General features: G+C 57.9%; 53 protein-coding genes (2 of these 53 only partly in view). 32 read left to right on the top strand and 21 right to left on the bottom strand.

Going from position 1 to position 57,400, the window contains the following annotated elements:
* The 3 genes from bamB to moeB form a co-directional block, all read left to right on the top strand.
* On the top strand, positions 1 to 161 hold the final stretch of the coding sequence (bamB, locus tag EKH79_RS02880) for an outer membrane protein assembly factor BamB (protein ID WP_126672269.1). It extends 1,039 nt beyond the left edge of the window; 161 of the gene's 1,200 nt are visible here — the last part of the coding sequence; its start codon lies off the left edge, out of view; its stop codon occupies positions 159 to 161.
* An 18-nt stretch (positions 162 to 179) separates the two neighbouring features.
* The gene (gene der / locus EKH79_RS02885; RefSeq protein ID WP_126672270.1) at positions 180 to 1,574 is read left to right on the top strand and encodes a ribosome biogenesis GTPase Der; all 1,395 of its coding nucleotides are present in this window, start codon (positions 180 to 182) and stop codon (positions 1,572 to 1,574) included.
* A gap of 77 nt (positions 1,575 to 1,651) precedes the next feature.
* On the top strand, positions 1,652 to 2,821 hold the full coding sequence (moeB, locus tag EKH79_RS02890) for a molybdopterin-synthase adenylyltransferase MoeB (protein ID WP_126672271.1): 1,170 nt from the start codon (positions 1,652 to 1,654) through the stop codon (positions 2,819 to 2,821).
* On the opposite strand, the gene EKH79_RS02895 is transcribed toward moeB, so the two are convergent.
* A complete protein-coding gene (locus tag EKH79_RS02895) occupies positions 2,818 to 3,381 on the bottom strand; it encodes a GNAT family N-acetyltransferase (protein ID WP_126672272.1) in 564 nt (187 codons plus the stop codon). The two genes, moeB and EKH79_RS02895, sit on opposite strands and share 4 nt — an antisense overlap.
* 82 nt (positions 3,382 to 3,463) lie before the next feature.
* Here EKH79_RS02895 and folD point away from each other — a divergent pair, with 82 nt between their 5' ends.
* From folD to tadA, 4 genes are all read left to right on the top strand, one after another.
* Positions 3,464 to 4,318: a bifunctional methylenetetrahydrofolate dehydrogenase/methenyltetrahydrofolate cyclohydrolase FolD gene (gene folD, locus EKH79_RS02900; protein WP_126672273.1), complete on the top strand. Its 855-nt coding sequence runs from the start codon at positions 3,464 to 3,466 to the stop codon at positions 4,316 to 4,318.
* Between the two features lie 225 nt (positions 4,319 to 4,543).
* Complete coding sequence (gene guaB / locus EKH79_RS02905; RefSeq protein WP_126672274.1) at positions 4,544 to 6,001, top strand: IMP dehydrogenase; 1,458 nt, start codon at positions 4,544 to 4,546, stop codon at positions 5,999 to 6,001.
* Positions 6,002 to 6,232: 231 nt separating this feature from the next.
* On the top strand, positions 6,233 to 7,813 hold the full coding sequence (gene guaA, locus EKH79_RS02910; RefSeq protein WP_126672275.1) for a glutamine-hydrolyzing GMP synthase: 1,581 nt from the start codon (positions 6,233 to 6,235) through the stop codon (positions 7,811 to 7,813).
* Positions 7,814 to 7,890: 77 nt separating this feature from the next.
* Positions 7,891 to 8,385 carry a tRNA adenosine(34) deaminase TadA gene (gene tadA, locus EKH79_RS02915; RefSeq protein ID WP_126672276.1) on the top strand — a complete coding sequence of 165 codons (495 nt, stop codon included), beginning with the start codon at positions 7,891 to 7,893 and terminating at the stop codon, positions 8,383 to 8,385.
* Here tadA and EKH79_RS02920 read toward each other — a convergent pair.
* Positions 8,356 to 9,204 carry an NAD-dependent protein deacetylase gene (locus EKH79_RS02920; RefSeq protein WP_425478459.1) on the bottom strand — a complete coding sequence of 283 codons (849 nt, stop codon included), beginning with the start codon at positions 9,202 to 9,204 and terminating at the stop codon, positions 8,356 to 8,358. The genes tadA and EKH79_RS02920 overlap by 30 nt on opposite strands.
* A gap of 153 nt (positions 9,205 to 9,357) precedes the next feature.
* Between EKH79_RS02920 and EKH79_RS02925 the strand changes: the two genes are divergently transcribed.
* Both EKH79_RS02925 and EKH79_RS02930 read left to right on the top strand, forming a co-directional pair.
* A complete protein-coding gene (locus EKH79_RS02925) occupies positions 9,358 to 10,029 on the top strand; it encodes a Rossmann-fold NAD(P)-binding domain-containing protein (protein WP_126672278.1) in 672 nt (223 codons plus the stop codon).
* A 140-nt stretch (positions 10,030 to 10,169) separates the two neighbouring features.
* Entirely contained in the window at positions 10,170 to 10,607 is a 438-nt protein-coding gene (locus EKH79_RS02930; RefSeq protein ID WP_126672279.1) for a universal stress protein, read from the top strand.
* Positions 10,608 to 10,616: 9 nt separating this feature from the next.
* On the opposite strand, the gene EKH79_RS02935 is transcribed toward EKH79_RS02930, so the two are convergent.
* On the bottom strand, positions 10,617 to 11,507 hold the full coding sequence (locus tag EKH79_RS02935; protein WP_126672280.1) for a CHAD domain-containing protein: 891 nt from the start codon (positions 11,505 to 11,507) through the stop codon (positions 10,617 to 10,619).
* 57 nt (positions 11,508 to 11,564) lie between these two features.
* Positions 11,565 to 13,496, bottom strand: coding sequence for a glycosyltransferase family 39 protein (locus EKH79_RS02940; RefSeq protein ID WP_158621176.1), 1,932 nt, complete (start codon positions 13,494 to 13,496; stop codon positions 11,565 to 11,567).
* A 142-nt stretch (positions 13,497 to 13,638) separates the two neighbouring features.
* Here EKH79_RS02940 and EKH79_RS02945 point away from each other — a divergent pair, with 142 nt between their 5' ends.
* Positions 13,639 to 14,220 carry a GIY-YIG nuclease family protein gene (locus tag EKH79_RS02945; RefSeq protein WP_158621177.1) on the top strand — a complete coding sequence of 194 codons (582 nt, stop codon included), beginning with the start codon at positions 13,639 to 13,641 and terminating at the stop codon, positions 14,218 to 14,220.
* Between the two features lie 22 nt (positions 14,221 to 14,242).
* Here the strand turns inward: EKH79_RS02945 and EKH79_RS02950 are convergent, their stop codons facing one another.
* The gene (locus EKH79_RS02950; RefSeq protein ID WP_126672283.1) at positions 14,243 to 15,133 is read right to left on the bottom strand and encodes an SDR family oxidoreductase; all 891 of its coding nucleotides are present in this window, start codon (positions 15,131 to 15,133) and stop codon (positions 14,243 to 14,245) included.
* Positions 15,134 to 15,258: 125 nt separating this feature from the next.
* Here EKH79_RS02950 and EKH79_RS02955 point away from each other — a divergent pair, with 125 nt between their 5' ends.
* From EKH79_RS02955 to EKH79_RS02975, 5 genes are all read left to right on the top strand, one after another.
* Positions 15,259 to 16,218, top strand: a complete 960-nt coding sequence (locus tag EKH79_RS02955; protein ID WP_126672284.1) for a helix-turn-helix transcriptional regulator — start codon at positions 15,259 to 15,261, stop codon at positions 16,216 to 16,218.
* Between the two features lie 49 nt (positions 16,219 to 16,267).
* A complete protein-coding gene (locus tag EKH79_RS02960; protein WP_126672285.1) occupies positions 16,268 to 16,882 on the top strand; it encodes a peroxiredoxin in 615 nt (204 codons plus the stop codon).
* Between the two features lie 167 nt (positions 16,883 to 17,049).
* Positions 17,050 to 17,568: a DUF3011 domain-containing protein gene (locus EKH79_RS02965; RefSeq protein ID WP_126672286.1), complete on the top strand. Its 519-nt coding sequence runs from the start codon at positions 17,050 to 17,052 to the stop codon at positions 17,566 to 17,568.
* Between the two features lie 321 nt (positions 17,569 to 17,889).
* Positions 17,890 to 18,972, top strand: coding sequence for a GGDEF domain-containing protein (locus EKH79_RS02970; RefSeq protein WP_126672287.1), 1,083 nt, complete (start codon positions 17,890 to 17,892; stop codon positions 18,970 to 18,972).
* A 485-nt stretch (positions 18,973 to 19,457) separates the two neighbouring features.
* Positions 19,458 to 27,725, top strand: a complete 8,268-nt coding sequence (locus EKH79_RS02975; RefSeq protein WP_199754099.1) for a beta-1,3-glucanase family protein — start codon at positions 19,458 to 19,460, stop codon at positions 27,723 to 27,725.
* 53 nt (positions 27,726 to 27,778) lie between these two features.
* On the opposite strand, the gene EKH79_RS02980 is transcribed toward EKH79_RS02975, so the two are convergent.
* Positions 27,779 to 29,578, bottom strand: coding sequence for an alpha-L-fucosidase (locus EKH79_RS02980; RefSeq protein ID WP_233590154.1), 1,800 nt, complete (start codon positions 29,576 to 29,578; stop codon positions 27,779 to 27,781).
* A gap of 153 nt (positions 29,579 to 29,731) precedes the next feature.
* Positions 29,732 to 30,331, bottom strand: a complete 600-nt coding sequence (locus EKH79_RS02985) for a TetR/AcrR family transcriptional regulator (RefSeq protein ID WP_126672289.1) — start codon at positions 30,329 to 30,331, stop codon at positions 29,732 to 29,734.
* 143 nt (positions 30,332 to 30,474) lie between these two features.
* Between EKH79_RS02985 and EKH79_RS02990 the strand changes: the two genes are divergently transcribed.
* Entirely contained in the window at positions 30,475 to 31,452 is a 978-nt protein-coding gene (locus tag EKH79_RS02990) for an SDR family NAD(P)-dependent oxidoreductase (RefSeq protein ID WP_126672290.1), read from the top strand.
* A gap of 60 nt (positions 31,453 to 31,512) precedes the next feature.
* Here EKH79_RS02990 and EKH79_RS02995 read toward each other — a convergent pair whose 3' ends face one another.
* Entirely contained in the window at positions 31,513 to 31,896 is a 384-nt protein-coding gene (locus EKH79_RS02995; RefSeq protein ID WP_126672291.1) for a YidH family protein, read from the bottom strand.
* 325 nt (positions 31,897 to 32,221) lie between these two features.
* Between EKH79_RS02995 and EKH79_RS03000 the strand changes: the two genes are divergently transcribed.
* Entirely contained in the window at positions 32,222 to 33,352 is a 1,131-nt protein-coding gene (locus EKH79_RS03000) for a PilT/PilU family type 4a pilus ATPase (protein ID WP_126672292.1), read from the top strand.
* A 16-nt stretch (positions 33,353 to 33,368) separates the two neighbouring features.
* On the opposite strand, the gene msrB is transcribed toward EKH79_RS03000, so the two are convergent.
* Positions 33,369 to 33,794: a peptide-methionine (R)-S-oxide reductase MsrB gene (gene msrB / locus EKH79_RS03005; RefSeq protein ID WP_126672293.1), complete on the bottom strand. Its 426-nt coding sequence runs from the start codon at positions 33,792 to 33,794 to the stop codon at positions 33,369 to 33,371.
* A gap of 280 nt (positions 33,795 to 34,074) precedes the next feature.
* Between msrB and EKH79_RS03010 the strand changes: the two genes are divergently transcribed.
* The 4 genes from EKH79_RS03010 (at position 34,075) to glpK (ending at position 38,510) form a co-directional block, all read left to right on the top strand.
* Positions 34,075 to 34,464 (top strand): TraR/DksA family transcriptional regulator, encoded by a 390-nt coding sequence (locus tag EKH79_RS03010; RefSeq protein WP_126672294.1) that lies wholly within the window; start codon positions 34,075 to 34,077, stop codon positions 34,462 to 34,464.
* Positions 34,465 to 34,479: 15 nt separating this feature from the next.
* A complete protein-coding gene (glpD, locus tag EKH79_RS03015) occupies positions 34,480 to 35,988 on the top strand; it encodes a glycerol-3-phosphate dehydrogenase (RefSeq protein ID WP_126672295.1) in 1,509 nt (502 codons plus the stop codon).
* 146 nt (positions 35,989 to 36,134) lie between these two features.
* The gene (locus EKH79_RS03020) at positions 36,135 to 36,944 is read left to right on the top strand and encodes an MIP/aquaporin family protein (protein ID WP_126672296.1); all 810 of its coding nucleotides are present in this window, start codon (positions 36,135 to 36,137) and stop codon (positions 36,942 to 36,944) included.
* A gap of 69 nt (positions 36,945 to 37,013) precedes the next feature.
* Positions 37,014 to 38,510, top strand: coding sequence for a glycerol kinase GlpK (glpK, locus tag EKH79_RS03025; RefSeq protein ID WP_126672297.1), 1,497 nt, complete (start codon positions 37,014 to 37,016; stop codon positions 38,508 to 38,510).
* A gap of 14 nt (positions 38,511 to 38,524) precedes the next feature.
* Here glpK and EKH79_RS03030 read toward each other — a convergent pair whose 3' ends face one another.
* The 8 genes from EKH79_RS03030 to EKH79_RS03065 all read right to left on the bottom strand — a co-directional run bounded on the left by EKH79_RS03030 (position 38,525) and on the right by EKH79_RS03065 (position 43,187).
* Positions 38,525 to 38,920 carry a DOPA 4,5-dioxygenase family protein gene (locus EKH79_RS03030; protein WP_126672298.1) on the bottom strand — a complete coding sequence of 132 codons (396 nt, stop codon included), beginning with the start codon at positions 38,918 to 38,920 and terminating at the stop codon, positions 38,525 to 38,527.
* Positions 38,921 to 39,144: 224 nt separating this feature from the next.
* Positions 39,145 to 39,894 carry an HvfC/BufC N-terminal domain-containing protein gene (locus tag EKH79_RS03035; protein WP_126672299.1) on the bottom strand — a complete coding sequence of 250 codons (750 nt, stop codon included), beginning with the start codon at positions 39,892 to 39,894 and terminating at the stop codon, positions 39,145 to 39,147.
* Entirely contained in the window at positions 39,891 to 40,742 is an 852-nt protein-coding gene (gene bufB, locus EKH79_RS03040; protein ID WP_126672300.1) for an MNIO family bufferin maturase, read from the bottom strand. Before bufB ends, EKH79_RS03035 begins: the two co-directional genes overlap by 4 nt.
* Before the next feature lie 64 nt (positions 40,743 to 40,806).
* Positions 40,807 to 41,094, bottom strand: a complete 288-nt coding sequence (gene bufA2 / locus EKH79_RS03045; protein WP_126672301.1) for a BufA2 family periplasmic bufferin-type metallophore — start codon at positions 41,092 to 41,094, stop codon at positions 40,807 to 40,809.
* 49 nt (positions 41,095 to 41,143) lie between these two features.
* Complete coding sequence (locus EKH79_RS03050) at positions 41,144 to 41,908, bottom strand: alpha/beta fold hydrolase (protein ID WP_126672302.1); 765 nt, start codon at positions 41,906 to 41,908, stop codon at positions 41,144 to 41,146.
* A 54-nt stretch (positions 41,909 to 41,962) separates the two neighbouring features.
* Positions 41,963 to 42,439, bottom strand: a complete 477-nt coding sequence (locus EKH79_RS03055) for a DoxX family protein (RefSeq protein WP_126672303.1) — start codon at positions 42,437 to 42,439, stop codon at positions 41,963 to 41,965.
* Entirely contained in the window at positions 42,436 to 42,720 is a 285-nt protein-coding gene (locus tag EKH79_RS03060) for a BufA1 family periplasmic bufferin-type metallophore (protein WP_126672304.1), read from the bottom strand. The genes EKH79_RS03055 and EKH79_RS03060 overlap by 4 nt, the downstream gene beginning before the upstream one ends.
* 47 nt (positions 42,721 to 42,767) lie before the next feature.
* Entirely contained in the window at positions 42,768 to 43,187 is a 420-nt protein-coding gene (locus tag EKH79_RS03065) for an organic hydroperoxide resistance protein (RefSeq protein ID WP_126672305.1), read from the bottom strand.
* A gap of 292 nt (positions 43,188 to 43,479) precedes the next feature.
* Between EKH79_RS03065 and EKH79_RS03070 the strand changes: the two genes are divergently transcribed.
* Genes EKH79_RS03070 through EKH79_RS03080 form a run of 3 tightly spaced genes read left to right on the top strand, consistent with a single transcriptional unit; the run spans position 43,480 to position 46,113 of the window.
* Positions 43,480 to 44,022: a redoxin domain-containing protein gene (locus EKH79_RS03070; protein WP_126672306.1), complete on the top strand. Its 543-nt coding sequence runs from the start codon at positions 43,480 to 43,482 to the stop codon at positions 44,020 to 44,022.
* A gap of 34 nt (positions 44,023 to 44,056) precedes the next feature.
* Positions 44,057 to 44,797, top strand: coding sequence for a response regulator (locus tag EKH79_RS03075; protein WP_126672307.1), 741 nt, complete (start codon positions 44,057 to 44,059; stop codon positions 44,795 to 44,797).
* Positions 44,794 to 46,113, top strand: a complete 1,320-nt coding sequence (locus EKH79_RS03080) for a sensor histidine kinase (protein ID WP_199754101.1) — start codon at positions 44,794 to 44,796, stop codon at positions 46,111 to 46,113. The genes EKH79_RS03075 and EKH79_RS03080 overlap by 4 nt, the downstream gene beginning before the upstream one ends.
* A 7-nt stretch (positions 46,114 to 46,120) precedes the next feature.
* Here the strand turns inward: EKH79_RS03080 and EKH79_RS03085 are convergent, their stop codons facing one another.
* Both EKH79_RS03085 and EKH79_RS03090 read right to left on the bottom strand, forming a co-directional pair.
* Positions 46,121 to 47,050: an MBL fold metallo-hydrolase gene (locus tag EKH79_RS03085; RefSeq protein WP_199754103.1), complete on the bottom strand. Its 930-nt coding sequence runs from the start codon at positions 47,048 to 47,050 to the stop codon at positions 46,121 to 46,123.
* Between the two features lie 170 nt (positions 47,051 to 47,220).
* Positions 47,221 to 47,574, bottom strand: coding sequence for a helix-turn-helix domain-containing protein (locus tag EKH79_RS03090; protein ID WP_126672308.1), 354 nt, complete (start codon positions 47,572 to 47,574; stop codon positions 47,221 to 47,223).
* Positions 47,575 to 47,855: 281 nt separating this feature from the next.
* On the opposite strand from EKH79_RS03090, the gene EKH79_RS03095 reads away from it, so the two are divergent.
* The 7 genes from EKH79_RS03095 to EKH79_RS03125 all read left to right on the top strand — a co-directional run bounded on the left by EKH79_RS03095 (position 47,856) and on the right by EKH79_RS03125 (position 52,837).
* On the top strand, positions 47,856 to 48,917 hold the full coding sequence (locus EKH79_RS03095; protein ID WP_126672309.1) for a replication initiation factor domain-containing protein: 1,062 nt from the start codon (positions 47,856 to 47,858) through the stop codon (positions 48,915 to 48,917).
* Positions 48,914 to 49,204: a single-stranded DNA-binding protein gene (locus tag EKH79_RS03100; RefSeq protein WP_126672310.1), complete on the top strand. Its 291-nt coding sequence runs from the start codon at positions 48,914 to 48,916 to the stop codon at positions 49,202 to 49,204. Before EKH79_RS03095 ends, EKH79_RS03100 begins: the two co-directional genes overlap by 4 nt.
* Before the next feature lie 181 nt (positions 49,205 to 49,385).
* The gene (locus tag EKH79_RS03105; RefSeq protein WP_126672311.1) at positions 49,386 to 49,592 is read left to right on the top strand and encodes a hypothetical protein; all 207 of its coding nucleotides are present in this window, start codon (positions 49,386 to 49,388) and stop codon (positions 49,590 to 49,592) included.
* An 11-nt stretch (positions 49,593 to 49,603) separates the two neighbouring features.
* On the top strand, positions 49,604 to 49,822 hold the full coding sequence (locus EKH79_RS03110; RefSeq protein WP_126672312.1) for a major capsid protein: 219 nt from the start codon (positions 49,604 to 49,606) through the stop codon (positions 49,820 to 49,822).
* A 90-nt stretch (positions 49,823 to 49,912) separates the two neighbouring features.
* Positions 49,913 to 51,409: a virulence factor TspB C-terminal domain-related protein gene (locus EKH79_RS03115; RefSeq protein ID WP_126672313.1), complete on the top strand. Its 1,497-nt coding sequence runs from the start codon at positions 49,913 to 49,915 to the stop codon at positions 51,407 to 51,409.
* A 1-nt stretch (position 51,410) separates the two neighbouring features.
* Positions 51,411 to 51,698, top strand: coding sequence for a DUF2523 family protein (locus EKH79_RS03120; RefSeq protein ID WP_126672314.1), 288 nt, complete (start codon positions 51,411 to 51,413; stop codon positions 51,696 to 51,698).
* The gene (locus EKH79_RS03125; protein WP_126672315.1) at positions 51,698 to 52,837 is read left to right on the top strand and encodes a zonular occludens toxin domain-containing protein; all 1,140 of its coding nucleotides are present in this window, start codon (positions 51,698 to 51,700) and stop codon (positions 52,835 to 52,837) included. The genes EKH79_RS03120 and EKH79_RS03125 overlap by 1 nt, the downstream gene beginning before the upstream one ends.
* 134 nt (positions 52,838 to 52,971) lie before the next feature.
* On the opposite strand, the gene EKH79_RS03130 is transcribed toward EKH79_RS03125, so the two are convergent.
* Positions 52,972 to 53,262, bottom strand: a complete 291-nt coding sequence (locus EKH79_RS03130; RefSeq protein WP_126672316.1) for a type V toxin-antitoxin system endoribonuclease antitoxin GhoS — start codon at positions 53,260 to 53,262, stop codon at positions 52,972 to 52,974.
* Between the two features lie 1,107 nt (positions 53,263 to 54,369).
* Entirely contained in the window at positions 54,370 to 55,272 is a 903-nt protein-coding gene (locus EKH79_RS03135; RefSeq protein WP_126672317.1) for a hypothetical protein, read from the bottom strand.
* 753 nt (positions 55,273 to 56,025) lie between these two features.
* Here EKH79_RS03135 and EKH79_RS03145 point away from each other — a divergent pair.
* A protein-coding gene (locus EKH79_RS03145; RefSeq protein WP_126672318.1) for a Mu transposase C-terminal domain-containing protein crosses the window boundary here: on the top strand, positions 56,026 to 57,400 show its 5' portion. It continues 464 nt past the right edge of the window; 1,375 of the gene's 1,839 nt are visible here — the first part of the coding sequence; its start codon is at positions 56,026 to 56,028; its stop codon lies off the right edge, out of view.

Consider the following 57,400-nt stretch of genomic DNA (forward strand, 5'->3'; position numbering starts at 1 on the left):
AAGGTTACGTGCACTGGCTGCAGACGAGCGACGGCGCACTGGCTGGTCGCGAGCGTCTGTCCAAGAAGGCTATTCGCGCACAACCGGTGGTCGTGGGCGATCTGGCCTACGTCATCGATGTGCAGGGTCATCTCGTCGCCTATCGCCTCGGCGCGAAATAATCCCTGGAATTATGATTCGTGCTACCCGTCATCGCCCTGGTCGGTCGTCCCAACGTCGGTAAATCGACCCTTTTCAATGCTATGACGCGTAGCCGTGACGCCCTGGTCGCTGACATGCCGGGCGTCACGCGCGATCGACATTACGGTGTCTGCCGAACGGGCGCGCGCCCGTTCGTCGTCGTCGATACCGGCGGCTTGTCCGGTGTCGAGGAAGGTCTCGACGCACTGACTGCGCAGCAAGTGCGCTTCGCCATTGAAGAAGCGCAAGTGCTCGTCTTTGTCGTCGACGCACGCGACGGTTTGATGCCGCAGGACCGCCACATTCTTGATGAGCTGCGCCGCAGCGGCAAACCGATCATTGCCGCCGTCAACAAGACCGATGGTCTTGATGAACAAAACGCGCTGGCCGAATTTGCGGGCTTTGGCATCGCCATAACTTTGCCGCTTTCCGCGGCACACAATCGCGGCACGGAAGATTTGATTGCCGCGGCGCTTCCGCTTCTGCCGGAAGATGTACACGAAGAGCTGGCGCCCGATGATGCGGGGATTCGCGTCGCCATCGTCGGTCGTCCGAACGCTGGCAAATCGACATTGATCAACCGCTTGCTCGGTGAAGATCGACTGATCGTTTCCGACGTCGCCGGCACCACGCGCGATCCCATCCGTGTGCCGCTCGAGCGCGATGGCAAACGTTACACCTTGATCGACACCGCTGGTGTTCGCCGCAAGGCGCGCGTCGAAGAGGGCGTCGAGAAGTTCAGCGTCATCAAGACGCTTCAGTCGATGGCGGCGGCGCAGGTTGTCGTCGTCATGATCGACGCCCGCGAAAACCTTGCCGATCAGGATCTCACCCTGATCGGTCACGCCATCGACGAGGGCAGGGCGCTGGTTATCGCCGTCAACAAGTGGGACGGCATGGATACATATCAGCGCGAACAATGTCAGCGCGCGCTGGAGCGACGCCTGGTATTCGTCAACTGGGCCAAGCAGGTTTTCATCTCGGCGCTGCATGGTTCGGGTTTGCGCGAGCTGATGCGTGCGATTGTGCGTGCGCACACCTCGGCCACGCGCGAACTTGGATCGTCCGATCTCACGCGCACGCTGGAGCGTGCCTACGAAGGCTATCAGCCGCCGTTGGTACGCGGTCACGCGCCGAAGCTGCGTTTCGCCCATCCTGGCGGCAGCAACCCGCCAACCATCGTCATTCACGGCAGTCGCACGAAACACATCGCACCGGCCTATCGGCGCTATCTGGAAAACTTCTTCCGCCAGCGCTACAAGCTCGAAGGCACGCCGATTCGCATCGACTTCCGTGACGGCGAGAACCCCTACGCTGGCAAAAAGAACGTTCTCACCGAAGGGCAGCAACGCAAGCGCCAGCGCATGATTCGCGAGATGAAGCGCAGGCGTTAAAGGCATCAGCCCTTCGTCGGGGATGCCTGATATTGCCCTTGAGCCAGGTACCGCAGTCCCCACGGTACAATACATCCATGAGCGAACCTCTCGACCGAGACTCCTGGCTGGCAGCACTGCGTCAGAGCGTGCCGGAGATTTCTCCCGCCGACGCATTCAGCCGGCAAGCCCAAGGCGCGTTGTTGATCGACGTGCGTGAAGACAACGAACGCGCCGCCGGATTGCCTGCCGGTGCATTGGGCATATCGCGCGGCTTTCTCGAACTTCGTATTGAAGATCACGAACCCGATCGTGCGCGCCCCGTTCTCTTGCTTTGCGCCAGCGGCCGGCGCTCTTTGCTCGCCGCCGAAACCTTGCAGCGCATGGGGTATCGCGACGTTGCTTCCGTTGCCGGTGGTTTTCAGCGCTGGAGCGGCGAAGGATTTCCCGTCGCCACGGGCAACCTCGACGCCGACGCGGCAGATCGTTACGCACGCCAGTTGCGTTTGCCGCAAGTAGGCGAAGCGGGACAGCTGAAGCTCGGTAAGGCGAGCGTCGCGCTGTTGGGTGCCGGAGGATTGGGCGCACCTGCAGCGCTCTATCTCGCTGCGGCAGGCGTCGGACGGCTCACGCTTGTCGATGATGATCGCGTCGAACGCTCTAATCTGCATCGCCAGGTCATTCACGCCGATGCACGCGTCGGCATGGCCAAGACGGAGTCGGCACGCATGACGCTGACTGCGCTCAACCCGCGCATCCAGATCGATCTGCGTAACGAACGTCTTCAGGCCGATAACGTCGAACGCTTGCTTACGGGTCACGATCTGGTGATCGACGGCGCCGATAATTTCCCTGCACGCTATTTGCTGTCGGCCGCGACGCGCCGCTTGAACATGCCGATGGTTTATGGCGCCGTGGAGCGCTTCTCCGGTCAGGTCAGCGTATTCGATCCGCGCGAGCCGGACTCACCGTGCTACCGCTGTTTGTTCCCCGAACCACCAGCAGCCGAAGACGCACCCAATTGCAGCGAAGCGGGCGTCCTGGGTGTGTTACCGGGCATCGTAGGTCTGTTGCAGGCGACGGAAGCGCTAAAGCTCATCCTCGGCCTTGGTGATCCGCTGACCGGGCGTCTTTTGACCTTCGATGCACTCGGCATGCGTTTTCGCGAGACGCGGTTGCCACGCGATCCCGCATGTCCGGGCTGCGGCCCGAACGCGGTATTCAAGGGCTATGAAGACATCGCGCAATGGTGTGCGGCAGCAGGTTAGGCAAGGTCGCCAGGAAGCAGCCCATACACCACGGCGTCGTCCGATTGCCCATGCATGACGATGCGCTGCCGTGCGACGCCCTCGCGCTGCGCACCGATGCGTTCGGCGGTGCGCTGACTTGCATGATTGCCGACGGCCGCGACGATCTCGATGCGTCGCAGCCCCAGCGTTTCAAAACCAAACGCAGTCAGCACGCGCCCGGCAAGTGCCGCATACTCTTTGCCCGTGGCGGAGGGGCGCAGCCAATAGCCCAGGTTTGCGCGCAGGTTGTGTCCGTCTAGTTGGTTTAGCCCAACGTCGCCAATAAGCCGGTCCCGCGCATCGAACACGGCAAACGTGTAGTGCTCGCCCTTCTGCCAACCGTGCCTGGAAAACGCAATCCACTTGAGCGCGTCCGCCATGCCGTATCCGGCATGGCACCATGGCAGCCAGCGGCCCACGCTTTGCAGCGACTCCTGTGCGGCCTCGCACAACGCCGTTGCATAGTCCTCTTGCCATGGACGCAGAGTGAGCGGCGGGGCATCGAGCGTTATCGGATCGGGGCGGCACAGATCGGACATAGGCAGCACGTTTGTGCGAGCAAATTTGTGTGAGCGCAGGGGAGTCGGGATAATGTTGCACTTTGAGGGGCAGGAAAACACTATGAATGCACGCATCCTCGACGGAAAACGCATCGCGCAGGAAGTGCTCGAGCGAATCGCCAAACGTGTCAGCGAGCGCAAGGCTCAGGGTCTGGACGAACCCGGCCTCGCCGTCGTGCTGGTCGGCAACGATGCCGCGTCTTCGGTTTACGTGCGCAACAAACGCAAGGCCTGCCATCAGGTCGGCTTCCGTTCCTTCGATTACGACTTGCCTTCCACCACGACAGAAGCGCAGTTGTTCGCGCTGATCGATCGCCTCAATGTCGATCCCGCCGTGCACGGCATCCTGGTGCAATCGCCGCTGCCCGATCACATCGACGAAGACGCCTTGGTGGATCGCATCGATCCGAACAAAGACGTGGATGGCTTCCAGGCCGTCAACGTCGGCCGGCTTGCCCTGCGCCGTTTCGGTTTGCGGCCGTGCACGCCCAAGGGTGTGATGACGTTGCTCGGTCATACCGATCGCCCTGTGCGCGGACAGCACGCTGTGGTGGTCGGTGTCTCCAATCACGTCGGACGTCCACTGGTGCTCGAACTTCTGATCGCTGGCTGCACTACCACATGCTGCCATCGTTTCACGCACGATCTGGAAACCTACGTGCGACAGGCGGACATCCTTGTCGTCGCCGTCGGCAAACCTGGGTTGGTCAAGGGCGAGTGGATCAAGCCCGGCGCAGTGGTTGTGGATGTGGGAATCAATCGTCTGGAAGATGGACGTCTCGTCGGCGACGTGGACTTCGATATCGCTTCGCAACGAGCCAGCTGGATTACGCCGGTGCCGGGCGGGGTGGGGCCGATGACGGTCGCGACCCTGATGGAAAACACGCTGGAAGCAGCCGAAGCGCGCACGCCATGATTTTCCCCTCTCCCCTTCGGGGAGAGGGTAGGGTGAGGGGGCGCGCTTGCGACAAGCCTGAATAATTGCGCATTGAAAATCAGCGCAAGCCCCAACCCCTCACCTCAATCCTCTCCCCGAAGGGGGAGAGGAGGCAAACGCGACAAACGCGACAAGCGCGACAAGCGCATTCGCATATAGGGCCGCTCCCGCGTATAATCCTCTCTTTGGAGCGAGACTTTTCGCATGCGTATCCTCGCCGAGGCCCTCACCTACGACGATGTTTACCTCGTCCCGGCCCACTCCCAAGTTTTGCCGCGCGACGTGGACACTTCCACGCGACTCACGCGGAACCTTCGACTGAATATCCCCATCGTGTCCGCTGCCATGGACACGGTGACAGAAGCGCGTCTTGCCATCACCATGGCGCAGAACGGCGGCATCGGCATCATCCACAAGAACATGACGGCCGAGCAGCAAGCGGCAGAAGTTCGGCTGGTGAAAAAGTTCGAAGCGGGCGTCATTCGCAGCCCGATTACCGTGGGTCCGCATACATCGATTCGCGATGTGCTCAAGCTGACGCGCGCACACAACATTTCCGGCGTGCCGGTGGTCGATGGCGAACAGCTTGTCGGTATCGTCACCAGCCGCGACCTGCGTTTTGAACGCAAGCATGACGATCCCGTGCGCAACATCATGACGCGCCAGGAAAAGCTGGTCACCGTCAAGGAAGGCGCCAGCCAGGACGAAGTGCTGCTGCTTCTGCACAAGAACCGCATTGAAAAAGTGCTGGTTGTGAATGATGCGTTCCAGCTGCGCGGTTTGATTACCGTCAAGGACATCCAGAAAGCGCGCGACAACCCGAATGCCGCCAAAGATACGCATGAGCGTTTGCTCGTTGGCGCAGCGGTCGGCGTGGGTGGTGACACCGAGCAGCGCGTTGAGGCACTGATCGATGCAGGCGTCGACGTGATCGTCGTCGATACCGCACACGGTCATTCGCAAGGCGTGATCGAGCGCGCCGCATGGGTGAAGAAGCACTATTCGCATGTGCAGGTGATCGCCGGCAACATCGTCACGGGTGAAGCTGCTATCGCATTGCTTCACGCTGGCGTGGATGCGGTGAAGGTGGGCGTCGGTCCCGGTTCCATCTGCACCACGCGTGTTGTCGCTGGCGTTGGCGTACCGCAGATCACGGCTATCGATATGGTGGCCACGGCGCTGAAAGATGAGATTCCGTTGATCGCCGACGGCGGCATTCGCTATTCCGGCGATATCCCCAAGGCGCTGGCTGCCGGTGCGTCCACGGTGATGCTTGGCTCCATGTTTGCCGGTACTGAAGAATCGCCGGGCGAAGTCGAGCTGTTCCAGGGGCGTTCGTACAAGAGCTATCGCGGTATGGGTTCGATCGGTGCGATGGCGCTCGGTTCGAAAGACCGCTACTTCCAGGACGAAGCCGATGCTGACAAGCTCGTGCCCGAAGGCATCGAGGGCCGCGTTCCGTATCGCGGCCCGCTGCGCAACATCATTCATCAGTTGATTGGCGGTTTGCGCGCTTCAATGGGGTACCTCGGCGCGGCCACGATCGACGATGTGCGCAACAAAGCGCAGTTCGTGAAAGTGACTTCGGCCGGCGTGACCGAAGCGCATCCGCACGACATTCAGATCACCAAGGAAGCGCCGAACTATCGGCTCAATTCCTGAGATGGATAACGGGGATGAGTGCCTCAACGCCTCATCCCCGTCGTCATTCCGGCGCAGGCCGGAATCCAGTAGACGTGCCGCTAGATTGTCGCGAGCAACCTGCAAATCGTGCTGTTGCGATAAGGCGACAATCGAAGCGCGTCGACACTGGATTCCGGCCTGCGCCGGAATGACGAGAAGGCACACAAAACGCATTCCCAAGAACGCAACGCTTCTTTGGCTTTCGGCACTATGACAAACATCCATAGCGACAAAATCCTCATCCTCGATTTCGGCGCGCAATACACGCAGCTGATTGCACGACGCATCCGCGAGATCGGCGTCTATTGCGAAATCTGGGCCTGGGACCACAACCCCTCGGAAATCGCTGCATTTGGCGCCAAGGGCATCATCCTGTCCGGCGGCCCCGAATCGACCACGCTGCATGGCGCACCGAAAGCACCGCAGGAAGTATTCGATTCCGGCCTGCCGATTCTGGGCATCTGCTACGGCATGCAGACGCTCGCCGCGCAGCTGGGCGGTGCAACCGAAGCGGCCGATGCACGCGAATTCGGACATGCGCGCGTGGACGTCGTCGCGGCTGATCGCTTGCTTACGGGGCTGAGCGATCACGATTCCTTGCAGATGCTCGAAGTCTGGATGAGCCACGGCGATCACGTCGCCAAGGCTCCTCCAGGCTTCACGATCACCGCCACGACCGATCGCATTCCGGTCGCCGCCATGTCGAATGAAGCCAAGCGCTGGTACGGCGTGCAGTTCCATCCGGAAGTCACGCACACGAAGCAGGGCAACGCGTTGCTCAAGCGCTTCGTCGCCGACATCTGCGGTTGCCAAACGCTTTGGACCGCTGCGCATATCATCGACGACCAGATTGCGCGCGTACGCGAGCAGGTCGGCCAGGATCACGTGCTGCTCGGGCTTTCCGGCGGTGTGGATTCCTCCGTCGTCGCTGCGCTTCTGCATCGCGCGATTGGCGATCAGCTGACGTGCGTCTTCGTGGACACCGGCTTGTTGCGCTGGAAAGAAGGCGATCAGGTCATGGACACCATGGCCGAGCACATGGGCGTGAAAGTCATTCGCGTCAATGCGGCTGATCGCTACTTCAAGGCATTGGAAGGCGTTGCCGATCCGGAAGCCAAGCGCAAAATCATTGGCCGCCTGTTCGTGGAAATCTTCGACGAGGAGTCGGCCAAGCTCACCGCCGCCGGTGGCGGCCATGTGAAATGGCTGGCGCAGGGCACCATCTATCCCGACGTCATCGAATCGGCGGGCAGCAAGACGGGCAAGGCGCACGTCATCAAAAGCCATCACAACGTCGGCGGTTTGCCCGAGCACATGAAGCTCAAGCTGGTCGAGCCGCTACGTGAGCTGTTCAAGGACGAGGTACGCCGCATCGGTGTCGAACTCGGCTTGCCGCGCGAGATGGTTTATCGCCATCCGTTCCCGGGTCCGGGATTGGGTGTGCGCATACTGGGCGAGGTGAAGCGGGAGTACGCCGAGCTGTTGGCTCGCGCCGATGCCATCTTTATCGAAGAACTTCGTAAGGCCGATCTGTACGACCAGGTCAGCCAGGCTTTCGCAGTGTTTCTGCCGGTCAAGTCGGTGGGCGTCGTTGGCGATGCGCGCGCTTACGAATGGGTTATCGCGCTACGGGCGGTGGAGACCATCGATTTCATGACCGCGCACTGGGCACCGTTGCCATACGATTTCCTCGGTACAGTTTCAAATAGAATTATCAATGAGTTACGTGGTATTTCTCGTGTCGTCTATGACATTAGCGGCAAGCCGCCCGCAACCATCGAGTGGGAATAATGAAATCATGGGCTTAGCGGATACTCTTCGCGCCCATGGCATCCGCTTACTCGAAGAACATTATCTAAAGCACTGAAATGGCTGATGAATTAGTAAGCAACTCCGAATCGCCCATCTTCAGTGCCGAGGACGAGGCGTACATGCGCCGCGCCTTGCAACTGGCGGAGCACGCGCGCGACGCCGAGAACGAAGTACCGGTCGGTGCGGTGTTGGTGCAAGACGGCCAGATTGTCGGATTGGGCTGGAACCGCAACATCACCCTGCATGACCCGACGGCACATGCCGAGATCATGGCGTTGCGCGCGGCAGGAGAAAAAGTGGCGAACTACCGTATTGTCGGCGCCACGCTTTACGTCACGCTGGAACCGTGCGCTATGTGTGCGATGGCTTTGGTGCATGCGCGCATCGGACGCGTCGTGTACGGAACGATCGATCCCAAGACAGGCGCGGCAGGCAGCGTGTTCGATACGCTCGTGTCGGAGCGACACAACCATCGCATCGGCGTGCAAGGTGGTTTGTTGGCGGACGAATCCGCCACGCTCTTACGCGATTTCTTCCGCGCCCGCCGCTGATCTGTCGCGCAGCAGAAAGGCCAGTGCTTCTGCGCAGGGTTGTTCAATCTTCAGGTTCAACAATGGATCGGCGCGAGTGCGTCCCAGATTGACGGCAGCGACGGGCTTACCGGCTTTTGCGGCCGCGTGCGCAAAGCGATAGCCCGAGAAAACCATCAGTGACGAGCCGACCACCAGCATGGCGTCGGCATCGTCCAGAGCTTGCATCGCTGTTGCCACGCGGTCGCGCGGCACATTTTCGCCGAAGAACACCACATCCGGTTTCAGGATGCCGCCGCATTCAGGGCAGGGCGGAATGACGAACGTCGCAAAGTCCTGACCATCCAGGTCGGCATCGCCATCCGGAGCGTCGGCCGCATCCAACGTGGCCCATACCGGGTTATGTTCCAGCAGCATCGATTGAAAAGCATGACGCGGGAAACGATGGTCGCAGCCCATGCATCGCACGGTGTCCAGTCGCCCATGCATGTCGACCACGTTGCGGCTGCCTGCGCGTTGATGCAAGCCATCGACGTTCTGTGTCAGCAGCAACTGCACATTTCCGCGCTGCTCGAGTTTGGCTAGCGCATGATGTGTTGCGTTGGGCAACGCATGACCGAATCGTCGCCACCCAACAAGGCTGCGGGCCCAATAGCGTTGGCGGGTCAGGTCGTCGCCCATGAATGCTTGAAAGGTGACGGGCTGCGATCGCTTCCAGCCGCCATCGGCATCGCGATAGTCCGGAATGCCCGAATCGGTGCTGCACCCGGCGCCCGTCAATACAAACAGTCGCTGGTGCAGCTCAATGAAATCGACGAGTGCCGCATCTCCCGCAGCCATGGGTTCGGCTTCAACAAATGCCATATTTCAGGCCTTGCGAACATAAAAATTCATAGTCCGATTATCGCGCGATTTGATGAGCGGCGTTGAAATATGCCGCCCCGGCCATTAGAACGGCTTCAGGCCCATGCGCTTTCCTTAAGGAAAACCTTTATGAACGTTCTGTTGTTTGGCGCAACCGGCATGGTCGGTCAGGGTGTTCTGCGTGAATGCCTGCAAGCCCGCGATGTTGCGCTCGTGCAGACCGTGGGCCGCAAAGCGACCGGCCAGCAGAACGCCAAGCTCAAGGAGGTCGTCTATGACAATCTCTTCGACGTCAACGCCATGGGTTCTGAACTCCAGGGCTTCGATGCCTGCTTTTTCTGCCTGGGTGTGTCGTCGGCAGGCATGACGGAGGCGACCTATAGCCATCTTACTTACGACCTCACACTCGCTATTGCCGAAAAGCTCGCGGCCCTGAATCCCGGCATGACGTTTACTTATGTATCGGGCGCGGGTACGGATAGCACCGAGCAGGGCCGCAGCATGTGGGCGCGCGTGAAAGGGCGCACGGAAAATGCCTTGCAACGGTTGCCGTTCAAAGCCGTGTATCTGTTCCGCCCGGGCGTTATTCAGCCCCTGCACGGCATTCGATCCAAAACAGCCTCTTATCAAATGCTCTATAGCCTCACCAAACCGCTGCTTACGCCATTACGCACACTTTTCCCCAACCATATCCTCACCACCGAGATGGTGGGACAAGCGATGCTCGCGGCGGCGCGACATGGCTACGCCAAAGCCGTGCTTGAAGCCGCTGACATTCGAGCCTTGGCAGCCACTGCGTAAGGCATGATGCATTCCGCCAGATTCGTACGGCGGGTGTAAAATGGGAGCACGTCTTTTGATGAGGGCGGCAAATCTGTCGCATTCAACATGGACATCACGACGATGCGTTCGATGCGGGTCAGCAGACTCGGGGAGGCATCATGTTCTCGCACTTTCTGATACCGACAGACGGTTCCGATCACGCCATGCATGCGGCGCAGATTGGTATCGACTTGGCGAGCAAAATCGGTGCTCGCATCTATGCATTTCACGTGCTGGCGCCACTTCCCGCCGTGGCCTATTTCACGGATGTGATTCAGCACACTGAAGACTCCCACGTGGAGCGTGCCATTGGACGCGCCCAATATCATCTGGCTGAAATTCAGGCCATGGCAGAACGGGCAGGTGTCATTTGTCAAAGCGGCTACGCGTTTGATCGGCGCCCTTATGTGGCCATAGTCGGCGCGGCCAAAGTGCAACTGTGCGATTTGATTGTGATGGGTACGCACGGGTACACGAGCCTTGATCGGCTTTTACTTGGCAGCGAAACCAATAAGGTGCTGACGTGTTGCAGTATTCCGGTTCTGGTGTGCCACTGACGGCATCGATTAACGGCCGAGGTGGCTGGAATCCTGGGCAACGTACGCCCGGAGGGCTTTTCCCTTCAGCGTGGACAAAGCGGTCTGCGATGAAAGATCTGACGACTTCCGTTTAAGCGCATGGCTCAACGCCGCTGCATCGGCACATGTGTCTGCCAGCGCATCGAGCGTTTGCAGGAAAACCTGAAAGTCCTGGCGCCAACCCAGGCGGTCTGTCACCAGCAGCAATTTCTTTGCGCGCTCTGCATAACGCTTTGAGCGCGCATTCTTCATGCTTGCCGCACGACGAGCTTTACTAGCAAGTTCGAGTTCGTATCGGAGTTTTCGTGCGCGCCGACGCCATCGATGAAACGCATCGGGTGTACGTTCGTCCATGGCTTTCTTGCGCGCTTTCCTGACGCGTTTGGCGCTATGGCCAATCACTTCCTTGATCTGTGATGGAGTGACGTCCTGCCAGGGCAAGCTCTGCAGCTTGGTTGTAAGTCGCTCCACCTTGCTGCGCTTTCGTCGCCAATCGGGGTCGGCTTTAAGCGCGTCACGCAACAGTTTGGTGCTGTGGTTTCGAAGTGCGTCCAAAAGCGCAGGCGTCAATCTGGCCTCGTGTGCCGAAGCCAGCGATTTTGCCGTTCGTTTGGCTATGTGCGCATCGCGCAGGCCAGAGAATCCACGCAAAAGCTGCCGCAGTGCATTATCCAGCGCGGCCACTTGCCTAGTTGGTGGCGGAGCCACGAATGCAAGTAGGCTCCGCAGGCGCCGGCATGACTTACGGGCACGGTGAATATTTTCATGGCGCTGCTTTTTCAGCGCCAGCGAACGCTGGAGTGATCGGCACTCCTTTACGGCTGCAGCGCGCAACGCCAGCCCAATCGTCAGGTCGCTTTCATTTCTCGCAACAGTCATTGGTTCAGATTACTCGTAGAAATGTCTACGAACGTGCCTTATTTAGTTTGAAATTCATCACAGGCCGCCGTCTATTTGATTAGCCGAGGTTGGCGAAGGTAATGGACTGCAGCCCGGATATGTGGGATTGGGCCAGACGTCCCAATTTATTTTGCTGGCGACGACGTCGCAGGTTATGCGTTGTACGGACAGAAAGTCCTGGTGAACGGTCTTTCCGTTCCAACGCTGAATGGAATAAATATCCACCGTGTAGGGGGCTCCGGCGTTACCCACGTGGCTCGTCAGGTAGTCGACGATGACTTGATCACCGAACACCTTGGCGTCTTGTTTTGTCAGCTGTACGTGTGGAAGAACGGGTGCTTCGACGGGAGCGCCATCTGGCGCTTTGGGGATGGCTACATACACATAGCCTTCTGGCGTGGGTTGCCATTTCAGTTTCAACTTCAGGCGCGGGCGCGTGTAGGTATTGAATTCCTGCATCAATACACGGTGCTCTGCAATCCCGGGTTGTCGTGCCAAATCCAGTGCGATCTTCAGCGCACGCCCCTCATCGGGGTCATGGACGTTCCAGGTAAGCAACGCGCAGCTATCCGTGCCGGCATTGGCGGCGCGCAATGCGAGCAACTCAGGCAAGCCGGGCGTGGGGTGTCTCGCAGCGAGTTCTCGCGGCATGTAAGCCGCGGTCTGTGTTCCCGGTGGCATGTAGTAGTTGAAGTAGGCAACTCGGGTAAGCATCCGGAAAAAATCCGATTCGTGACCAAAACGATAAGGCATCACGACAGGCAATGTTTGACCGGTGCATCCCGGAAGCTGTTGTACGTAGTGAGCGGTTGCGCGCCAGTTTTCATTCCGTGATAGCTCGCGTCCAGGCAACAGCAGCAGATACGAACCAACCATGAGCATGGCCAACAGGGCGAGGATCGAGCTTCTGCGTGTGTCGCCTCTTGGTCCAGCGGCGTCGTAAAGACGCCCCAGCAGAAACCACGCAAATGGCGAGCACGTCAGTAGGTTGCGATCCGAGAAAGACGGTGCGACGGCAATCGATACGCCAATGCCGCAAACGATGACGCCAACGAGGGCTGTGCTGGCGACGATGGTTGTCCAGCGCGTATCCTGATCATCAAAGACGAAAAACGGCTCGCGAGCAATGCGCTGCCGGCACGCAAAAACAAGCAGGAGCGCTACCACGATGGCAACTTCCCCGGAGACAAGCAAAGTAATTGCCTGATGTGTTTGCTGGTTAAAAAAACCGGGGTCGTTGCTGAACCACATGTCTTGCAGATTGTGCTCAGAAGCATGCATCAGTATTTTGTAGTAAACGACGTTAAAGCCGAGCACCACCAAGCCTGTAGCAACCAAGGCCGCACGTGTGCGCCACGACGGTATGGTAAGAATCAGGACAAACAAAACCATGCCCTGTCCAAGCAAAAGATAGGCGTGAGTAAAGCTGGCAACCAAAGCCAGCAGACTGAGACCTATCCAAAGTGCCCAGGGGAAATGGGGCTGGCTGCGAACCCGTCTGCGAAATGCGATCGCAACAGCCAACATGGCCGAAGCGAGAACCATGCACAACGTATAGCTGCGTGCGTTTTGCGATTGATAAAACCAGAAGTCCGAAGTGGCCGCGACTGCACATGCAAAAGCAATCGCTGTCTTGCTGAGCACTCGCCGTGTCCCAATCGCAAAAATGATGATGGCCAGCACGGCGAAGATGGCGCTCGGCAAGCGCAGAGCCCATTCCGAAAAACCTGCAATGCGCGTCCAACCATATAAAAAGAAAGAGTAGACGGGAGGGTGTGCATCGGTCAGCTGACGACGGAAAACTTCACCCAGCCCATCGTGATGATTAACCAGATAGACAGATAGAAGCTCGTCGATCCACAAGCCGCTGTTTGACAACCCAACGAAAGCCGCCACGCAGGCGACAAGTGTAATCGCGCCAAAAACACCTGCTTGCCAGTTGGCCGGCCCCTTTAGCGCAGCATTCATGCAGTAGTTCTCATTTGTTTTGGATACCCCATACGTGCGGCGACACTGGCATAAATGCGGGGTCAAAACAATGGATTGTGGCCTGCAAAGGCGCATGCTTTTACGATGGCGCCGAGCAACCACGAGAGAGGTTTCAAGTGTTGTGAAAGAGCGTGGTAGCCGAACTTATGTCTATGTGCTTCCGAACCTGGGTGAGGACCTTATCAAGGTTGGCTTGACGCAGGATCCGTTCGAGCGTTTTCGGGCCTTCCACCCGCGCTTTTACGCGTATTTTGATCTGGAGCAGGGACTATTGATCGAAACCAGGCAACTGCGGGAGGCGCGCCGCGTTGAACGACTCTTTATCGAGCGCTGGTCCGAACATCGGGCTACTGCGCCTACCATCGTCCATGAAACAGCAGGTGGGCATACCGAATGGTTTCGTGGCATTGAGACCTTGGTGCCCGAATTTGCGGCGCGCATTGCCGAACGTTACGGTTACACGCTGCACACACCATTGAAAGCGTGGTTGGGAGGAAGGTTATTCGAACACGCGGATACGCTCTATCAGTGGTCGTCTACAGTGCTCGATGACATACAACAAAAAGCACTCTACGAACCCGGTGTGCGCGACCAACGATTGGAATCCATGCTGCGTAACATGCTGGACATGTACGCAGCCATGGATTTTCAAATTGAACCACTTGTGCCTGTGAGTGTTTTCACTTGGTACACGACACGGTAGCAAATGCGCTGACGCGTCGCGCTCAGGTTTTGAAGTAGTAAGGATTATCGAGATCGGCGATCAGACCGATCGCTTTCGGCTGCCAGCCTAATTCCTCACGCGTGCGCTGACTCGACGCGAGATTTCCCATCGCCGCAAAATGCGTGAACCAACTGAAGTGATTGGTCGCTTCTTCCATCGTCTTGCTGACGACGGGGATATTCAGGCGTTTACCGATGACGGTTGCAATATCCCGGAACGGTACGCCTTGATCTCCAATCGCGTGATAGCGGGATCCGGCAGAACCTTTCTCAAGTACCAGCCTGTACAAATGCGCCGCATCCAGCCGATGCACAGCAGGCCAGTGATTGTTGCCTTCGCCGATATAAACGGATTGCCCCTTTTCGCGGGCGATTCCAATAATGATGGGAACGAATCCGTGATCGCCTTCGCCATGAACCGATGGCGGCAGACGAACGACCGAAGCGTGCACGCCTTGCGGCACCATGGCCAAAGCCGTTTGTTCCGAAACGCGCGGAATCGCCGCAGACGCGGGAGGTAACGTATCTTCGGTGACCGTACCGCCGGCCTGAAGCAAGCCTGTTCCGGATGTCACGATCAACGGTCGATTCGAGCCCGCAAGCTCGGCACCCATGACTTCAATGGCACGCTTGTCGATCTCGCAGTTTTCCGCAAATTTCGAAAAGTCGTGGATAAAGGCGGTGTGGATGACGCCATCTGACATGGCTGCGCCGCGACGCAGGCTATCCAGATCGTTCAGGTCGCCGCGATGGACCTCGGCACCCGCCGCGGCGACCGACTTGGCGCCTTCATCCGAGCGTACGAGGCCGATCACCTTGTGTCCTGCCGCGACAAGTTCTTTGACAACGGCAGAGCCCACCCATCCCGACGCGCCGGTAACAAAAACACGCATGGTTACATCCTCCGGTTATAGACGAGGGTTACTCTCAGCTCGTAAGCTATCCGGGTAAAGTAGTGGCGTTATACGGGTATAACGACTAACAGCCTTAACTCTTGGGCTGAACTGACGGGTTGACCATGCCTGGCTCCAACGACAATCCGCTTGGCAACTACCTCAAGGATCGGCGCTCCAAGCTCGATCCGGCGGCCCTTGGTTTTCCGATGAAACGAAGGCGGACACCCGGGCTGCGGCGCGAAGAAGTCGCGCAGCGCGCCAACGTCAGTGCCACCTGGTACACGTGGCTCGAGCAGGGAAGAGGCGGTGCACCATCGCCCGATGTGCTCGATCGCATCGCGCGCGCGTTGATGCTGACGGACGTGGAGCGCGAACACATCTTTCTGCTTGCCCTTGGGCGCACGCCTGAAGTGCGCTATCACGCGATCGATGGGGTGACGCCACGCCTTCAGCGCGTCCTCGACGCCTTCGAATTTACGCCTGCCTTTGTAAAAACGGCCACGTGGGACGTCATCGCGTGGAATCGAGCGGCTTCGGTGGTGCTACGCGATTACGACGCGCTGGAGGCTCACCAACGAAACATACTGCGCCTCATCTTCTTCGACCCTCACGTCCGCGAAGCGCAGCTCGACTGGGAAAGTGTCGCGCGATTCTGTGTCGCCGCATTCCGTGCCGATGCAGCGCGGGCGGGTGCTTCCAGGGAGATAGAGGCACTGGTTGAAGAACTCAGCGAGCGCAGCCCCGATTTTGCGCAGATGTGGCGCAGCAATGATGTCCAGGCTTACGGGCAGGGTACCAAATACCTGCGGCACGCGCAGCTTGGGTTGATTTCCATGGAATATTCGGCGTTTGCCGTCGATGGGCGACCTGACCTCAGCATGGTGATCTACAATCCAGCGACACCTGCCGATGCGGAACGAATCATGGCGCTGGTCAAGTCCCATCCTTCACACGCATTAAAGGATGCCGCTGATAAAACCTCGGCACGGCAAAACGGCACTCACACCAAGCCTCATTCTGCGCACGAAAACGTGGATAGGGTCGACACAAAGCTCGCACGCAAGGTACGGATGCGTAGCTGATCGGATTTTCATCCCTCGCTTCATCGAACATATCCAGAGGAAAGCCGTAATGAAAAAGTATCTCGCAGCGTCGATTGCCGCAGGTGTGATCGCGACCTCGCTGATTTTCGCTACATCCGCGTTCGCCGCGCTGAGCACAGGCGCGCAGGCCCCCGATTTCACCGCACAGGCCAGCTTGGCGGGCAAGGACTTCACGTTTTCCCTCAAAGAAGCGTTGAAGAAGGGTCCCGTCGTCGTTTATTTCTATCCGTCGGCGTACACGGGCGGCTGCGATATCGAAGCGCATACCTTTGCCAGTCAAAAGGGTAAATTCGATGCCGCCGGTGCCACCATCATTGGCGTGTCGGAAGACAGCATCAAGCGCCTCAACACGTTTTCATCCGACCCGAACTACTGCGCTGGCAAATTCCCGGTCGCATCGGATGCCGACGGCAGCATTGCATCGTCGTTCAACCTGAAAACGGAAGGCGCCCAAGCCGGTGCGAAAGACGTGCGCGGTGTCGCCATCGATCACGGCTTCATTGAACGCACCACGTTTGTGATTGGCGCTGACGGCAAGATCGTCGCGACGCTTTCATCGGAAGCCGATCATCTTCATCCCGAAGATCACGTCAAGAAGTCGCTTGCTATTGTCCAGCAACTGAAGACCGGTAAGGCGCCGTAACGTTTCATTCAATTGCGTTGATGCGTGGTTCGCTGCGCATCAATGCTACCGTCCAGGGATGACTCGATAATCAGCGATCGACGAGTGCTGGCTTTCATAGGAAAGCAACCGAAGCGAATATCATCCGCGTAGCCGTGCTAACGACTTGTTCGAAAAGGAGCGCAATGATGAGCAACCCAGGCAAAGTTTCACTTTCTGCAATAGCTGCATTTGTCGTCGGAATATCGCTGCAGGCGACAGCGCCTGTCGTGCATGCACAGGGACCCAGGCCAAACGTTTATTGCGCCAGCAACGACAACCGCTTCGCCCGTTGTCCGGTCGCCTGGCGCGATGCGCAACTGATACAACAGAAGTCCCAGGTAAGTTGCGTGCGCGGCCAGACATGGGGCTTCGACCGCGGCAGCATCTGGGTCGACCGTGGATGCCGTGCCGAGTTTGCAGACGCTCGTGGCGGCGGGTGGGGGCGCCCCCCGGGTGGCGGCGGTGCTGTTCAAATTCGTTGCGAGAGCAGTGGCAACAGCTATCGCATGTGCCCTGCCAATATCGGCCGCGGCGGTGGCGTTCGCATCGTCAGACAGTTGTCCAGCGCGAGCTGCCGACAGGGAGACAGCTGGGGCTGGCAACCTAACGGCATCTGGGTGAATCGCGGTTGTCGTGCCGATTTCGTTGTTGATCGGCGTTATTGATCAACATCTTCCTGAGTGACGTGAGCGGTCTCATTAGTGAGATCGCTCATGCACCGCTCTGTGATTGGGTGGGCGGCCATCGGTGGGTAAGTGGTACGCAAAATCACCGGCGCGGCGGTTTTTTGCACATAAAACCCACAAATTCATTTACTTACGGCGATCTCGGGGTTTTCCTCCCTACGTGGAAACTCCCGCTCGATGATGCGCGGCCGATCATTCCTCGGCGAAAATCGCGAAGTCTCCCGGCGCGCAATTCGCGAGTGGACATTCCGTAGCACGCTGAGCTTCAAGGCCTCTCGTCAGCGGCCGATATCCATGCATATGAACCACCTTGTCCGCACAACTGTTCCACCCAGTCTCCTTGGCGCATTGGTCGCCACGGTGACGCACGCCCACACGCTGGAGGCATTGGCGCGGCCGCTCCTCGAGCTGCTGCAGACGGCCACCGGGATGGAGTCGACATATCTGACCAGGCTGGACGAGTCGTCGGGAGTTCTTCATGTCCTGTACGCCCGCAACACCCATCGCCTGACCGTTCCGGAAGGCCTGTCCGCACCCTGGCAAAACGCCCTATGCAAACGCGCATTGGACGAAGGCCGGTTCTACACGGACGACGTTGCAGGGCAGTGGGGCGATTGCGACATGGGCCGGGCATTGGGACTCGTCACCTATACGAGCGCGCCTGTTCGCGGGCGAGGTGGTGAGCTTTTTGGAACCCTCTGTGCTGCGAGCGACGAACGTAGGACGTGTTCGGAGACATCCACGCATCTTCAGGCACTTTTCGCACAATTGATCGGCCAACAGGTCGAACGCGAACGGTTGCTTGCAGCGTTACAGCAAGCCAACACCTCCCTCGCAACGACGGTCCTGACCGACGCCATGACACAGTTGCCCAATCGGCGCGCGATGCTGGAAGAAATGCAGCGACGCCTTGCATCCGGGCAGGATGATCAGGCGTTGATCGTGGCCTCTGTCGACCTCGATAACTTCAAGCCGATCAACGACCGGTACGGGCACGACGTTGGCGATCTGCTGCTACAAGCCGTGTCGAAGCGATTGCGGCGAATGCTGCGCGACAGCGATATCGCTGGACGTATTGGCGGCGATGAGTTTGTGGTGCTGGCAGTGGAACAGCGGGAAAGGGCCGAAGAGGCCGGCGCCGCATTAGCCCGGCGAATCGAAAGCGCCACCAAGGGGCGCTTCAAATTGGACTCGGCGCTTATCGACTACGAGGGTGCCAGCGTCGGCGTGGTTGTGGCGGAACCAGGTTGCGCCAACGCCCAGACGCTACTGAACAAGGCCGATGCCGCTATGAACATCGTCAAACGATCGCGCAAGCACGATGCCGCAATACCGGCGTCCGTCAGGAACATCGCTCGCTACGCATGGCCTGTTATCGAGTGACTTACTCGTGATCGAGTGATGCGGTTTGATCTTTCGCATCTGATACGAAACCGCTCGTCATATCGAAGCGCATCGAAAGCTTCGTTTATTTCTTTTATATTGCAATTCGAATTTCCAAAAATTTAGACGTCTAAAATTTAGACATCTAAATGATAACTGCATCCCAATCCCTGACTATTTACACGAAAGTGTGCGTAAAAACGTTCTCTTTTGCATTGCGGTAATTGCAAGCAGTGCGGATGATTCGGCGACCCTGAATAGGGGTTCATTCGGTACCAAGCCAGATAGCACGAATTCGTCGTGATGTGGCTTGCAACCGTCTGACGGAAAATATGTGGCTCGCCACATATTTTTGTTCGAGGGCTGGATCGCAAAAGGGGACGACCGTGGGACTGCATACGTATTGGAATGCCGTAGCTTCGAAGTGCAGTCTAGCTATCCACCGCCTAAGAACCATGCGAAACCGCGCCATAAATGCGGACGCAATGCGGGCGTTTTGCGCGGTATTTGCTGCGCTGCTGACTCTGATGGCAGCGGGCCACGCCAATGCCCAACAGGTAGAAACGACGCTGCCCGCATCGCAACGCCAAACGATCAATCTCGCCGCGGGCATTCCACAATACATCGGGAACGCCAGCTCGGCGTCGAATGCACCGCAGAGCAACTGGTGGTTCGAGAACACTAATAATTCGACCGCTTACTCGACGACTGGCTTCAACGAGAGCTCCGATACGAGTGCCACCTGGACGCAAGTGGGCTTGCCCTACGATGCAAACATCTCGCGCACCTTCATCAATCAGACCTCGGGTGGCGGGCAGGGGTCTTTGACGGGTAACTACAACTGGTACCGCCTGCATTTCAAAGTAGACCCGACCTATGCAGGCAAGAAATTCCTGCTGAATGTGCAAGGTTCGCACACCGGCATCCAGATCTTCATAAACGGTACGTTATTACCTGGCGTCAGCGCAGTCACTGCCGATGCGCAGGCGACCCACGTAGTGGGCTTCATCCCGGTGGTTGTCGATCTGACGCCATACATCGTTGCGGATGGAAAAACAGACAACGTCATCGCCATCGACGTTTCGCGCGGTGCCTCATGGTTTGAGACGCCGAACTTTTCCGGCGCGTTTCGTTTCGGTCAGGCCATGGCGGGACTGTTCCGCAATGTGAAGCTCTACGTTACTAATCCCATTCATATCCCACCGAATGTTTATTCGAACCAGAAGACGTGGGGTACTTATGTCGGAACGGTGTCGGAGGTTCCTGCAGCGCAAGGCACGGCAAAGGCCGCGTCGGCCATCGTCGACGTGCAAACCAATGTGGTGAACGAGACATCGACGACGCAGCAAGTCACGTTGACGACGCAGATTGTCGATGCGCAGGGCAACGTTGTCGTCACGGCGCCACCGGTCACGCAGGCCGTGCCGGCGATGACGGCAAGCACGTTTCCGTCCGGCGCGACGCCGATGTTCGATCAGCAGATTACCGTACCCAATCCGACGTTGTGGTATCCGAACAATGCGACCTGCGGAACGCCGCCGGTATTGTGCGGTTCGCCGTATCTGTACAAGGTCTACCACATCGTCAGCGTGAACGGCGTCGTAGTCGATTCGACGCAGGACACCTTGGGCATTCGCACGATTACATGGGATGCGAATTTCCCTTACTTCAACGGTCACGCCGTCTATCTGTGGGGCGGTTCGGGTCGCTACGACTATCCCGGGCTTGGATCGTCGGTTCCCGACGAACAGGTATGGCGCGACATGGCGCAGATTGCGGCGCAGGGTGGCAACGTATGGCGTCCTGGGCACTCCACCAGCAGTGAAGAGTTAGTGGCCGCTGCGGATGCTTACGGCATCATGATCGACCAGCCGAGCGGCGACGGCGAAGGTTACTGGAATGCGAGTTCCAATCCGACCGCTGACGATCTGCAGCTGAAGCAGGAGCTGCATCGCGACATGATCATCCGCGATCGCAGTCATCCTTCCGTTCTCGATTGGGAGCGTGACAACGGCGGCATGAATCCGTTGCTTGCAACGGAGCTCGGAACGATCGAGACCACGTGGGACAACATTAATCCGCGCGGGAGTGCCGACCGTACATACAGTCCATCCTACGGTTTGATCGACGAATGCGATGGCGCAGGTTGCGAAGCCGGTAATAAACAGCAGAACCCGAACAATCCGGCATTTGGCGCCGAGTATTGGGACAACATGGGCACCGGCCGTGGTCTCGCCTATGACTATGAACTCGCGTTTGCAGCGCCGTATCTCGACGATTGGCGCCGGGGAAGGGCGGCGAATGCGTTCGGCATGGCGCAATGGTATTTCGCCGAGTCGCCGGGCGAGGTAAGCCTGTGGGCCGAATATCAGAATCAACCGAACATGGTGAACTTCGTGCGTTCGCTGGGTTACTCCTCGACCGATGCGAATCGTTTTCCGCGATTGCTCTACTACATCTATCAGGCCAACTGGATTCCGTATTCGGTTCAACCGGTCGTTCACCTCGCGCATCACTGGAACCGTGCGTACGAATACACCGCAGGCACGCCGATTCAGGAAAACGCCTTCAGCAATTGCCCGGGCGTGCGTCTGCTCATCAATGGCGTTCCTGCTGATCCAGTTACCGGCACATTGCTTCAGGATCAGACGCCCAATCCGTGGAACGTCAATTCGAGCACGGATCTCACGCAGGGCACGACGGTTATGCCAGGGCAGGTTCACTGGATGGTGAACTGGGCGCCCGGCACCGTCACCGCACAATGTCTGGATGCGAATGGCAATCCGGTTGCCGGTGTGAGCGATACGCGCACGACGGCGGGAACGGAAAGCAAGATTGTTCTCAGCGTCGTTCCTGACGTGACCAAGCCGGACGGCACGAGCTTTCAGTGGACGGCCAACGGTTCGGATGCCGCCTTTGTCGTGGCACAGGTCGAAGACGCCAATGGCAACCTCGTGCCGACAGCACAGGACAATGTCACGTTCTCCGTCTCCGGACCCGCCACCTATATGGGCGGCACACAACAACTCGTTGCCGATCCATCGTGGACGAGCTATTACCAGGATGCCTTCTCGCAAGCGAACAGCACGGTGATCCAAGGCGTGCCTTACGCCTTCTTCCACTCGCCCGGCGATCCGGAACTGAACTTCGAAGGCGGATTGCAGAAGATTGCTTTGCGCAGTACGTTTACGCCCGGCACCGTCACTGTGACGGCGACTTCGCCCAATCTGCAAAGCGCCAGTGTTACGTTGACGTCGGTGGCACCGCCGGCTTCGTCGCAATCGCAATCGCAGACGCCCGTCATCATCGTTCCGCCCGTGAGCGTGGCGACGACATCAGGTTATACGGCGACGTTCAGTGTTGTCGCTTCCGGTTCGGGCACGCTCACGTATCAGTGGTCGGACGTAAACGGTCCGATTGCCGGTGCAACGAGCGCCACATACACGACACCCGCGACGACTGCCGCCAATAACGGCGATACCTACACGGTGGCGATTACCAATAGCGTTGGCACCGTGACGTCGACACCTGTCACGCTCAGCGTCGATGCGCCCGCCAACGTGGTCATCACCACACAGCCTGCTTCACAAGTGGTGGTGGCTGGCGAGTCGGCCACACTGACGGTAGCTGCAACGGGTTCGCCCGCGATCACTTATCAGTGGTACCAGACGGGTTCGGGTGCCATTGCAGGAGCTAATCAAGCGTCGTACACCACGCCGGTCTTTACCGCAGCGGGTAGTGCGAGTTTCTATGTCGTGGTTACCAATGACCTCGGCGCGGTTCAATCTTCAAACGCAGTGGTGACGGTCGGCGCTGCAACAGCCGTTTCGTTTGCCACGCAGCCTGCAAACGCCATTGCGCCGGTCAACGAGCCTGTTCAATTCACGGCCGTTGTTGCCGGGTCTCCGCCGTTTACGTATCAGTGGCAGTTCACGCCGCCGGGAGGCACTCCCACCATTCTCACCAGTGGCACGCAACAGTCGAATACGCTGACTTACACGGTTCCTGCGGTGAGCGCCGCGAACGTGGGCGCATACACCGTCACGGTGAACAATGACGCGGGCACGGCTGCCACCAGCAACGCAGCGCAAATCACGCTTGCGCCGCCGGGTGTCAATCTCGCGCTGAACACGTTGGCGACGTCAAGCAGTACGCAGAATGCGTGCAATGACGGAACGACAACGCCGCCGTACACGGGCACGGGATGCCTGGGGCCGGAAAACGCGGTCGACGGCAATCTGTCCACGCGTTGGGGTTCCGCAACGGCCGGCGCACCGCCTACGCCAGCCGTTCCCGGCGTCGATCCGTCGTGGTTGCAGATCGACCTGGGTTCGGCGCAGCCGTTCAATACCGTGATCATCAACTGGGAAAACGCGTATGCGACCCAGTATCAGATCCTGTATACCAACGCCGATCCGGCAACCAATCCCACCTGGAACGTGGCGTACACGAACAACGCCGGTGCGGGTGGAACGGAAACGCTCAACTTCCCGACGGTCACCGGTCGTTATATCCGGCTGCTGGGCATACAGCGCGCGACGCAGTATGGCTACTCGGTCTACGAGTTTCAGGTCTACAACGTGGCGCAATGTTGTACCGCAACGGATCGATACACGGTCAATGCATCGACGCCCAATCTGGTGACGGATAACCTGACCGGTTTGACTTGGACGCGCACCGTGATGACCGACACGACGCCGGGTTCGCAGTTCACCGGCGTGAGTGCGCAGACGTATTGCGCGAGCATCAATATGCGTCTGCCCACGCAATCGGAAGCGTTCACCATCAGTGGTGTCAATAACAACACCACCGCTTTTTCAGGAACGTGGAGTACGTGGACATCGACGGTCGATCCGAACGATTCCACGAAGACCGCGGTGGTGAGTTTCGACGGCACATCCAACTATCAGGTCACCAATAACTATCCCGGCGCCACATTGTGTGTATCGGGTACCGATGCTGGAACCGTACCTGTCATTACGGCGCAACCTGCCAATCAGGCTGTGGCTCTGGGACAACCAGCAACGTTCAACGTGACCGCGACCGGCCTTGGCACCTTGACCTACCAGTGGTCTGAAAACGGAACGGCTATTCCCGGCGCAACGTCGTCCAGTTACACCACACCGGCGACCGTGGCGATCAACAATGGCGCAGTCTTCAGCGTGGCGGTCAGCGATGTGTTTGGCACGACGATCAGTAACGCGGCCACGCTCGCCGTACAACAGAACAGCTGCAACGCTGTTCCGGGTACACCCGGCACACTCGCTGCGGGCGCAAGCACCGCCAATCAGGTGAACCTGACGTGGGGCGCGAGCACGGCCGGAAGCGGCTGCACTATCGGCTACACCATCTATCGCAGCAACGTTGCCGGTTTCACACCGTCCAGCGCAAACCAGATTGCCACCACGGCTGGAACCACCTATTCGGATACCGGGGTGGCGGCTGCGGCTACTTACTACTACATCGTCGAAGCGACGGATGCGGCAGGCGCCTCGGCGGCTTCCAACACAGCGACGGCAACGACGCCTGTCTCAACATGCACGACGAACTGCAGCAGTCCGGATGCGATCGCGATCAGTGCGGGTGGTCCTGCAGCCGGCTACTTCGCTGCCGATGAAGATTTCAATGGCGGTACGCCATCGGGTACCAATGCAACGATCAACATCAATGGCATCACCAATCCCGCACCGCAGTCGGTGTATCAGAATCAGCGCTTCGGCAACTTCACGTATACGCTTCCTGGTCTGACGCCAGGCGCAAATTACGTCGTGCGTCTGCACTTCGATGAATTCTATTGGACTCAAGCTGGGCAGCGCGTGTTCAACGTCAGCATCAACGGCACACAGGTGCTGAGCAACTTCGATATCTTCGCGGCCGCAGGCGGGCAGGGCATTGCAGTCGTCGAGCAGTTTGCGGCGACGGCCAATGCGCAGGGGCAGATCGTGCTCCAGTACGTCTCGGTCAAGGACAATGCCGCTGTCAACGGCATCGAAGTGCAAGCGGCGAGTGCGACCAATACGCCGCCCAATGCGCCGTCGAATCTGACCGCAACGGTGGCTTCTTCCAGTCAGATCAATCTGAGCTGGACGGGCTCGGCGTCGCCGGGAGTGATGTATACGGTGTTCCGTAATGGAACGGCGGTTGGCAATAGCCTGACCGGAACGACCTATAGCGATACCGGCCTTACATCCACGACCACTTACTCCTACACGGTCGAGGCGGTCGATTCGGCGGGTACGTCGATGGCGTCCAATACCGCTACCGCCACCACGTTCGATGTGAACTGCGCCTCGGGTTGTGGCTCGGATGTGCTTGCGATCAGTGCTGGCGGCACCGCAGCGGGTGACTATGCTGCTGACGAATATTTCAACGGCGGCGGTACGTCCGGCACGGGTTCGACGATCAATACGTCCGGTGTGACGAATCCTGCGCCGCAATCGGTCTACCAGCATCAGCGTTCCGGCAACAACTTCGCCTACACGCTTCCGGGTCTGACCGCTGGCGCCAGCTACACCGTGCGTCTGCACTTCGACGAGTTCTATTGGACCAAGCCGGGGCAGCGAGTCTTCAACGTCGGCATCAACGGCACGCAGGTGCTGAGCAACTTCGACATCATCGCGACCACCGGAGGCCAGGACATTGCCGTGGTCGAGCCCTTTACGGCGACGGCTAACGCACAAGGCCAGATCGAGCTGCAGTTCACCACGATTACCGACAACGCCGAGATCAACGGCATCGAGGTCGTCTCCGCGCCGATCGCGTCACCGGGCAACCTGACGGCGGCATCCGCTTCCGCCAGTCAGATCAATTTGAACTGGACGGCGTCGTCGGCGCCAGGCGTGGTCTACGACGTCTTCCGCAGCACGACGTCCGGCTTTACGCCTTCCAGCGCCAATCAAATTGGCACGGCAACGAGCACCAGCTATGCCGATACCGGCCTGACGGTGAACACGACGTACTACTACGTGGTGGAGGCTTCCAATACATCCGGCACGTCGGCGCCGACGGCGCAAGCCAGCGCCAGCACGATGGCGATTCCGCTTGCACCGACGAACCTGACGGCAACGGCTGCATCGTCCAGTGAAGTTGACTTGAGCTGGACTGCATCGGCGACGTCTGGTGTGACATACACCGTGATACGCAACGGTGTGCCCATCGTCAATGCCGTGACTGCAACGGCTTACAGCGATACCGGCTTGACCGCATCGACCGCATACTCGTATGTCGTCGAAGCAGTCGATGCGGGTGGCACGTCTCCCGCTTCCAACACGGCCATCACGACGACACCGGCGTCAGGATCAGGTTCTGGCACGGTAACGGCACCGGTGATTACCACCGCGCCGGCAAGTCAAACCGTCACAATCGGACGCACGGCGACCTTCTCCGTGACAGCCAGCGGTGGTTCGCTGTCCTATCAGTGGTACAAGAACGGCGCCGCCGTTACGGGTGCTACCAGCGCGAGTTACACCACGCCGGGCACCACGTATCCCGATAACGCCAGCACTTTCACCGTCTCGGTGAGCAACTCCGCCGGGTCGGCGACGTCGTCGGCCGCAACGTTGAACGTCAATCTTGCACCTGCGTACACGGTCGTTCCCGGCGTCATTGCCACCGATCTCAACAACAACACCGGCGGTGCATGGGCAGACAACCAGATCTACGTCGAAATCCTCGGCAACGATCCTGCCACCGGCGCGCTTTCGTGGGTTAACTACGACGGTACCGTCACGCCCGCCAATGTCGCGGACAACACGGCTGCCAACGCACTGGTCGCGCCGAACGGGCAGACGTATCCCAATTACGCGTTCACGCTTGCCCAGGCCAACCATCAACTGTTGCTGCCGCCGCTGACATCTGGACGTATCTACATTTCGGAAGGCAGCCCGCTTTATATGTCGGTCATGGCTGGTGCGAACGGCGGCAACAACGGCTACGCCGGTCCCAATCCGCTCAACAACACCGATCCCAACATCAACGTCCACTACGACTGGTACGAGTTCACCTACGGCACAAACGGCGGCATCTTTATCAACACGACGCAGGTCAATCAGTTCGGTTTGCCACTGCTGCTGGATGTGTGGGGAGCCAACGAGACCTATCACATGCAGGTAGGTATCAACGAGTCGATCGCCAACCTCGACCAGGAATACGTCAGCCAAACACCGGCCGCGTTCAACACACCGGCGCCCAGCAACTTGCGCATCCTCTCGCCTGCGGAAACTACCTTCAATGCCGGTGGAACCAACGGGACTTATTTCGATAGCTACATCGCAAGTGCATGGGCACAGTTCAGTGCCACGCCGCTGACGCTAACCCTCAATGGGCGCCAGTTCAGCGGCAGCGCTGCCGGATCGACCATCACCTTTACGGAGGTAAATCCCGCTGCGGCCAATGTCGGCGAGAGCTTCGTTGTGCAACAACCGTCCACGCAGGATGTACTGGAGTGTGCAGGCACGATGGCGAGCGGTGTTGCGGGAAGTTCGCCGCAGCAACAGGATGAGAACGCCATACAGCTGCAATTGGAAAATCAGATCTGCGCGGCGACGAATCGTGGCGTATTGCTTACCCCCGCGAATTGGGCGAAGGCGTCAACCTATTATCAGTCTTCACCGGCGAACTTCTATTCGTGGTTCTGGCACCAACACTCGGTCAGTGGATTGGCATACGGTTTCTCGTATGACGACAACAACAACCAGAGCACCACGATCACGACGCAACAACCGGAGCACATGGCATTCGGCATCGGCTGGTAACGCCCAAGAGCGTTACCAGCGCGTGATGGAATAGGGTAGGTTGCCGACGCGAATCAGCGCGTCGGCGATACCTCGACGGACGTGACGGTTACTGGAAGGCGGGTGCCCTGTTCGAACGGCGAGCGCGGCGTAAGCTCCAGCTGCATCGCGTAGGGATGCGCCTTGCGGTCCCGGCGCACTTCGATTGTTTGGCTGGCAACGTTGTGGTTACCTGCAACGGTGCTTGCCGAGTTCATCGGATAGCGCTGGCCGTCCACCCACAGATCCATCTGCGCGGGCTGAGGCAAAGGTGTGTAGCTGATGTTGACGGAGTAATTCGATGCTTTCGCATCAAGCTGCCACACCAGTTTGTAGAGCGTGGAGGGATCTTCGTAGCCCTCACCGTTGTAGTTGAGATAGTGCGCAGCCTGTGCAGGTTGCAGATGAAAGCTTCCGTCGTCCGCTGCCGCGATAGCCTGCGGCCGCACACGAAGCGTGCCCTTGAAGGGCAGCACTACAACTGGCATGAAAGAATCGACATTCGTGCCATCGGAATCCGCTACCGGCCAATGCGGCAGACGATCCAATGGAATGCTTACGCCATCGGCATCGTGATGAATTTCAACGGTGTTCTCAGGCGACCCAAGTCGATACGCGCGGCCTAGCGCGGTGTCGGTCAATCCGGGTAGATGAAGCTGGTGGTCCGGAGGCATTTTTGTCACGAACAGATAGATCGCGTGAGGGCCTACCGTCGCATAGCCAAAGTCCAGCGCGGTGAACGGTTGTTTGCGCGTGCCGTAGATGGCATCGCCGTTACGCTGCAGCCACGCACCGATGCCATGAAGCACCTGCGCTTCGTAAGGCACCACAGAACCATCGCCTTCCGGGCCGATATTGAGAATGTAGTTGCCGCCTTGGCTTACGACACGAACCAATCGTGTGATGTTCTCGCGAATCTTGCCTGGCAAATCCGTCCTGGGCTGCCAGGAGCGATAACCCCATGTTTCCGGAAACATCGAAGCCGGCGCTTGCCACGGCAATTCCACCGAGACATCGGGCTCGCTGTTGTCGCCCATCACAGCGAAGTCGCCGCGATAGTTCCAAACGCGGCCTGAAATCATGGTTTGCGGTTGCAGCGCATGCACGGTTTGCGCGAAGTGCGTGCTTTGCGCTGGCGTAGGCTTACCCATATCAAACCAGATTTCGGCGATGGGCCCGTAGTGGCTCAACAGCTCCTTGAGCTGCGCCACATTGAATGCTTCCTGCCCAGGCGTGATCGGATTGCTATTGCTTTCGATATACGTGTTTCCACCCGGATGATGCCAATCGATCGTCGAATAATAGACGCCGAACTTCAGGCCAGCGCGTGCGCAGGCATCAGCGAGTTGTTTGACGATATCTTTGTGATAAGGCGTTCCATCGACCGCGTTATAAGGTGTTTGCGCGGTTTGGAACAAATTGAACCCATCGTGGTGCTTGGCGGTGATAACGATGAACTTCATGCCTGCGGCCTTGGCGAGGGCGGCAATCGCATCGGCATCGAAATTCACCGGATCGAAGCGTTTTGCCAACGCGTCGTAATCTTTTGGCGGTATCGGCGCATTGGCGAGGATCTGCTCGCTATAGCCGTTGTCCACGCGATGGCCGTTCCACACGCCGCCAGCCATGGAATACAGGCCAAAGTGGATGAACATGCCGAACTTGCGGTCCTGCCATGCATCGATCGTGGCGGTGCTCGGGCCAGCACCTGGAGGCGGTTGGGGCTGATCCAGCGGGCGCTGCGTCCCGACAGGGACATTGGAACCTTGTGCAGACAAGGATGTAACCCAAATGCCTTGCGACCCCACGATCATGCCGATCAGCAGACACAGCATGGTTCGCTTTCCCGCGGACCCATTCTTCATACGCTTTGCACCCATTGCCACACTCTTTGATCAAACTCGCTATCGAGTATCAAATACTCGCACACTTGAGCGTGCGCTTTCTGGGCGCGGTCGCATGTGTGCTATGCCATTCCAGGCGCGGCCTCACTTCGCTTGAGCGTTCTCGCTCGCAAGCCCGGCGATCAGAATATCGATAAGCCGATACGCACGCGGAACCCAATCGGTCTGATCGTTGGCTTTGGAAAATCCGAATACTGCGTAGAGAAGATCGAGCGCGCGGACGTCCTGGTGTACATCGCCGTTTTCGATGGCGCACGAGATCAGCTGATTCGCCGCCACGTTGATTTGCGTTGAGGAATATTCGAACAGCTCGGTGTTGTCGTTCGTCGCGGCGTTGAGTGCCTGCACAATGATCTTCTTCGTCCCGATGTATTCGGCAAACAGGCGCAGCCACGCGCGCAGTGCGTCCAGCGGTTTCATCGTTTCAAGCAGGGTGGTGGCGGCTGCGGCGAGTTGTTCCACCTCATGGCGATAAACCGCTTGAAGCATGGCGTCGCGGGTAGGGAAGTGCCGATACAACGTGCCGATGCCCACGCCTGCGCGCTTGGCGATTTCATCGAGCGTGACATCGCCGCCGTGTTCCGCAAACGCTTTCTTCGCCACTTCCGTCAGGAGGTGGCGGTTGCGTTCCGCGTCCGCGCGCGGTTTGCGCGGGTTGCTCGAACTTTTTTTCGTGGTCGCCATGGGTACCCCTTGTAAAACGGAGGAATCCTCCATATAAATATTCGGAGACATCCTCCGGTTTTCCGTGATCATAGCGGACCCTGATCTCCACGGGTACAGACGGTAAGCCGTCCCGGCTACTTTTGAAGCAAAAAGAGGCATTTATGACAAAGACATTCGACGCAACATCAACAACGGACCAGGTGCTGGACGGCATCGACCTCAGCGGCAAACGCATTCTGGTAACTGGCGTGTCGGCTGGCCTGGGCGTGGAAACGGCCCGCATTTTGGCAGCCCATGGCGCGCGGGTGGTTGGCACGGCACGCGATCTCGCCAAGGCGGAATCGGCAATCCAGGGCGTCCGCGCCGATGCACGCGGGGAAGGTGGTTTGGAGTTGATCGAACTGGATCTGGCCTCTCTGGCCAGTGTGCGCCGTTGTGCCGATCGGCTACTGGAGCGCGGCGAGCGTTTCGACGTGGTGATCGCCAACGCCGGCGTGATGGCGTGTCCGTTCGGCTTGACTGAAGACGGTTTCGAAACGCAATTCGGTACCAATCATCTGGGCCACTTTGTGTTGGTCAATCGCATCGCGTCGCTCATCAAAGATGGCGGCCGATTGGTGAACCTTTCTTCGGCCGGTCATCGGTTTGCCGATGTCGATCTGGACGATCCCAATTTCGAACACACACCCTATTCGGAATTCGTTGGCTATGGCCGCTCCAAGACCGCCAACATTCTGTTTGCGGTGGAGTTCGATCGGCGCCACAAGCATCGCGGCGTTCGTGCGACGGCGGTGCACCCGGGCGGTATTAGAACCGAACTGGGGCGTCACATCTATCCAGACGAAGCGTCGTTCCAGCGGCGTGTCGACGAAGTCAACGAAGAGAACAGGGCCGCAGGCAAGGCACCGTTTGTGCTGAAGTCCGTTCCACAAGGTGCGGCGACATCCGTATGGGCGGCGGCGGTAGCGGACGCAAACGATGTGGGAGCACAGTACTGCGAAGACTGCCATGTCGGCGAACTCGTCACCGATCCCAACCTTGGTGCGGTGAGCGAAGGCGTTCGTCCCTACGCGCTCGATGCGGAGCGTGCGAAGGCGCTTTGGGTCAAGAGTGAAGCGATGGTGGGCGAGCGGTTCTGAGCGAAAAGGACGGCGGAAGCGATTCATTTATCCGGATGGCTTCCGCCATCTTTCCATGGCTCAGTTCAACGCGAATATTTCATCCGCGACATACACGATCAGGAACACCGCCACGGCGATCAGCGAGCTTGCCATTAGACGCTCAAAGAATGTTCCGCCATACGAAGTCGATTCCTCGCTAGTGATCAATGTGCGGTTTCGATAAAACCGAAGCGTCGCGAACAAAATGATCAATGCGCCAAATAACAAAAGAATCAAACCGAGCCATTCGGAGGCTCGAACGTGCAAGACGGGGTGAGTTTGGCTGGCACTCCGGGTGACGTAGTACAGAAAGATATCGAATCTTTCCAATAGGAAACCAAAGGCCATCACGGCAATGGCCGTGCGAACCCATGCGAGATAGGTGCGCTCGTTGGCGGCGTGATCGGTAAAGCGGGGAATCATGATGCGAGCCTTTGCTGTAGCCCAAGCCGATAGTCAGACGCCGCCAATGCCGCGGCAATGATATTCCAAAATCATCCTAATATATCTTTATTATTCATGTATTTAAAAATACAATCTAATGTATATTCTATGGTTTATCGTGAAGAAGTAACGCCGCAAGAAAAGTTATTTTGAAAAGAAGATGTCCTGATGATTCGCACCAAGCTCGCTGGCTGAGTTTATTTCAGCCGTCTGTCTAAAGGCATACCGTCCTTGCCGCCACGCAAACGCCACCCTAGAGTAGGGCGATACGCATCAGTAACCATGTGTCGCGGGGAGTTAGGGTATGGATATTTCCGATCTGCTCGCGACGATGGCATCCGAGCGTGCGTCCGATCTCTACCTGAGCCACGGTGCGCCGCCGGCCATAGTCGTTGCGGGCGTTCAGCGCTTTATCGGCGATAAGGTGCTCACTCCCATCGATACGCATGCCATCGCCTATTCGGTGATGAACGATCGGCAGCAAAAAGACTTCGAGTCGACACTCGAGATGAATCTCGGTATCGCACCGGCAGGTATTGGTCGCTTTCGCGTCAATATTTATCGGCAGCGGAACGAGGTCGCCATTGCGATCCGTTACATCACCACCGAGATTCCCTCGATCGATACTCTGCGGTTGCCACCAACGCTACGTGACTTGGTGATGCTCCCGCGCGGGTTGATTCTGGTCGTTGGCGCTACCGGTTCGGGCAAGTCGACGACGCTTGCTTCGATGCTCGATTATCGCAATCGGAATCGCGCGGGTCATATCCTCACCATCGAGGATCCCGTCGAATATCTGCACGAGCACCATCAATCGATCATCGATCAGCGTGAAGTCGGTATCGATACGTTGAGCTATGCCAACGCGCTGCGTAATGCCATGCGTGAAGCACCCAACGTGATCATGATCGGCGAAATTCGCGATCGCGAGACCATGCAACAGGCGATTGCGTACGCGGAAACCGGCCACTTGTGCCTCTCCACGCTGCACGCTAACAACGCGAATCAAACGCTGGATCGCATCCTCAATTTCTTTCCCGACACCGCGCGGCATCAATTGTTGATCGATCTTTCGCTCAACCTCAAGGCCGTCGTTTCGCAGCGGCTGCTGCATGCGGTGGACCGCACGCGCGTTCCCGCCGTCGAATTGTTGCTGGTCACCGCGTATATTTCAGACCTGATCGAGAAGGGCGAGATCGCGACGATTCGCGAAGCCATGAAGCAGAACAGCGAAGTCGGCATGCAGACCTTCGATCAGGCGCTGTATGCACTTTATGCCGCCGGCACGATCGGTTATGCCGAGGCACTGGAACACGCCGATTCGCGTACCGATCTGGCGCTGCAGATTCGTCTACAGGGGCCGGCACCGCATGAAAGCGCGCGCGGTGTCATCGATGGATCGAATGCGCCGCTGTCCCTGCAGTTGGGCAAGTGAGCGCGCGCATCGCGAATCAGTCCGGCACAAAGTCCAGCGCCACACCGTTCATGCAGTAGCGCAAGCCCGATGGCGGTGGGCCATCCGGAAATACGTGTCCGAGATGACTTCCGCAGCGGCTGCAGTTCACTTCCGTGCGCTGCATCCCGAAGCTGTGATCTTCGGTCGTATCAACAGCGTCGGGTAGCGGTGTGTCGAAGCTCGGCCAGCCGGTTCCGCTCTCGAATTTGGTCGTCGAAGCGAACAGGCGCTGACCGCAGCCTGCGCATACAAACGCGCCGGGCCGTTTTTCATAAAGCAACGCACAGCTTCCCGGGCGCTCCGTACCGTGGCCGCGCAGCACTGCGTATTGCTCAGGCGTAAGCAACGCGCGCCATTCGGCATCCGTGTGGGTGACGGCATAGTGTTTCGCTGACGGCGTCGTCGAACGTGGATCGCTCATGAGATGACCACCCTATATGGCTGCTGCGAAGTTCTCGCCCTGGGGCCGGGCCAGAACATCGAGGAAGGAGACACCTACCGAATCCACCTCAAGGGGGAAGACACAGACAGGTGGGACAGGACAATACGCGGTTGGCTTTAGCCATATCCGTCATTTCCGTACATATTCTGGCCGGTCACGCGTTAAAACCGAAGCAATTTGCACGTTCCCTAGAGTATCCGGGGGTCACTTGGGTTTACAGTCTGACACTCGTCCTCATCCCCCGGCAGAGGAAACCGTCATGAGCCACCATGAGCATCCGTCCCCCGTCTTTGACAAAGCATTTATCGAGGATCAAAAGAAGCGGTTGATCCAGTTGCGTGACGAGTTGGTGGACATCGCCGATGCGTCTGCCGCCGAGGAAGAGACGCTGCAATATGAGGCAGGAGGAGAGGCGCAGGAGGATGCCGATAGTGCGGAGAGGATGGCGATCCAGGAAAACGATGAAGCCCAATATCATCAAAATCTGAAACGGCTTGCCGACGTGCAACGCGCGTTGATAAGAATCGATCAAGGAACGTACGGTTACTCCGAAAAGAGCGGCAAACCCATTCCGCGCGCCCGACTGATGGAAATTCCCGAGACCACGCTCACGCTCGAGGAAGCGCGGCAGGAAGAATCCCGCGCTTAAGACAAAGGACGCGCAATGACCGAGCAGTTTGATCTTTTGGTGGTGGGTGGCGGCATCAATGGTGTGGGCATTGCGCGCGACGCAGCAGGGCGGGGGCTTTCGGTCTGCCTGTGCGAGCGCGACGACTTGGCGGCGCATACGTCAAGCGCCAGTACCAAGCTGATTCACGGTGGCCTGCGCTATCTGGAGCAATATGAGTTCGCGCTGGTAGGTAAGGCTCTGGCCGAGCGCGAAGTGTTGCTGCGCGCCGCACCGCACATCATCTGGCCACTGCGTTTCGTGCTGCCGCATCAGTCGCATCTGCGTGCGGCGTGGTTGATCCGTCTGGGTCTGTTTCTGTACGACAACCTTGGCCGAGGCCGGCGCACGCTACCTGGATCACGACGCGTGGCGTTGAAACGTCATGAAGCCGGTCCACCGTTGCGCAATGAGTTCCATACCGGCTTCATCTATTCCGATGCCTGGGTGCAGGATGCGCGGCTTGTCGTGCTCAATGCGATGGATGCGATGGAACGGGGTGCGACGATCTTCACGCACACGCGCTGTGTCAGTGCAAGTCGCGGTGCGGATGGCTGGACCGCGCAATTGCAAACAGCGCATGGTGAAGTTTCGACGGTCAGTGCCAAGGTTCTGGTCAACGCGACCGGCCCGTGGGCCGTGCAGTTTCTCGATCAGGTCGCGAAGGTTGGGCACGATCACGCGCTGCGTCTGGTCAAGGGCAGTCATATTGTGGTGCCGCGCCTGTTCGAGCATCAGCATGCTTACATCTTTCAACAACCGGATCGCCGAATCGTCTTCGCCATTCCCTATGAGCATGATTTCACGCTGATCGGCACCACTGACATGGATTATCACGACGACCCGTCCTCGCCACATATCAATGGCGAAGAGACGAATTATCTCTGCGAGGCGGCCAATCGCTACTTCAAACGCAGCATTGCGCCGGCCGACGTGGTGTGGAGTTACAGCGGTGTGCGTCCATTGGTGGACGATGAAAATGGCAATGCCTCGGAAGTCACACGTGATTACCTGCTTGAACTGGATGAGCAGGGCGCGCCCTTGCTCAACGTGTTCGGCGGCAAGCTGACCACGTATCGAAAGTTGGCCGAGGAAGCCATGGATCGCATGGGGTCGTTGTTTCCCCAAGCATCGCAAGCATGGACGTCCAAAGGCCATCCGCTTCCTGGTGGCGAGCGGCAGGATGTCGACCGATTGCAGCACGAATTGCAGTCGTCGCACCCATGGTTGCCAGCGCCATTGGCGTGGCGCCTTGTGCATAGCTATGGCAGCCGAACAACGCGTATTCTGGGACAAGCCCGTTCTTTGCAAGATCTAGGGGAACATTTCGGCGCTGATCTGTATCAGGCCGAAGTGGATTATCTGCGCACGATGGAATGGGCGGTGGATGCGGCCGATGTGCTCTGGCGTCGTAGCAAGCTCGGCTTACGCTTCAACGCCGAGCAAGCGGCACGCCTGACGACGTATCTTGCGGACGCATCGCCACACCGCGCTTCGTTTGCTTGAATCACCGCTTTCTTTGTTCGTCGACCATTTGCTGCCATGACGGCAGGGAAAGATGGGGCAGGGAGTAGGAAGCACTATGAGAGGAACACCATGTTGAACCAGGCAACCCATTCGTTCGACGTCCCACGCATGGCGAAGGTGCGGCTATGAACCGGCAAAGCATCGGCGAATTGATCTCCGAGGCTATGGCCACCTTTATCATCATCGGCCTTGGCGACTCCGTCGCCTGCATGTACGTGCTGTATGACCCGAGTCCGTACGCCAACGCGTACTGGGGCGTGTGCATTGCATGGGGCCTGTCGGTGACCATCGCGATTTACGTGACCGGGTCGGTATCCGGCACACACGCCAATCCCGCTGTGACACTGGCGCTGGCGATGTTCCGCGGTTTCCCATGGAAGAAAGTTATTCCCTATAGCATCGCGCAGGTCGTGGGCGCGTTCGTCGGTGCTGCCATCGTGTATGTGTTGTTCGCGCCGGTGATCGATCATTACAACCAGGTGCATCAACTCACGCGCGAGGTGGGTGGGGCGGCAGGCGTATTCTTCACGCATCCCGGATCGTTCGTTACGCCGATGCACGCGTTGGTCGATCAGGTCATTCTCACCGCGTTTCTGTTGCTTGGCATTTTCGCCATCACCGAGCAATACAACGAAATGGCGCCGGGTGCGAATTCAGGTGCGCTGATCATCGGTTTGCTGGTGGCGACCATCGGCGCATCGATGGGTTATCTGGAAGCGTGGGCCATCAATCCGGCACGCGACTTCGGACCACGCCTGTTTGCCTATTTCGCTGGCTGGGGCTCTTCGGCGCTGCCGGCACCGGACAACTACTGGTGGATTCCCATCATCGGTCCGTTGATCGGCGGCATTGTCGGCGCCGCTGCGTACCAGTGGCTGATCTATCCGTTCCTGCCTGCTCGTCAACGCGCACAACAACAACCGACGAATCGCTAATTGCATTTGATGGTCTGCGTGTTGAATCGCGCGTGCAGACCGTAGCCTGACTTTCACTGGAGCCGTTTCATGGACAAGTCATACATCCTGGCCATCGATCAGGGCACGACAAGTTCGCGTGCGATCCTGTTTGATCGGGCGGGAGCCGTCGTCAGCATCGCACAACGCGAGTTCACGCAGATTTTTCCGCAATCGGGTTGGGTGGAGCACAATCCGCGCGAAATCATGACCAGCGTGCTGAGCACGATTACCGAAGTCATGAACAATGCGCAGGTGCACGCGCATGCGATTGCCGGTATCGGCATCACCAATCAGCGCGAAACCACCGTGGTCTGGGACAAAGCCACTGGACAGCCGATTTATAACGCGATCGTTTGGCAGTCGCGCCAGACGCGCGAGATTTGCGATGAGCTTATCGCCGCCGGTTACGACAAGATGGTGCGCGCAAAGACCGGCTTGTTGATCGACGCTTATTTCTCCGGTACCAAAGTCAAATGGATACTCGATCGTGTGGAAGGTGCGCGCGATCGTGCGAAACGTGGCGAACTGTTATTCGGCACCATCGACACCTGGTTGATCTGGAATCTCACTGGCGGCAAAGCGCATGTGACCGATTACACCAATGCATCGCGCACCTTGATGTACGACATCCACGCACAGCAGTGGGACGATGAATTGCTGGCGATGCTGGACGTGCCGCGCACCATGCTGCCCGAAGTACGTTCGTGCAGTGAAATCTATGGCCATACACTAAGTCAGCATTTTTTTGGTCACGAAGTACCGATTGCCGGTGTGGCAGGCGACCAGCAAGCAGCGTTGTTCGGTCAAGCCTGTTTTGAACCGGGCATGGCGAAGAACACGTATGGCACCGGCTGCTTCATGCTGATGAATACCGGCGAGAAAGCCGTGACATCTAACAATGGCTTGCTCACAACGATTGCCTGGGGCTTGAACGGCAAAGTGGAATACGCGCTGGAAGGCAGCATTTTCGTCGCCGGTTCCGTGATCCAGTGGTTGCGCGACGGTTTGCGCATGCTGGGCAAAGCCAGCGATTCACAGGAATATGCGGAACGTGCTGGATCCAACGACGGCGTGTACATGGTGCCGGCTTTCGTTGGATTGGGCGCTCCTTATTGGCGCAGCGATGTGCGCGGTGCCGTATTTGGTCTGTCGCGTGGTACGACGAAAGAGCACTTCATCCGCGCCGCGGTGGAGTCGATGGCTTATCAGACGCGCGACGTGTTGGACGCTATGGAAACCGATGCCGGTCTTCAGCTGAAAGAATTGCGCGCCGACGGTGGCGCCATCGCGAATGAATTCCTCGGACAATTTCAGAGCGACATTCTCAACGTGCCCGTGCTGCGTCCGATGGTCCCAGAAACCACCGCATTAGGTGCGGCGTATCTCGCAGGTCTGGCGACCGGATTCTGGCCAAGCCGCGAAGATATCGCGCGTCAATGGGCGATTGATCATCGCTTCGAACCAGTCATGCCGGAAGCAAAACGCGAAGCGCTGTATGCAGGCTGGAAGCAAGCCGTCGAGGCAACCATGGCCTTCAAGATCTGACGCGTTGGTGCACGTCAGAAATCCGATTTGCCGAAGCGGGCCACACCCTGGTTCTTGCCCGGTGGATCGAGCGTCGTCAGATCCAGTTCCACAGGTGTGCCGATCCAATGAGCCAAAGTCGTGTGATCGGCAAGGTCGTCATCCGTCAGCGGATGAACGAGTGCCCGGAATCCCGACGCCTTGATGAAATCGAGAATGGCGGGCAACGCCTCTTTCGTGAAATGAATTTCAAACTGCGGGATGGGATGCGGTCCCGCTTTGCCGTTCGTGAGTTGGCCGACAAACAGCAGCTGAGGAATTTTTCGCGACTGCATGAAGTCGCGGAGGAGGGCGCGCGCCGTATCGGCCAGGGCTCGCTGGGAAGATTCGAAATAGAGATGCGCGTGATACGGCGCATTGTCGGCGCTCACGATAATTGCTCCTGTATAGCCGGGTCGCTTAAACGTCCCCAGATCGAGGCTGGGCACATCGAGACAACAGTTTGGCACACCAACCCATTGCAATCAGCACCCCCGGTATGGGGCGCTCGATGGTGCGCGCCCGACGGCGAAGCTCCGCAGCGCAATCGATTTTTTGGTAGCTCGATTGAAAGCGTGAAGATGGCCCAAAGCCGCCGTATGGGCGCCTTATCAAGTTATGCGGCTGCCGCAACCAGCCATTCCTTGCTGATCCAGTTCATCAGCAACGCACCGGCCTTGGCGATACCTTCTTCCTCGCCGAGCCTTTCGACCAGTATGTCGCACAGTCCGGCGAAACTGCCGTTGGTTTGAAGCTGCAACAGCGCGGCATATTCCAGCAAATCCACGGTATTGAGGTAAACCGTGAACTGCTGCCGCCACACGATGACGCCTGCGGGTTCTGCGAGCATCTCGCTTTCGGGCAGTGCATCGTTCTGCTGCAGCGCCGACCAGATATCCGCGGCGTTGGTCGTCGCGGACAGAATCTCCAGCGAGGGCACCAAGCGGAGCCGGGCGGTATCCCAATCGACGTGCGCGAGCGCCTCCGGCGTCAGCACATCGCCATCGGGCGCCACGAATGCCCGCGCCAGTGCAAACTCGATCCGCGCCAACTCGTGCACATCCGGGTTATCGGGATAAGGCAACGCCAGCGTGTCGTCGAAGTTATCGCCGTAGGCATCAAGCGTCCATGCGTGTGGCGGATGGCGGTCGATATGAGCGACGGCCGCGGCGAGAAACGATTCTTCACCCAGCCATGTGCGCACGTTCGGATAGCTTGCTTCCAGGCAATCGATCAACTGGACGCGATAGTTGTTTTGGTAAACGTTCAATCCGGCGCTGGAGCCTATACTCAGACGCGATGCTGCATCACTCGATGCGGCAACGAGCCAGGATTGAAAATCACGTTGCATTTCGGCGAGATTCATGCGGCCACCGCTCTGCGCGTGCGTGCATGGTTGTCACCGATGCGCCGTGCAATGGCCAGTTCATCGAGCAGATCGGTCAACGGCGGAATATTGCCATCGCGCTCGATCATGGTCGCCACCGGCCCGGTCAGCGCTATAGCTTGTGCATAGAGCGCCCAGACATCGTCGCGCACCGGCATGTCGTGCGTGTCGATCAAAAGTTCTTCGCCCTGAGTATGTCCGGCAAGATGGATCTGCCGCACGCGATCAGCGGGAATACCGCGAAGGTAGGCTTGAGCGTCGAAACCGTGGTTGGTGGCACTTACATAAATGTTGTTGACGTCGAGCAGCAAACCACAACCAGTGCGCTTGCTCATGGCGTCGAGAAATTCCCATTCCGTCATCACCGAATCGCCGAACGCAATGTAGCTGGACGGATTCTCGAACAGCAACGCGCGGCCCAGTATGTCTTGCGCCTGGCTGATATTCGCGCAGACGATGTTCAATGCCTCCTCGGTGTAGGGAACCGGCAGCAGATCATGCGAATTGAAGTGATCGATGCGTGACCAGCTCAGATGATCGGAAACAAAAAGCGGTTCGATCTCATCCGCCAGCGACTTCAGCTTGCGCAGATACTCAGGTTTCAAGCCATCTGCAGAACCGATCGACATCGACACGCCGTGCAGTGCCACCGGATGACGTTCGCGCACCTGGCGAAGAATATGTCGGGGCTGGCCGCCTTCGACCATGAAGTTTTCGGAGATCACTTCGACAAAATCGACGGACACATTGGTTTCGAGAAAGTCCCGATAGTGATCCCGGCGCAAACCGAGTCCATAACCTGCAAACCGGGGTAGTGACGTGGACATTGCGAGACTCCTGGGAAAAAGAGTGAGGGGCTGAACCCGCGTTTTGCGGGTTCAGCCCGCCCGATTACTTGCCTTGCGGTTCGGTCAGCGTGCCACCCGCGGCAGTGCATGCGCTCGGCGTCTTCACGACGACGCCCTGGCCTTTGCAACCGTTGAGGCCTTTGCAGTCGTGCTTGGCCGTAGCGCAGAGGCTTTGGCCCTTGCACGAGTTGACGCCGTAGCAGCGGCCGGGCTGTTCTTTCTGCGCGGACTGATCGGCCGCGTGTGCCGTAACCACCGATGAGAGAGCGAGTGCGACGACGACGGCTGCGGAAGCGAAGCTGTTGCGAGACTTGATGACGAGAGTGTTCATGATGTTTTCCTGGAGTGGGGTGTGGGGGTGACGGTGAAACAAAGCGGCGTTATTTCAGGCTCTGCGCGGCGTCTTCGATAACTTGCGCAACCTGTTCGGGCTGCGACATGAAAACGAAATGGCTGCCCTTGATCTCGGTGATCTTCGAACCGGCACGCTGATACATCGAGCGCTGCAGGTCGGGGCTGTAGAAACGGTCTTCGGTGGCGACGACGGCCCAGCTCGGCTTGTTGCGCCATGCCGCGACGCCAGCGGCGCTACGCAACGCGGAGACCGTTCCCGATACCTGCGAGATCGCCATGAAGTTGGTGCGGTTCACCGTGAGATCGCCGCCGAGATCCGCGCCGAACTTCTTCTGATCGACCGTGATGTAACCGTCGAAAGACGTCTGCAGATCGTTGCTCGGCTCAGGCACAGATTCGACGAGCTGCAGCACGCTCTCGCCCACGCTGGGCGCTACAGCGGCGACGTAAACCAGACCTTTGACCTTGTCGCGGTTGCCGGCTTCGCTGATCACGGCGCCACCGTAATCGCTGCCTACCAACAAGGTCGGACCGTCTTCCTTGCGAAGCTGCCGAAACACGGCGTCGGCGTCATTGGCCAGCGATTCGACGCGCGGCTGCACGACGTTCACGGTGTAGCCCTTGTGGATCAGGATGTCGTGCACGACGTGCCAACCCGAACCGTCCACGAACGCACCGGGAACGATCACGATGTTCTTGACGCCGGCAGGTGCGGGAGGAGCGGTGTCGGCGGCGTAGGCGGATGTGGCCGCCGCCAACATGAGAATCATCAAACTTAACGACTTGCGCATGGAATTTTTTTCCTCGGGGAATTGCGATGTAAGAACAGATGTTTTTCGCGGCTATCAGGCGCGGCGCAGGCGGTCGAGCGACCACTTCCCGCCGCCACGCGCGACGAGTGGCAGCAGCAGTCCGGCCCAGCTCAGGTGTGTGGGCCACGCATCCGGGTACACGAACACTTCGATCACCGTGGTCATGCCGAGCAGCGCAAGCGCAGAAACCCGCGTGAAGAGGCCTAGCACCAGCAATACGGGAAACATATGTTCCGCGCCGGTCGCCATGCGCGCGGCCCAATCGGACGGGATCAACGGCAGCGCGTATTCGTTGGCGAACAAGTCGTAAGTGGAAGGCTTGATGGTCAGGATGCCTTCGACTTTCGTGCGTCCGGATTGGAAGAACACGGCAGCGATGCCGAGACGCGCGACAAGCAGCAGCAACGCATCGGGCACGATGCGCGACAACCACGTTGCCGGTGCGCTATCGCGATTGACGTTCGCGGCTTCGAACTTGGTCGGCGCGATTTCCACGCTGCGCAAATTCATGACTTGGCCTGCAGCGAGCCGTAGCCCTTCGGTGTCTTGATCGTGGTGCAGGTGCCCTTGGCGACCAGAACCCAGGAGTTGCCCTGATAGTCTGCCTTGGAGGTACCGGCGCACGTCGTGCCAGCGCCAGCAGCGCAATCGTTCTTACCGGCGAGTGCTACGCCGTAGCATTTTTCCATCGCCGGTTTCGCCGAGCTGGAGGAAGTGGCGTGCGCGCTGGTCGCCAGCGTTGCGAGAGAGAAGGCCAACGTAGCGGCCAGGGTTGCGTAGGTGTTTTTCATGATGTGTGTCTCGGTGATGGGATGAGTGAGAGGGATACAAGCGCCGCTTAGACGGCGGTGATGACAGCGTTGATGTTTCCGTGCGTTGCCTTGGAATATGGGCAAATCTGATGCGCGCGATCGGCGATGGATTGGGCGAGGGCGAGATCGAGTCCCGGCAGGCTTACCTGCAGGCGCGCCGAAATGAAAAAACCTTCTTCAGGGTTGTTGTTGAGATCCACTTCGGCGTTCACCGAGGTGTCGGCGGGAAGACGCACGCCCACTTCCTGCGCGGCGCGACCCATCGCACCGATGAAGCAGGCGGACCAGCCGGCGGCAAACAGCTGCTCGGGATTGGTGCCGGTACCGTTGGAACCCGGCAGCGACAACTTGATGTTCAGGCGATCGTCACTGCTGCGCGATTGGCCATCACGGCCACCGGAGGTGACAGTCTGAGCGGTATAGAGAACGGTGCTGTTCTGAGACATGCTTGGTTTCCTTAAGTGAAAGGCCGTTCGCCCCGAAGCGGTGGCGTGCAATTGGCCGGTGTGCATAGGAAACCGTCGCGACGTATCCCGGTTGTGTCGCGCGGGGTAGCAAAAGGCATCGCAGTGTGTCGAGGCGGCCGCCGGATACGTTCCGATACAAAACCCGCCGTCTTTGTACAAACGGATACAAAAAGCCGGTAAAGCAGACACGTTGGGGATAACTCAGCGCCGTCAAATAGCGGACAAGGCAACGCGCACAGGCGCCGCCACCCACTATTGCGAGGAAAACCTCATGAAACTTCTGCGTATCGCCATTGCCGCGGCCGCCCTGGCTTCGGCGCTTTTAGCCTATTGGCCCGCCGCGTGGACCACGGCCAGCGCCCAGGAAACGGCCGTCTCCCAGGCCCCGGAATTCACCGGCGCGGACCGCTGGTATAACTCTCCGCCGCTGACGATGGCCGCACTACGCGGCAAAGTCGTCCTGGTCGAATTCTGGACGCGCGAATGCATCAACTGCATCGACGTACTGCCGCATACCAAAGCGTTGTACGACAAGTACGCCAAAGACGGTCTGGTCGTGGTTGGTGTGCACACGCCCGAGTACGATGAAGAACGCGATCCGGCCGCGCTCCAATTGGCTCTGCGCCAGCTACACGTCACGTGGCCGGTTGCGGTGGATAATGAGTCGCGCATCTGGAACGCTTACGGCAACCGCTATTGGCCCGCGGTCTACCTCATCGATCGGCAAGGACGGGTGGTGTATAGCCACGTCGGCGAGGGAAACTACGACGAGACCGAACAGCACGTTCGTCAGTTGCTGGGTCAGGCGCAGTAAAACGTAACCGCAACTCAACCTTGGGATGAACGACATGGATCACATCGACCACATTCTCGTTGTCGATGACGATCACGACATTCGCACCGGTGTCGTGGACTATCTACGCAAGAACGGCCTGCGCGCGAGCGCAGCCGTCGATGGCCGCGACATGTTCGCGCAACTCGACACGTCGGCGTTCGACTTGATCGTGCTCGACATCATGATGCCGGGCGATGACGGCCTGGTGCTTTGCCGCACGCTGCGTAGTGGCAAGCATCGCGCCGTGCCGATTCTTCTGCTCACCGCACGCGATGACGAGACCGATCGCATCATCGGCCTGGAGATGGGCGCGGACGACTACGTGGCCAAACCGTTCTCGCCACGCGAATTGTTGGCGCGTATCAAGGCGGTGATCCGGCGCACGCGCATGCTACCGCCGAACCTTCGCATCACGGAGACGGTCGATACGTTGTCCTTCGGCCGTTGGCGCCTGAATACCACCGCACGTCATTTGATCGACGAAAACGACACCATCGTTGCGCTGAGCGGCGCCGAATTCCGATTGCTGCGCGTGTTCCTGGATCATCCGCAGCGTGTGTTGTCGCGCGACCAACTGCTCAACCTGACGCAGGGCAGGGATGCGGAACTCTTCGACCGCTCCATCGACTTGCTGGTGAGTCGCTTGCGAACCCGCCTTGAAGATAAGGCAAGAGAACAGACCTACATCAAGACCGTGCGCAGCGAAGGTTATGTCTTCAGCATGCCGGTAACCGTGCACGGGAACGACACATGAGTTTCCTCGCATCGATGGCGCCGAAGCGCTGGCTGCCACGCAGCATGGCGTCGCGTCTTTATTTGATCATCCTGGCGGGTTTGTTGTTGGCGCAAGGTCTTTCTATGGCGCTGCAGTCCTACGAGCGTTACGAAAGCGCCGTGTCAGTGATGCTCAACACCGTCGAAAACGAGGTTGGCACCTCGGTCGCCATACTGGATCGCTTGCCTGTGCAGGAACGTCCCAACTGGCTCGGCCGTCTGCAACGCGACAATTACCGCTTCCTGCTCGATGCAGGGCAGCCCGGCATGCCGCTGATTTCCGAACGTTCGCGTCAGCTCGTTCGCAGCATCGCTAAAGAAGTGGGGCCCGATTACCACGTGAACGCCGACGCGGTTTCGGTAAAGCCGGAGCGCTATCAGGTGCATTTCACTTTGCATGACGGCGCGCCGCTCACGCTGGAAATCACACCGCATATGGCGCCGGTGGCGTCGTGGCTTCCTGTCGTGTTGATGTTGCAGTTGCTGCTACTGCTCGTGTGTACATGGCTGGCCGTACGACTGGCGACGCGGCCGTTGACGCAACTGGCGCAAGCCGCCGAATCCATGACACCGACTGCAGATGGACCGCGCATGAGTGAAAACGGTCCTACCGAAGTGGCGCAGGCCGCCGTGGCTTTCAACACGATGCAGGAGCGCGTTGCTCGTCATCTCAAGGAGCGGCTGCACATCCTGGCGTCGATCTCGCACGACCTGCAGACGCCGATCACGCGTATGCGGCTTCGCGCCGAGAATCTGGAAGAGTGCGAAGAGCGGGAAAAAATTCTGAAAGACCTGCGTGAGATGGAGCATCTGGTGCGAGAAGGCGTCGCTTATGCACGCAGTGCGCATGGTGGTGCGGAAACTCCCGTGCGTATCAATGTGGAAGCCTTTTTCGAGAGTCTCGTCTTCGACTACCAGGATATGGGTCGACCGGTCACACTGTCCGGCTCCATCGACGGCACCGCCATGGTTCGTCAGCAGGCGTTGCGCCGTGTGTTGGGCAACCTGATCGACAACGCGATCAAATACGGTGGCAGCGCCGAAGTCAGCGCGTGGAGAACGGAGCAGGGCACATTGTGCATGGCGGTATCGGATCGTGGCCCAGGCATCCCCGAAGCATCGCTGGAGCAGGTGCTTCAGCCTTTTTATCGCCTGGAAGCATCACGTAACCGCGATACCGGTGGCGCCGGCCTTGGGCTAGCCATCGCCGCACAACTTACGCGCGCGATTGGTGGAAACCTCGCATTGGCCAATCGTGATGGCGGCGGCCTGATCGCAACCATCACCTTGTCCTGATTCGATATCAAGGTTGTAAACGCATACCGTCTTGAGCAAACACGATGGGACCCTTGTAGTGCGTGCGAATGGAAGCCTCGACGCTGGCCTGCTGTTGATCGATCACGGGTGACAAATGACTGAGCAGCAGTTTTTTTGTTCCGCTATCCGCAGCGACCACGCCAATCGTCTTAGGCGGCGTGTGCAAGGTGTAAAGCACCGGTCGTGAACCTGGTGGGTCGAGCACGACGGAATTGAAAACCAGCAGACTGGTGTGCTGCGCAATGCGCTGCAGGTTATCGATTCCGTTAGCATCGATATCGCCGCTGAAGGTGATGCTTTGATGATGGTAGTCGATGCGATAAATCACCGCGGGTGCGTCGCCGTGATGACCCGCTATCGCGCTGATATCCAGTCCTTGCGCTGAATAAATGACCTTCGGTATCTTGGAGGCATTCGCAGATGCATCGATATCCGTCGCATTGATCGACACCGGCTCGGCAAAGTCGTGCAGATAGCTGTACGCGCCATCGGGGCCGAACAACAGATCGATAAAATGACTGGTTGACGGGAAGGTGGCTTCATCGCCTTCGCCACGATGCCCGGTGGGACCAAAGAGCCGGACATTGACCGGCCCGTCACCTGAAACCGCACGTGCTTTGAAAAAACCAGGCAGCTCGCCAGTGTGATCGATATGCAAATGCGTCAGCAGCACGATATCGACGTTGGCTAACGACAGCTTCGCCTCGCCGAGCCGCACAAACGTGCCAGGCCCAGCATCCACCATGACGCGAGGCGTGCCGTCAACCAAAACGATATATCCAGCTCCAGCTCGGCCCGTAGCGCCAGGTCCGCCAGATCCAAGCACCACAAGCTCCAGCGGCGACACAACCGGCGCGGCGATGCTGCTGCTAGCGGCCAACATCAACAGTGCGACATAAAACGAAAGCTTGAACATGAGTGCCTCCACCAATGTGCATGCACAGCGCGGGCTTCGTCTTAGAAGCGGACCACATCCATTCTGTTAGAAGGTGACGCGGTAGAAGGGATGACACGGTTAAGTGTCTGGGTGACAGAGTTAAGACGATAACGGCGCTGGGCAAGCCTTTCGAGGGTCTATCTGTAATTTTACATAATATACAGAGTGGTCGAATTATGGGCACTCGAAACTGTCCCTGCGTGAGCAGGGGACAGGTTTACGGCTAGTGCAACGATCGCAGCTGCTTGCGCAAGCCGAAGCCACACCTTGCGTATTTCTGGTGATCGAGCGCGTTCTGCTTCGATCAGCGGGAGCCAGTGCGCCAATTTTTCGCCGGTAGCGATGCACATGCGTTCAACGCTGTCTGCGTCCGGGTGTCCGCCACCGTTGCGCCATTTGCTTACTGCGGCTCTGCCTATGCCGAGTTTTTCGGCTGTCGCGTTGTCGGACGCGAGCGAACATACTTTTTTGTATTTGTCAAGCAAATTAGTTGTGGCGCTCATGTTTCCAACCCGTTGACGGTGGATGTTTCCGGGGAGTATACATAGCCCAATGTTTCCGGCGTGGAAACATTTGGGGAATCCGATGCTCGTTGCCTATCTCGCTCTTGGCGTGATCGCTCTGATTGGCGTGTTCGACGTGGTGCTTCCGTTGCGCGCTGTGGTTACACGCCAGCGCGATTCGCTTGAGGGCATCAGCAAGTGATGCACCATCCCTTTGAGTATTTCCTTATTCGCATGGTCGCGGGTGTTCTGACTGTTGTCGCGATCCTGATCGTCAAATCGTGGTTTCGGCGATGAGCCAAGTCCCTTCAGTTAACAAGGGACTAAAGTCCCTCTCCCCCTCGGATACCCGCGAGGCGGCTTTTATTGATTATCTGACCTTTACGGTGACTGCTGATGCGGTTAAGGCACTTGCGCCCGACGCGCGTGCGCTGCACTCGGGTTATGACGCGCAGCACGAAGCGTCGCAGCTGGTGTTTGCGCAGATTCTTCTTGCGGTGCTCGGTCTTTCTGATCTGTTGGTTCTTAACGGTAATCGCGGTGGGTTTCGTTCTTTCTACGATCATCACTTCAAACTGCATACCGCTGACGGCGATGTGTGCGGTGTTATTGCTTTCGGCGGTGAGCGTCAGCGTTTTACGACGATGATCCAGTTGACCGGCGCGGGCTGCGCCCACGTCCAGGCGTGGGGCAGGGTGCGCGACGTTCTTGAGCAGATGTCCGCGCGTGTCACGCGTGTCGACGTTGCGCACGATGATTACGAAGGTGCGCACAACATTGACGACGCGATTCGTTGGCACTCTGAGGGGTTATTTACGACCACCGGCCGGCCACCTGCTTTGCAGGTGGTTGGCTGGGATGATGGTTCGGGTAAGACCGTTTACATCGGCAAGAACACCGGTAATCAGCAGCTGTGTGTTTACGAGAAGGGTAGGCAGCAAGGGGCGCGCGATGACGATGCGTCCGTGAATTGGGTGCGCTGGGAAGCGCGTTTTGGTTCGGAGTATCGCGATATTCCGTTGGATGTGTTGACGAATCCGGTTGCCTATCTGGTGGGGCATTACCCCGTCATGAAGTACTGGATTGACGCTCTATGTTCCCGCATGCGCACCGCGCGTGAGCGCGTCGCGTCGAATCTCTCGCACTCGTTGCGCTGGGCGCGTCGTCAGTACGGCAGTGTTATCAATTTGCTTGTTGAAAATTTGCCGGAGCCTGAGCAGCTGGTCCGGTTTCTTTCGCGCCATGTGGCGAAGAAAACGCCCCCGCCGTGGCTTAAAACGAATCCGTTTGGGGCGTTTGTCATAGCCGAAGCCGTTGAAGGCAGGCTGGAGATACTCACATGAGCAAGGTCATTGTTAAGTCCGATCAGGTCCACCAGCGCACCGTGAAGGGTAAGAACGGTCGTGAATATACGTTCCGCACGCAGTTGGCGGCGTTTGACAACGGTGGCGATTTTCCGCAGCCGTTTCCGCTTCGTCTCGATGACAAGCAACCTGCTTATGCCCCCGGTGAGTACAGCATCGACGTTGATAAGTCGGTATACGTCGACACGTCGGGTCGTTTCGAGCCGGAGTTGAAGCTGGGTCGCCCGCATCTGGTGGCGATTCCAGGCGCTCGCAAGGTCGCGTGATGGGCTGGTTTCTGGAACGCGGTAGGCCTTGGGCCTGTTGTCACCAGTACTTGGTGGAGACCGGTGTACCCGGTCTTCGCCAGATTCACTACCTGTGTTTGTCGCGAACTGATTTGTTCGTGTGCGCGTTGTTGTTGGCCGTTGTTGTCGTCGCGGCGTTTCGTTTTCTGAGGAGGTGAGCGTGTTGTTGCAGACGCTTTATCAGGCCTGTGATTCGGCGAATGTCGATGCGTCTGGTGTTTGTTCGGCTCCGATTTGGGTTCAGGTGCCGACGCTCATTCCGTGTTTGTCTTTGGCCGATGGGGCCGAGATCGCGGTCGCCATTTTGACGCTTTGGGCGCTCGCGTGGGGTATCAGAAGCGTTGTTGATTCCATTCACGTTAACTAGGTAGGTGTCCGATGTTTAAGAAGTTGAAGGGTGCGCTGTTGGGCCTCGTGGCTATGGGTCCCGTTGCTGCGTTTGCGCAGGGTACGGGTAGTACGACCACCATCGATCCGACGTCGATTGTCGCGACGTTGACCGCTAACGAGCCTGCGATTGTTGCGGTGGGTTCGGCTGTGATCGGCGTGGTTGCTCTGATCGCGTCGATCCGGTTCGTGCGTCGCGCCGTTGTTTGACCTACGACGCGCGGGTTTCGGCCCGCGCTTCGTTTTAGGGGGTGTTATGTACGACGGTTATTTTTTTCTTATCGGTTTTTTGGGGGCGGCGTGGATTCTTTTTCGTGCTCGGTCGGGTCGAAATTCGTAACGCTGATCGCGTTCGCCTTGTTCGTGTTCTCTTTCGGCGTGTTTCTTCCGCCGTCGTTCGGTGGAGTCGCTTACGCGCAGACAACCACGTATGCGCAGGCGATGGCTGCTTGCGTTGCGTGGTCGAAGTCCGAGAATTACGCAACTACTCCTAGCGCTACGTGTGAGGGTGATCAGTACAACCCACCAAGTACGTGTTCCGTCGGTTTGTATTTGGGCGCGGCCGATGTGCCTGAGTACGCGCAGAAGCCCGGCTTCATCAACACGTGGAATTATTCGTGCACCACAGTGCAGCAGAGTAATCCGTGTTCCGGTTTGACGGGTTCTACTGTTCCGGGCATCACTGTGTCACCCGGTCAGACGTTGGGTACGATAGGGCAGACATGGACGCAGGACCCGTCGTCAGGTGGCTACGTGGCGTGTCCCTACAACATCACGTATAGCAATGGTGGTCAGTGTGTCGTTACTTCGACGGGTACGTGTACGGTCACAGCTACGATTTCTTATACGGGTTTGACTGCATCGAGCAATGAGAGTACTTCGCCTGCGACGCCCGTTGGCACTCCGGAGTACGATAATTCTTCCGGTCAGCTTGCGAGTCCGCAGCCACAAACGTCGTCTAGTGCTCCCCCGAATATTTGCGGTGGGCAGAGTTGTTTCGATCCGAGTACGCAGCAGTTTTGCGCGACGGATGCGGGCGGTCAGTTTTGCGTGCCTATGTCGAGCGCAGACACGTCGCAGGGCGGTTGTTCGTCTCTTGCGGGTTCGACCATTTGCGCGGGTTCCCCTACGCCACCGTCGCCGGTCGGTACGAGTGGCTCTCAGATCACCAGTCCTCCTACGCAGATTGCTGGTCAGGATAACTACCCAACCGGTAACGTGCAGGGCGGTGGCACCGGTAACATCGGCGTGAGTGTCTATAACCCGCCCGGTGGTTCGTCGTCGAGCGGTTCTACGTCCACGTCGGTGAAGACCGGAGGTAAGACTACGAGTTCTGGCAGCGGTCCCGCCTCGTCGTCCAGCAGCGGTTCTTCTGACTCGTTTGGCGCGGGGTCTGATTGCAACACGCCGCCGGTGTGTTCGGGTGACGCTGTTCTATGCGGTATATCGCTGCAGGATTGGCAGTCCATGTGTTACCAGAATAATTTGCTTGTCGGTAACGGACAGCAGCCGCCAACGTTTCAGTCCGATCAGACTAAGTATTCACAGTCGAATGTCTGGACGACGCCCACCGTTGGTAACACGACAGGCGATCAAGCGAATCAGGGTACTTACGATGCGTCCGGTTTTGGTTACTCAACGACGTGTCCGTTGGTTGATAAGACTATCCCTCTGATGGGCGGTTCATTTGTGTTTCCTTTCTCGCAAGGTTGCGCTTTGGGCACGACTTTGTATTGGGTCATTCTCGCCTGCGCGTATATCACCGCGGCGATTATCACTGCGGGTGGTAGGAGCTGATATGCCTGTTTTGATTGCGTGGATGGGCGAAATGTTGTTGACGATCGCCGGCCAGATTGTTCTTTCCGCTCTTGTCGCGCTTGGAATTAATTTCGTCGCGCAGAATGTTGCCTCTGGTGTGATTGATCACAGTCAGATTGCGTCGGCTATCGCTAATTCTGGTGCCGGTCAGGCGATCGGTTGGCTTGGTTTGGATAAGGCGGTGACGATAATTTTGAGCGCGTGGGCTGGGCGTATGATCGTCAGTTCGTCGCGCGCTTATTTTGTGAAAGCTAAGGCGAGCAGCTGATGATTATTACTTTGTTCAGTGGTCTTCCGGGCGCTGGTAAGACTGCGCAGCTTGTCGCTGAATTGGTGCGCTTTCGTGAGCGCGAACCGGATACGCCGCGTTTTGCGTATGGCATCAATGGTCTTGACCCGTCCGTCGCCACGGTGCTGACGCTCGAAGAGCTTCGTAATTGGAAGTCGTTACCCGCTGGGTCTGTCGTCGCTGTGGACGAGTGTCAGAAGGTCGGTCTGATGCCCAAGGATAACGGCAAGCCTGAGGCGTGGGTCCGTGATCTCGCCGAGGTCCGTCATTTCGGCATTCGCTTTTGGTTGACGACTCAGGACCCTAAGAATGTTTCGACATTTGTTCGTGGGCTGATCGGATGTCACGTCTTGTTTGTGCGCAAGTTTCGCACCATTGTTGTGCAGTCGTATACGTGGGGTCGTTGTATTGAGGACCCGTATGTTCGTCGTGAGCAGGCGGATGCTACGGTAGCGGTCGCTACGCTTCCCAAGTCGGTTTTTTCACTTTACAAGTCCAGCGAATTGCACACGGTCAAGGCGAAGATTCCGCTTAGGTTTTATGCCATCCCTGTGCTGGCGATTGCTATCGCGGCGTGTTGCTTTCTGGTGCCGCATATGATTCACAAGAGCACTGTTGCTAAATCGTCGCCCGCGCCGGCTACTGCGTCGTCGGTAAGTGTTGCTGATGCTGCTCTTCGGCAGAAAGATTATGAGAAGTGGTCCAAGCCGCGTGTTCCCGGTTTACCCTGGACGGCACCTATGTTCGACAAGCTTGAGGTGAAAGCGCAGCCGCGTTTGTATTGCATCGCTGATGAGGACGGCGGCTGTAGATGTGAGACGGAGCAGGGTACTAGTTACGATGTTCCGCTCAAGACTTGTCGCTCGATGGTGGCTAACGGCGTCTACAACCCGTTCGCAGCGCCGCCCGCTGAAGCCGATCATCAGTCTCAAGAAGGCGACGCTCGCACTGCTGACCGTGAGCAGGCGCCGCCGGATCGCGGTCAGCGGGGTGATGTCGCCGTTTCTTCCGATATACCGTCGTCGGGCGGCTGGAAAGATTCTCCGGTGCATGCTGCTTACACGCCTCCGGAGTTGATGCCGAAAGAGGGTCCGGTTTCCAGCGGTACGGGCATGTGATGTTGCTCGTGTCCGTAGGACGCACAACCGCTTTCCCGCTTTTGGTCATTTCCTGCTAAACCGGGTCCACGTTTCACGTCACCGTGTTGCTGCATCCGCGTCAAGCGCCGTGCCCTTTCGTGTTCTGCATACGTTTATACAGGTTTTAGGGTCCAGTTAGCGTTTATGTATTCGAAGGCGATTACCCATGGTGTTGGATTTGGTTGAACCTTCTTGGCGTTTGCTAGTGCAACCGATGCTACTTTTTCTGCGGATGCGTTTACTTCTATTACGTAGACTGCTGTTGGTAGTTTGAACCATTTTCCAGTTACATCTTGTATTAATTGGTTAAAGCCAGCCGCACGCATTACTTCGTGAAGCTCTTCATAGTTTGGTTTTTGTGTTCCGTTTTCGTGTAGCTCAACTCTTACTGCGAACCTAGCCATTGGTGTTCTCCTTTGGTTGTTGGAGCTTGTGTGTAGATCATATGCGGCGCAGTCTCATAGAACGAGCCAACAACGTGTGGATATCTTGTGGCCGGTTGTTGATAACTGCGGGATTGCCGGTTTTGCCTCTATGACCGTATTCTGGCCATGGGCGATTCTTTCGCTATGCTGACGGGGGCAGGTAATGGATAACCGGGTGCTTTGGTCAGCGCTTTGCGCGCTACTTGTTGCCTCGGGTCTCTTTTTTTTCGGCTGGGCTATGTACTGGCGCTTTTTCGATCCCTATGGATCATTCGCTGTGCGTACTGCGGATTCGGCGCGTGTTACCCAGTCGGCTCAGGCGGTTTCGCAGCCTGTGGCCGCTATCCGACGTCCTGCGCCTTTTTATGCTTGGAACGAGAAGTTATCCGCAGGCTACATTTGTGGCGGCGCTGACGGCGTTGTATACCGTCGCCGCGTTGTCGACGGTTCGGTTGTGATTGAGCCGCTTTACCAAGATGGTGAGCTTGTTCGCTGTGGCGGAGATTCGAGTTCCTCTCATCGATACCGCTGAGCCCGCTATATATCCATTGTAGGAATAGGCGGGTTGTGCATGGCTTGAGCGCTGCTCGTGAGCTTGGTGGTGTGAGTCGGTCACCGCGTAGTTTCCATCCGGCCCAGGGTCCTTGCAGATCGATGTTGCACTGTTGGACTTCCAGCACGGCGTGCGCGATCTCTTCAAGTGAGATCACGCGTCCGCTGGGTGTTTTGAACTCTTGTCTGGCGTCGTCGTATAGCCAGTTCAGGCGAGGGCGCTTCCTTGGCAAAGCACAGCTCCGTGTGGTCGGAATATCCAAGCAGCAAGCCGCGTGCCAGTCCGGACGCTTGCCAGTTAAGTGTAATTTTCCCCTTTGAGAGAAAATTCTTTGAAAACAAGCGCATTCATCAGTTCTTTGACGGAAAGAAAATCGGGAAAAGGGCGATTTAGAGTCCAGATAAGTATTTCTCGGCTCGCTCTTCAGGATTTCCGCTCAATTGCCTAATTTCTTAAGTATTTCCGTTTAACTTCTCCCCAATCTGACTTTTTTCCATTTTACTTTGGCTCGTAATTGTGCGGCGCCGACTTTGTCATGCTAGATGAGTCTGTCGAAGTCTGCGCGGGGGTAGCGCTAAGGACATCCGGTGAATAGGGGGCAGACTTCTCTCTGCGAACTCTGCCGCCGCATCGAAGATCGCGCTAGCAAGAATGCCGACTATGTTCCGGTCTCGAACAAGTGGCGGATCGCCTTCCAGGGTCTCTTGACCAATGGCTTCCCCTAAAGGGGGCCGTTTTTCGATGCTCGTGAGAGCTTGCGCAAGCAGATCACCGTGGATTTCAACGAGAAGTTCGTCTCCTAAGTAGCTAGCCTCGAACAACATGCTCGCGAGGAGGCTTAAGCCGTCCGCCGTTGGATCTTCGGTCAGAGGAAATAGATCCGATTTGTACTGTGCTACGAGCTCGCTTTGTGAGGATGGCGGGGTAGAAAAAACATAGTCCTTTGCCGTCTTTTGGCTGAACGCGCCGGCACCGTGGACGACTAAATGCGTGCGAAAAAGCCCCAACTTCTTCAGGCAATGCTCGGTAATTTGTTCGACATCACGTGGCGACAAGTTTTCAAGGTTCAGGAGGTCCCATATTTTTGTGTTGTACCAATCCGATGATCCTTGAAAGATTTTCTCAGCGCACTCGACGAGATTTAGCTTGATCACGGCATAGAGAACTTCCTCGCCCTTGCTCTTTCTTATTTCTCTTATCGCTGGGTCCACAATACCTGCGTCTTCCCATTCACTCGCTGGTATACGGCGCACAACCTTCGTTGGATCGCTTCCTGAATTGGCTACGCGTTCGAGCGCCTGGAGTTTTCCATAAGACGCGCCGACTTGCGTGCTTGATGCAGCTATAAGCCTTTCAATCGATGTCCAATTCGGCGGAACGCGTAACGTTCCTTCAAGTTGTCCAGACGCATGCATCCGATGAGCTTGGTGCTTCAAGTGGCGCGCCCAAAGGCGGAATTGGAGTACGTCAATTTCAGATTTAGTAGGACGCCCCATTCTCACGAAAGTCACCTAGTTTTGTGAGGTACCGCCTTGTATGCATCTGGCGGCATTATCTGCCGTAATTAAACGTCAGGCCGTTCGCACATGTTACCGGTAGATCAAAAAATCGTACCTCAAGCTTTCGACAGGCATTGCTGGGTACGGCAGCAGCTGGAGCGCTATGGCGCGGTCGTTGGGGGCGAAGCGCTGCGTTCTTTACTGGGGTTCAACACACTGGGCGCGTTTCGCCAAGCTCGCGTAGGGGGCTCGTTGGGCGTCAAGGTTTTTCAGTTGCCAGCTCGGCGCGGTCATTTTGCGCTTACGGAAGAGGTGTGTGCGTGGCTATTGGCCCAGCGTGAGCCGGTTGAGGAGAGCTAACTGACGATGCGAAAAGCAGGCTAGTGAGCCTGCCTTAGCTGTACCACCCCCAGAAGAAAAAGCTGACCCGACTGGCGCTCTGCGCTCGGCCGGTTAGGGCTTTGCGCGCCTATTACCAGCCGGATTCGTACAACAGAAGGAGGTCCCAAAACGATGTTTCGCTAGCCCCTGAAACGCAATGCCCTCGACGTTTGCAGCGTCGAGGGCAAATAAAGCGGTCAACTTGGACGAATTTGACGCCCCTGATTTTGGGGAGGGTAGACCTTTTTGTCAAGCAGTTGGTCGCTTCAGCGCTTCAGGTTGATTCCCTTTTTTTCAAGGAACCCAACCATGGAAATTGAAGCAGCAGTTTTACGTCTAGAGCCGGGAACCAAAATCCTGTGTGATGGCGCGATTCATGAGATCGACAGTGTTGTGTCAGTCGATGCGGTGCTCATCAAGAACATCTGCGATGGTGTGCTCTCGACGGTCCCCATCTACAAGTTGAAACCGTATGCGGAGCGTCAAGTCGCCGCCGCAGAACTTGTCGTCAGTGACATGCTGAAAAAGCATCTCGACGAAGCAAGTGCTCGTGAGGTGATCTTGCGCGAGTACGCCGGTCGCCGGCTGACCAAAGACGATATGGCGAAGCTCATGACCGCGCTAGGTATGAAGCCAACACGTATTTATGAATTCCTCCGTATTCTTCGTAAGGATAGTCGGCCCAAAGCGATCGCATCACGTAGGCGTGGGCCCAAACCTGGCACTACAAAGCTGAGTCCTCAAAAAGAGGCGATCATCGTTTCGGTGATCAATATGCACCGCAAGAGCAAGAAGCCCACACGGCTGAAAGCAATCTACGACGACATCGAGCGCCAGTGCGCGAACGCTGGCCTGCCGTGTCCCTCCCGCGAGACCATGCGGGATCGGATTGAAAATCATGGGCGGGAATTAGCATTCCGTCAGCGTCTCGGGCGCAAGCGTGCACGTGAAGCAACTACGCCAAAACCTGGCGTGATACGCACGTCTCACGCTTTGGCGTTGGTCGAGATGGACCACTCACCGTTGGATATGATTTTGGTTGACCGCGTACATCGAAAACATATCGGCCGCGCTTATCTCAGTGTCATGGTGGATGCCCACACGCGGGTTGTCTTGGGTTTTATGCTCAGCTTGGGTGGCCCGAGCATTATGACGGTAGCGCTACTCACGACACACTCCATCCTTTGCAAAGACAAATGGCTTGCCGAGCGCGGGATTACAGATTTGTCGTGGCCTATGTACGGCGTTTACAAGGTGTCACGCACCGACAACGCTGACGAGTTTCACAGCGACGAATACGCTGACGGCTGCAAAGCGTGGGGCATTGATCCGCCGACGTTTCGCGACATTGGAAAGAAGGAACAAGGAGCGATCGTCGAACGCATAATCGGCACGATTCAGTGCAGGGTGGAAAGGGCCCCTGGTGCAACCGGCAATGGTGTTAAGCACCGCCAGGAATACGATCCCACTCATGATTCGGTCATGACGATTGAAGAGGCCGAGGAATGGTTGGCCTACGAAATTCTTGGTGTTTATCACAACGACACGCACAGCGAATTAGGCATGTCTCCCACGGCAGCCTGGCGCCAAGCGCACATGACACCGGAGGGCTTGCGTCTGCCTCCCATCGTAACCAGCCAGCGCAAACTGTTGCTCGATTTTCTCCCTAGCGAAACGCGTCTGG

This window comes from Dyella dinghuensis (assembly GCF_003977615.1).
GTDB lineage: Bacteria > Pseudomonadota > Gammaproteobacteria > Xanthomonadales > Rhodanobacteraceae > Dyella_B > Dyella_B dinghuensis.

What these genes read in the sequence shown, in the direction of transcription:
- EKH79_RS02895 (WP_126672272.1), bottom strand. Translation starts at nt 3,381, where the DNA reads ATGTCCGATCTGTGCCGCCCCGATCCGATAACGCTCGATGCCCCGCCG.
- EKH79_RS02920 (WP_425478459.1), bottom strand. Translation starts at nt 9,204, where the DNA reads ATGGCTGCGGGAGATGCGGCACTCGTCGATTTCATTGAGCTGCACCAG.
- EKH79_RS02940 (WP_158621176.1), bottom strand. Translation starts at nt 13,496, where the DNA reads ATGAATGCTGCGCTAAAGGGGCCGGCCAACTGGCAAGCAGGTGTTTTT.
- EKH79_RS03000 (WP_126672292.1), top strand. Translation starts at nt 32,222, where the DNA reads ATGGATATTTCCGATCTGCTCGCGACGATGGCATCCGAGCGTGCGTCC.
- EKH79_RS03080 (WP_199754101.1), top strand. Translation starts at nt 44,794, where the DNA reads ATGAGTTTCCTCGCATCGATGGCGCCGAAGCGCTGGCTGCCACGCAGC.
- EKH79_RS03050 (WP_126672302.1), bottom strand. Translation starts at nt 41,908, where the DNA reads ATGCGCAAGTCGTTAAGTTTGATGATTCTCATGTTGGCGGCGGCCACA.
- guaA (WP_126672275.1), top strand. Translation starts at nt 6,233, where the DNA reads ATGACAAACATCCATAGCGACAAAATCCTCATCCTCGATTTCGGCGCG.
- EKH79_RS03035 (WP_126672299.1), bottom strand. Translation starts at nt 39,894, where the DNA reads ATGAATCTCGCCGAAATGCAACGTGATTTTCAATCCTGGCTCGTTGCC.
- EKH79_RS03070 (WP_126672306.1), top strand. Translation starts at nt 43,480, where the DNA reads ATGAAACTTCTGCGTATCGCCATTGCCGCGGCCGCCCTGGCTTCGGCG.
- EKH79_RS03090 (WP_126672308.1), bottom strand. Translation starts at nt 47,574, where the DNA reads ATGAGCGCCACAACTAATTTGCTTGACAAATACAAAAAAGTATGTTCG.
- EKH79_RS03075 (WP_126672307.1), top strand. Translation starts at nt 44,057, where the DNA reads ATGGATCACATCGACCACATTCTCGTTGTCGATGACGATCACGACATT.
- glpK (WP_126672297.1), top strand. Translation starts at nt 37,014, where the DNA reads ATGGACAAGTCATACATCCTGGCCATCGATCAGGGCACGACAAGTTCG.
- EKH79_RS03055 (WP_126672303.1), bottom strand. Translation starts at nt 42,439, where the DNA reads ATGAATTTGCGCAGCGTGGAAATCGCGCCGACCAAGTTCGAAGCCGCG.
- EKH79_RS03110 (WP_126672312.1), top strand. Translation starts at nt 49,604, where the DNA reads ATGTTTAAGAAGTTGAAGGGTGCGCTGTTGGGCCTCGTGGCTATGGGT.
- EKH79_RS03085 (WP_199754103.1), bottom strand. Translation starts at nt 47,050, where the DNA reads ATGTTCAAGCTTTCGTTTTATGTCGCACTGTTGATGTTGGCCGCTAGC.
- EKH79_RS03060 (WP_126672304.1), bottom strand. Translation starts at nt 42,720, where the DNA reads ATGAAAAACACCTACGCAACCCTGGCCGCTACGTTGGCCTTCTCTCTC.
- guaB (WP_126672274.1), top strand. Translation starts at nt 4,544, where the DNA reads ATGCGTATCCTCGCCGAGGCCCTCACCTACGACGATGTTTACCTCGTC.
- EKH79_RS03130 (WP_126672316.1), bottom strand. Translation starts at nt 53,262, where the DNA reads ATGGCTAGGTTCGCAGTAAGAGTTGAGCTACACGAAAACGGAACACAA.
- msrB (WP_126672293.1), bottom strand. Translation starts at nt 33,794, where the DNA reads ATGAGCGATCCACGTTCGACGACGCCGTCAGCGAAACACTATGCCGTC.
- EKH79_RS02970 (WP_126672287.1), top strand. Translation starts at nt 17,890, where the DNA reads ATGAACCACCTTGTCCGCACAACTGTTCCACCCAGTCTCCTTGGCGCA.
- folD (WP_126672273.1), top strand. Translation starts at nt 3,464, where the DNA reads ATGAATGCACGCATCCTCGACGGAAAACGCATCGCGCAGGAAGTGCTC.
- bufB (WP_126672300.1), bottom strand. Translation starts at nt 40,742, where the DNA reads ATGTCCACGTCACTACCCCGGTTTGCAGGTTATGGACTCGGTTTGCGC.
- EKH79_RS02930 (WP_126672279.1), top strand. Translation starts at nt 10,170, where the DNA reads ATGTTCTCGCACTTTCTGATACCGACAGACGGTTCCGATCACGCCATG.
- EKH79_RS02975 (WP_199754099.1), top strand. Translation starts at nt 19,458, where the DNA reads ATGCGGGCGTTTTGCGCGGTATTTGCTGCGCTGCTGACTCTGATGGCA.
- glpD (WP_126672295.1), top strand. Translation starts at nt 34,480, where the DNA reads ATGACCGAGCAGTTTGATCTTTTGGTGGTGGGTGGCGGCATCAATGGT.
- EKH79_RS02925 (WP_126672278.1), top strand. Translation starts at nt 9,358, where the DNA reads ATGAACGTTCTGTTGTTTGGCGCAACCGGCATGGTCGGTCAGGGTGTT.
- EKH79_RS03020 (WP_126672296.1), top strand. Translation starts at nt 36,135, where the DNA reads ATGAACCGGCAAAGCATCGGCGAATTGATCTCCGAGGCTATGGCCACC.
- EKH79_RS02960 (WP_126672285.1), top strand. Translation starts at nt 16,268, where the DNA reads ATGAAAAAGTATCTCGCAGCGTCGATTGCCGCAGGTGTGATCGCGACC.
- EKH79_RS02995 (WP_126672291.1), bottom strand. Translation starts at nt 31,896, where the DNA reads ATGATTCCCCGCTTTACCGATCACGCCGCCAACGAGCGCACCTATCTC.
- moeB (WP_126672271.1), top strand. Translation starts at nt 1,652, where the DNA reads ATGAGCGAACCTCTCGACCGAGACTCCTGGCTGGCAGCACTGCGTCAG.
- bufA2 (WP_126672301.1), bottom strand. Translation starts at nt 41,094, where the DNA reads ATGAACACTCTCGTCATCAAGTCTCGCAACAGCTTCGCTTCCGCAGCC.
- EKH79_RS02950 (WP_126672283.1), bottom strand. Translation starts at nt 15,133, where the DNA reads ATGCGTGTTTTTGTTACCGGCGCGTCGGGATGGGTGGGCTCTGCCGTT.
- EKH79_RS03100 (WP_126672310.1), top strand. Translation starts at nt 48,914, where the DNA reads ATGAGCAAGGTCATTGTTAAGTCCGATCAGGTCCACCAGCGCACCGTG.
- EKH79_RS02990 (WP_126672290.1), top strand. Translation starts at nt 30,475, where the DNA reads ATGACAAAGACATTCGACGCAACATCAACAACGGACCAGGTGCTGGAC.
- tadA (WP_126672276.1), top strand. Translation starts at nt 7,891, where the DNA reads ATGGCTGATGAATTAGTAAGCAACTCCGAATCGCCCATCTTCAGTGCC.
- EKH79_RS03125 (WP_126672315.1), top strand. Translation starts at nt 51,698, where the DNA reads ATGATTATTACTTTGTTCAGTGGTCTTCCGGGCGCTGGTAAGACTGCG.
- EKH79_RS02935 (WP_126672280.1), bottom strand. Translation starts at nt 11,507, where the DNA reads ATGACTGTTGCGAGAAATGAAAGCGACCTGACGATTGGGCTGGCGTTG.
- EKH79_RS02965 (WP_126672286.1), top strand. Translation starts at nt 17,050, where the DNA reads ATGAGCAACCCAGGCAAAGTTTCACTTTCTGCAATAGCTGCATTTGTC.
- EKH79_RS03010 (WP_126672294.1), top strand. Translation starts at nt 34,075, where the DNA reads ATGAGCCACCATGAGCATCCGTCCCCCGTCTTTGACAAAGCATTTATC.
- EKH79_RS03120 (WP_126672314.1), top strand. Translation starts at nt 51,411, where the DNA reads ATGCCTGTTTTGATTGCGTGGATGGGCGAAATGTTGTTGACGATCGCC.
- EKH79_RS02980 (WP_233590154.1), bottom strand. Translation starts at nt 29,578, where the DNA reads ATGCTGTGTCTGCTGATCGGCATGATCGTGGGGTCGCAAGGCATTTGG.
- EKH79_RS02955 (WP_126672284.1), top strand. Translation starts at nt 15,259, where the DNA reads ATGCCTGGCTCCAACGACAATCCGCTTGGCAACTACCTCAAGGATCGG.
- EKH79_RS03065 (WP_126672305.1), bottom strand. Translation starts at nt 43,187, where the DNA reads ATGTCTCAGAACAGCACCGTTCTCTATACCGCTCAGACTGTCACCTCC.
- EKH79_RS02985 (WP_126672289.1), bottom strand. Translation starts at nt 30,331, where the DNA reads ATGGCGACCACGAAAAAAAGTTCGAGCAACCCGCGCAAACCGCGCGCG.